This window comes from Pediococcus cellicola, assembly GCF_001438655.1.
GTDB lineage: Bacteria > Bacillota > Bacilli > Lactobacillales > Lactobacillaceae > Pediococcus > Pediococcus cellicola.
In genome coordinates, this window is the sequence record NZ_JQBR01000002.1 from 1 (window position 1) to 56,271 (window position 56,271).

The following is a 56,271-nucleotide window of genomic DNA, read 5'->3' on the forward strand; positions in this document are numbered from 1 at the left end:
ACAGATGCTCTGCCAACTGAGCTAAGTCGGCTAATTAATATTGAATATTAATTAGAAGTGCGGGCGAAGGGACTCGAACCCTTACATCTTTCGATACAAGAACCTAAATCTTGCGCGTCTGCCAATTCCGCCACGCCCGCAATGCTATTTGTAAAATGAGCCGTGGCAGCCTCGAACTGCCGACCCTCTGATTAAAAGTCAGATGCTCTACCAACTGAGCTAACGGCTCAAATGGAGGATACAGGGCTCGAACCTGTGACCCTCTGCTTGTAAGGCAGACGCTCTCCCAACTGAGCTAATCCTCCATCAAACGACAACTACATAATATTATCATTGACCCCCAATAGTTGTCAACAGAATTTTGCAGTTGTCGTTAAAATATCCACTCTGAATTATATTTATATCTTTTTAGACTAATCCTTGGCGATCTTTGTCAGTCCACCCATGTACGGTACCAGGACATCAGGAATGGTGACCGAACCATCTTCATTTTGATAATTTTCTAAAATGGCAGCGACCGTTCGTCCAACTGCTAGTCCAGAACCATTCAAAGTGTGCACATACTGTAATTTCCCTTGCGCATCACGATAACGAATTTGGGCACGACGCGCTTGGAAATCAGTACAGTTAGAACAACTTGAAATCTCTCGATACGTATCCTGAGCTGGGATCCAAACTTCCAAATCGTGTGTCATTGCTGCTGTAAAGCTCATATCACTAGTTGTCAGTGTAATCACATGATATGGCAACTTCAACAACTTCAACAGATTTTCAGCTTGTCCAGTTAGCTTTTCCAATTCATTCCAAGAATCTTCAGGCTTAGTAAATTTCACCATCTCAACTTTATTGAACTGATGCATCCGAATCAATCCACGGGTATCGCGACCAGCACTTCCGGCTTCAGAACGAAAAGCTGGGGATAATGCCGTTTCACTAATTGGTAATTCAGCCTCATCCAAAATTTCGTTCCGGTGATAGTTGACCAAAGGAACCTCAGCCGTTGGAATCAATGTCAAATCACTATCTTGAATTTCATATCCCGCATGATTTTCTTTAAACTTTGGAAATTGTCCTGTCCCAAACATCGAGTCATCATTAACCATGTATGGTGTAATCATCTCGGTGTAGCCGGCCTTATCATTTTGATCTAAAAAGAAATTATAAACGGCACGTTCCAGCTTGGCACCTAAACCCACATAATAAACGAAGCGACTCCCTGAAACTTTGGCAGCACGTTCAAAATCCAAAATACCAAGGTTTTCTCCGATTTCCCAATGCGCTTTAGGTTTAAAACTAAATTCACGCGGCTTGCCTACTTTGCGTAACTCAACACTTCCCTCTTCCGTCAAACTAATGGGAACATCCTCATTAGGAATATTGGGTAAATGAGCCGCCATATCTTGAACTTGGTCCGTGATGACCTGTAATTTTTGATCTAAATCTTTAATTTCGCCACTAACTTTACGCATTTCGGTAATTTTGTCATTGGCATCTTCTTTATTTCGTTTAAGTAAGGAAATCTGGTCAGAAACCTCATTACGTGTCTTCTTGAGATTTTCACTCTCCACAATCAAATCGCGGCGGCGTTGATCCACATCCAACAACTTATCAATTTCTTTAGGATCAATGCCTCGTGTGCCTAAACGTTCTTTAACAAAATCCGTATCTGTTCGAATTTTTTTTAAATCTAACATTGCTATTCCTCCTCATCAATTTGCTCATACAAAAAGACCTTTTCATCCCATCAATTGGGACGAAAAGGTCTTTTTTCGCGGTACCACCCAAGTTTGCTGTTGCCAGCACCCTCATTGAGATTAACGACCGCAGCCGTGCGAAATTACTCGCCCGTTTGGATCCACCGGAGTTTCGATTGGTAGCTTTCACTAACCTACCTCGCTTTAAATCTACTTAATGTGGATTAACGTTTATTTATTACCCTAATCATAACCGAAGTTTGGTCAAGAAACAACTGGTTAAATTTAGATTTCCGAGATCTTTTCATCAATAATTTTGATGACTTGTTGGCGGGCATCAGGATTTTCCACAAAATCGAACTTGTCGCCATCAATTTGGATCTTAGGGCTTTCGTTATAATTATCATACCATTCATTGTAACGGTCATTTAAGTCACGATAGTATTCATATAAGCTTGGATCATTATCAATTTGCTCATATGAACGGCCACGCTTTTTAATCCGTTTAAGCATCGTATCAAACGAAATGTTAATATCAATCAACAAATCCGGGTTCTTTTGATAATGCGTTTCAGGTAGTTCTTCCATCATATTTGTCAATAAAGAATCATAAATTTGAACTTCCGTCTTAGTTGCACGTCCTAAGTCAGCATTCAAATGAAAGAGTAATGAATCTTCATAAATAGAACGGTCCATCACACTGTTCTTAGTCTGAAAAGCTTGCTTAATCCCATCCAAGCGTCGGTTCAAAAAATAAATTTGTAACAAAAACGCATAACGTTTTGGATCTTTATAAAACAGCGGCAATATTTTATTGTCATCAACTGATTCATAATAAGCTTTGGTACCTAAGTGTTGTGACAAAATTTCTGTTAGTGTTGTTTTACCTGCGCCAATTGGGCCTGACAATGCAATCATTCAAAGTTCCCCTTTATTCATGTTTTAATACTATATATTGTAGCATGATATGATTCAAAAACAATATATGGTTTCAACTTTTTTATTAACCGCTCATCTTGATTTATTGCAGCGCCTTACATTATACACTTATTTTTCTTCTTTTCGAGCCTTTAAAATAAAATCGGGTTGTTTTAAATCAACTTCATCTAAAGGAATAACGTGGGTGCGGTACTTAATCTTGTAGTAGCTATACAACACGATAAAAATCGGCACGCTCATGTAACTAATTCCAATTGCCTGCCAATTAAAGGTTGCAAACGAATGAATATCCTGTCCTGCAATAACTAATAAACAAAGTACAAACGCAAAAATGGGACCAAACGGGAACCACTTAGCATGGTAACGTAACTCTTCGACTTTATGCCCCTGCTTAATAAAGGCTCTTCGAAAACGTAAATGGGAAATGGCAATGCCCAACCAAGCAATAAATCCCGTCAACCCACTAGCAGCGACTAGCCACATGTAAATTTCTGGTCCTTCAATACTTGAAATGAAGGTTAGTGCTCCAATAATTGAAGTCCCAATCAAAGCCATCAGCGGAATCCCCCGTTTGGTGGTCAAACTAAAAGTTTTGGGTGCATAGCCCTCTAAGGCCATGGAATACAGCATTCGTGTTGCAGCATACATCCCTGAATTGGCCGAAGAAATTACCGAAGTTAAAATAACTGCGTTCATGATGCTGGCGGCACCTGCTAAGCCGGCGCGTCGAAAAACGAGCGTAAACGGACTAATTTTTACATCACTTGCAGAAGACCCTAACAAATCAGGACTTGTGTAAGGGATAATGCAAGCAATCACAAAGATAGCCAAAATATAAAATAATAAGATCCGCCAAAAGACCTGGTTAATGGCCTTAGGAACACTCTTTTCAGGCGTTGCAGATTCACCAGCTGTGATACCAATCAGCTCGGTCCCCTGAAACGAAAACCCGGCGACAACAAACACACTTAAAATCATGGGTATGCCGCCTACAAACGGTGCTTTTTTATACGTGAAATTGGTCAAATAGGTGGCATGGCCGCCCATAATTCCTAAAATAACTGCCAGACCCACAACCAAGAAAATGATGACAGTCACTACCTTGATCAACGCCATCCAGTACTCGGTTTCACCAAAAGCTTTAACCGTTAGTGCGTTGACCACAAAAATTAAAATTAAGGCCACGGTGCTCCACACCCAGCCAGGAACATTGGGTAACCAAAACTTCATGACAATTGAAACCGTACTAATATCAACAGCTAAGGTAATTGCCCAATTGAACCAGTAATTCCATCCCATCGCAAATCCTAAAGCAGGATCTACATACTTGGTGGCATAGGTTGCAAATGAACCAGAAACAGGCATGTAAGTCGCCATTTCTCCCAAACTAGTCATTAAGAAATACACCATAATTCCCATTGCTACATAGGCCATTAGTGCGCCTGCAGGACCTGCCTGCGAAATTGCTGACCCACTAGCAACAAATAATCCAGTCCCAATACTACCACCGAGAGCGATCATTGAGATGTGCCTTGTTTTCAAAGAACGATCAATAGAGTGATTCTCTTTTTCTGCCATTATATGACTTCCTCCCTAAATACTTATCCCAAATTTTCAATACACCATTAGCATTGAAAGCTACTACTAAAAAAGGCAATCACATTTTTAACCAATAAAAAAAGCCCTTTTGTATAACAAATCGCCATACAAAAAGACTTACCCAAATTCTCAGTCAAATCGTAGATAGCGCCCCGTGATACCTTTGAAAATATCACGACAGTCCCTGACTTATTGAGCCAGGACCCAACTCGCAGTTGAAAAAGCAACTTTGAATTTCGGCCAAACACCCTTTTATGACTGATTAGCGATCCTTTTTGATCTCCCAGTCATGACTCATGAGTTTGGCAACCTCTTCTTTCGATATGATTCAATTATATACAAGCTCGCGTCATCTGACAATACAGATTCACGAAAAGTCACTTTAACGAAGTAAATTACCTGCCATTCTTTGCTTCATTTTTTCCAATTGTTCCGTGAGTCCTTTTTCAGGTGCATTCCAATCAATCCCCGGCTTGGCAGGCTCACCAATAATTTTAACCAACACATCATTGAGACTTTGATGTGCTAAATAATCACGCCATAAACCGTCTGCTTTTTGAAAAGTTTCATTCAAAACATTTTTTCCGCGTTCAGCAATCGGTTGTGCTTCCGAAAAAACATTTTCGATAAAGCCCATATCAGGATAAGTTTTAATTGGCCCCTCACTGGCTTCCACAATATCCAGAAGTGAAATGTCACTCGGATCTTTGGCTAATCGAAACCCGCCATTATTGCCTGGCAATGAAGTGACCAACCCCGCCAAGACCAGTTTCCGCATAATTTTCCGTAAATAAGCTTCTGAACCTGTCAACCGCTTGTGAATGACCGCCGTTGTGAGCGGCACAGCACGGTTTTGTGTACACAAAAGTGCAATGATACAGGCTGCTTGTTCAAATCCTTTAGTTAGTTGCATAATGACCACCCTTATTAAACGTTTCCCTTGTTAAATGATAAAAATTTTCCTTTTGCGCAGTGGTATTTAAAACACTCACAGGCTGAATTTGTTCACCTGTTTGCTGAAATCCCAAATATTCTAATACTTTAACCGATCGCTGATTATCAGCATAGGTACTTGCTAGGATAATGGCATCAGGTCTTTTCGTAAAAACTAGATTTAAAATTGCACAGGTGGCTTCTTTCATATACCCGAAACCCCAGTAGTCTTCATTAAGCATGTAACCCAACTCCCACTGATTGGATGCTGGTTCATGATTCTCACCAATGACAGCATACAATCCCACACTACCAAGAACTTGCGCGCCATCTTTTAAAACGATGGCCCAAACATTAGGTTGCATCAATTGCTTTAAAAAATAATTACTTTCAAACGCTCCATTTGCCGCTTGAAATCCAGCCATCTCCGCAATTGTTCTGTTTTCTACAACTGCGCGAATACTTGTTAAGTCACTCGCCAAAAATGGTCGTAGAACCAAGCGAGAGGTTTCAATTTTTTTACTCATTATACTACTCACCCTCAACTTTACCTATCTTAGGAAATAGGGACGTGCCTACCACTCAGAATACCAGAACTTAACCAATTTTGGTAATCGTTACTTTTTTTTGCTTCATTTCTATCAATTATCATACACTATAGATTCCAAGTAAACGCTAAATTAAAGACACCCATTAGGAGCCAAACAGTGCACAGACCTATAACTTTTCCGCTTGAGAACTCATGAAGTGTGATATACTTTTTATGTTTAAAAAAAGATTAAATCGTGCAAATTTCCGGCTAAACACACGCTAATCCGGTATGATTAAGTGAGATAGCACCTTAATTAAAATTGCTTCAGGAGGCAAACCCATGAACGAGGACCAAACACCAAAAAGAGCCGAACTACATAACCATTTTAACGTCCCCCCAACACGAGCGTCTCAAAATGCAGAACAACGAGATCCTAATCATCGTCCCCACAAATTTCGACGAAAGAAATTGATTCTTACGATCGTTGCGATATTAGTTATCGTGCTTGCCGTGTTTGGTGCTTATAAATGGTACGCAGCCAAGAAAGCAGCCAATTCCGTTTTTAACAGCGCAAATATTCAAAAAGCCCGGGATGTTTCTTCAGTTATCAAACAAAATAAGCCAATTTCCATTTTGTTGCTTGGCACTGACACAGGCGCTTTGGGGCGAAACTATCGTGGTCGAACAGATACCATTATTATTGCAACCCTTAATCCCAAAAAGAAAAAAATGACGCTCACAAGTATCCCACGAGATACTGCTCTTTCTATTCCGGGTTATACACAATATGCCCCATCGAAACTAAACGCTGCATATTCCTTTGGTGGCGCTGGTACAAGTATTAAAGCCATCCAACAACTCTTAGACGTTCCAATCGATTTTTATGGCTTGATCAACATGGGTGGTCTTGAAAAAATTGTCAATGGCGTTGGTGGCGTAACTATCAAGCCAACTATCACATTCAAATACGGTGCAGCTAACGTGGTCAAAGGGAAGAAAATTCACTTAAGTGGCAAAGCTGCTTTAGATTACTCACGGATGCGTGATGAAGATCCTCAAGGCGATTATGGTCGCCAGAAGCGGCAACGACAAGTCCTTATGGCGATTTTACGAAAGAGTGATTCTGTCACGACCCTATTAAGTCAGAGTTTTATGAGTTCTTTAAAGAAACAAACACAAACTGATTTAACTTTTGATGAAATTGTAGCCCTTTCCACTAAATATCGGGTGGCTACTCACCATCTAAAATCAACTCACTTACAAGGAACGACACAGGTACTTAACGGACAGGACTTTGAAATTCCTACGCAAACTGAAATGCAACGTGTCACCAATTTCATTCGCAAAAGCTTAGATCTTAAAAGCAAAACGACAGGAACTACCAATCTAAGTGGGTATACAACTGGGACTAGTGATACTACCGACTATGATTCAACGACTCAATCAGATAGCAACACGTCCGATTATCAAAACGGCCAATATTAAAAAAAGAAGGAGACTGGGAAACCCCCCAGTCTCTTTCTTTTTCTGAACTTTTATAGTCGAAATCAAAACACTTTTTTAGATTAAAGCACCGCCATAGATCCAGCCGATTTTTTTACCGTCATAATAACAACGATAATAGGGAACCTTCACATCTGCTCGATAAGCAATGTTATCAATGGTAACTTTTTTGCCACGATAAGTTGTGCCATAATGCAATCTTTTAACCGTATACTTACTTGCCATCACATGGTTCAAGAAATCATGACCTGGTGTCCATTTTACCGTCATTGTTTTTCTATTTGCTTGGAAGGAGTAGCTCACACGAACCCCTAGCGCACCACCGTAAATCCAGCCAAGTCGTTTTCCGTTGTAATAACAACGGTAGTACGGCGTCTTGGTCCCATCACGATAAGCGATGTTATCCACCTGAATCGTTTGACCTGCATAATTCTTTCCATAGTACAAAATCTTGTTGTTGGTATATTTGCTACTAGTGACATGGTTATAGAAATTATGACCTGGTGCTACCTTTACATCCATCGATTTAGAAACGGTCGTATAACGAACATGCTTAGCTAACCCACCGCCATAAATCCAGCCGATTAACTGTCCATTGTAATGGGCTCTGTAATATAAAGTCCCAGTACCATCTCGTTTCCCAGTACAATCAATTTGAATGGTTTTACCCGCATACGTTTTACCATAATGTGTTCGTCTGATATTTTTATATTTACTATTGGGCACATGGTTATAAAAATCATGTCCTGGCGTTGTCTTAACATCCATTGTGAGGTTCGTATTCGTATATTTTACGTATTTGTACTGCAAACCATTATAGTAACTTTTGACTAATTGATAGAATTGGGCCATCGTGTAAGCCTGCCCAAAATATTTTCGTCCATTATTCAAATAATAACCATAAGGGTCAGTATGGCTCGAGCCACCCAAAAATTCTGAAACAGCTTTATGGGACCAAACTGTGCCACGTCCATCATAAGAAGCATTATTTGGTTTCAAGTGATATTCATTAAGTAGGTATGCCGTATACCACGCCGCATTCGCAATTTCGTGGGCAAATGCGGATTTGGAATGCACTTCAACCTGTTCAAACTGAATAAACTTACCATTACCTGGATAAGCACAGCCCCAAGCTAGATAATTCGTATTGGCAATATTAATAATACGACCCGCATCCACAAAGCTATGCACAAAAGCATTTTCATAGTGAGCCTTCATATAAGCAATTTCATTATAAATCGTAGAATTAGGATTGGCCGTTTCATGGATGACAACCCCTTCAGGCTTGCCATAACCCTTGTTGTAGGTAGATTTTGGAAAACCTCCCCAAATTGCCTTCGTTATCCCAACTGGTTTAATTTTTTTAGTACTGATATAGCTATTGACTGATTCCGCCTTAGACTCCGGATTGTTTACGACTAATCCCACTAAAAAAGTGAGAGCAACTAAACAAACCGCCAAAAACTTTTGTTTCCGCGTTACTTTCAAACTAACTCCTCCAATATCTCCTATGTTCTCAATTCACCACTATGTACGGTTTTATCCTAACACGTTTGCCTCAACAGACGCATCTCGCCTTATTTACAGTTCCATTACATTTAAAAAGAAGCTTTTTTTTGCATGATTTTCTTCCACAATTTGTTCAGAAGCTCAGCTAACAAAAAGCCAATGGCAATCGAACCAGTGATTTCAATCACTTCCGTCAAAAAGCGCATTCCCTGCGCCGCATCCCCCAAGGCAATGTTACGCACCATCTGATAAGCTTGCCCACCAGGCACAAGCGGGACTAAGCTAGGAATGTTAAAAATCAGCATGGGCATCTTCATCCGCCGCGCAGCAACATCACTCAAAAGCCCAATCGCCACTGAAGCAGTTAAGTTACTTAATGCTAAACCCAGTTGGAGGTTAAAAAAGAGCCAATAAACTAACCAGGCAACGGTCCCAATGAGCCCAGCCACCACCAGCGCACGGTGTGGAATGTTGATAATAATGCCAAAACCTACTGTCGCAATAAATGCAAAAAATATTTCAATCATCATAACCATGCCGCATCACCTCTAAAAGAATCTAAATACAAACGCAATTCCAAACCCAATCGCAGCCGCCGTGAGTAAAGCTTCCATACCACGAGCAGGACCACTCACAAAGTGACCATTCAAAATGTCACGAACCGCATTGGTAAGGGGAACACCAGGAACCAGGGGCATAACTGCACCGATAATAATATTATCAACAGAATGGCCTAACCCAAGTCGTACGGCAATAACAGCCAAAATGCCAATTAACAAGGAGGCCACAAACTCACTAATAAATTTGATATTTAGAGTCTTGTTGATGCCGTAATAAATGGCAAACCCGACCGCGCCAATAATGGACGTCACACCAATATCGTAGAAATTATTACAAAAAATGGTCATCAATGGGCCACTCACTAGGGCCGCACCTAAGACTTGCAACCAAAACGGAAAATAAGGAACGGCCTGATCCACCAATTTTAGCTGTTCAAAAAAATCTGCCAACGTGATCTTATGATCCGCGTAATCCCGTGAAAGTCGATTGACCCAACTCACCTTTTCCAAATCAATACTGCGCCGACTTACGCTTTCTACCTGGGCATTTTTTTGATCGGGAATTGACATAATAATTCCGGTTACTGTTGAAAAGACCTGTGCATCTGGATAACCAGAATTGGTGGCAATCCGCATAATTGTATCTTCAGCACGGGCCATTTCCGAGCCATTTTCGATCATAATTCGTCCTGCCAATAAACAAGTGTCTAATACCAAATCAGTTTGTTTCACTGCCGTCACCCCGATAATTAATACTGTCTATTATGCCATAGCCATCCCCACAAAACGACTACAAATTACACAATTTCATTGAAAGTAATTCACATTTGGACATAAAAAAAGCCAGAGACGAAAATCTCTGACTTTTAAACTCTAATTTTTAAAATTAGTCTTTAACAACGTTAACAGCTTGTGGTCCACGGTCGCTTTCTTCTACATCGAAAGTAACTGCTTGGCCTTCTTCAAGAGTCTTGAATCCGTCGCCTTGGATAGCTGAGAAATGTACGAATACATCGCTACCGTTTTCGCGAGTAATAAAACCAAAACCTTTGTCTGCGTTAAACCATTTAACTGTACCATGTTCCATAATAGAAAATCCTCCTGAGTGCTTTTTGCACTAAATATTTTAATACTTGATCCGGTGCAAATTGGGGATATTTCTTTATGAAACGATCTTACCAAAATTACCTAACCAAAATACAATGTAATTGTAGCATATAAAATCAAAAAAAGATACCCTATTTACAATTAAGTGCTCTTTTTCTTTTTTTATAATCTAGAATGCCTTCTCAAAAGCAGCCGATTAGCCTTCTTGCACAAAAACATAATGTGCTGCCTTATAACTAATTTGGCGTTCATCCGTTGTTGACTCATTGTCAATTAGTTTTACCGTCGTCGGTCCTTCAAACGGAGCATGATGAATAACCTGAATTTTATCTCCGATATCTAAATCAATTTCGTCCAAGTAATTGAGTAATTCGCGATTATCGATAAATCGATCCACCACTACGATACTGCCTTCCTTGACATCTGCCAAAAGGGTGTGGCTGTCCTCTTGGTAATTACCTTCTTTGTCAGGGATCACACCCCCATGCGGACAATGTGTGGGATGGCCTAAAAATGCGTCCAGTGAATCTAACAAATGTTCGCTAGTCACATGTTCAAGCACCTCTGCATCATCATCGACTTCTGATAACTTGTAGGAAAGCTTCTTTACTAAAAAGGTTTCCCAGATCCGATGTTTACGCACCATTATTTCAGCAATTTGAATGCCCTCATCTGTCAAAGATATGCCAGCGTAAGGTGTATGTTCAACTAAGCCTTCTTCCACCAATTTCGTGATCATTTCGGTCACTGAACCTGCTGCAATGTTGAGTCCCATTGCAATTTGTTTGTTTGATACTTTTTTTGATTTCCCGCCTAACTCAAAAATGATTTTGAGGTAGTCTTCTTTCATCGGGGTCAATCCATTCACCTCATTATTATTAATACTACTTTTATAACTCATCTAAAGAACAAATACAACTAAGGCATCCCAAACTTTCATTTTACACTTTTGTCACTTAAGGTCTATACTTAAAGTGTAATAAGTTTAGTAAGGAAGGGCTATTATGAGTAATTTAGTATCCATCACGCAATTAGATTCCGCCAACCAGGCTAAAGCGGTGCGAACATTTGCGAAATTTTACATTCGTCTCTATAAAGCCGAAAGCCTTGAAATCATTTCATCTTTTGTACCGGCAGGTTACTTAAGTGACATCAATGCCGTGATCAAACGCAATCTCTATTTGACCAAAGAGGAATTATTGGACTTAAGCCTATCTATTTCCACTGGAGAGTACCTTCAGGTTATGCAGCGCTTAGACCAAAAGTATAATGCAACGGGAACACCAGAAACGCCTTGGCGCTCTTGGTTAGTTACCCACCACAAACAATTAGTCAGCGAAAGCTAATAACGAGTTAGCTTTCAAATATCATGCCGATCGCGCGTAAACAATTCGTTGCTTTTGCCGCGAAAAACTTCTGCCTGTAAAGTCACGTGATCAACGTGATATTTTTTTTGCAATAAATTCTCTAAATGGCGATAAACTGGTTCCACGTCGCTTAACAACTGATCATTCAAATTTATGTGTGCAGAAAACATAATCCGATTCTCATCAATTTGCCAAACATGAATGTGGTGTACATTCACTACGCCCGGCTCTTTGAGCATATCACGCTTCATCGCCTCAAAATCAAGATTAGGGGCGGCTTGCATCAAGATGTTAATGGCCTCTTTTAAAACTGGCCAAGTTTCCCACATGATGTAAATTGAAACAAGGATGGTCACAATGGGGTCCACAATATCAACATGCCAAATTTGGATAATGATGGCACCGATGATGATGCCAAATGAGGACAAGGCATCGCTTAAAATATGTAAATAAGTTGCTTTAATATTTAAGCTCCCTTTGGCTCCTCTGCTGAGTAACCAGGCAGAACCAAAGTTTGCTACCGTCCCAATGACAGCAACTATCAACATGATGCCACCATTAACCGGGGAAGGCGCCGTCAGCCGTCGAATACTTTCCGCAATTAAAAAGACAGAAACTACAATCAAAAAAATGGCATTTATGAACGCCGAAATGATCTCAGCACGACGATACCCAAACGTTTTGGAAGTATTGGAATTTTTGAGCCCAATCCGACTCGCCACATAAGCTAACACAACCGAAGCTGAATCGCCTAAATTATGAAAAGCATCAGAAAGGAGGGCTAAACTTTCGGAAAAAAGACCTCCCGCTAGCTCCACAATGGTAATCAACGCATTTAAAACGGTAACTGCTAAAAATCGCATGCCACTCATTTTAGAATTCTCATGCATATAATCTCTCCCCTTTAAACCAATTATCAACTAAAAACACAGCGTAAGCAAGCCACCTTTTCCCTTAGCTTAAAAAAGCTGCCAGTCATTGGCAGTTTTTAGAATTATTTGATGATCTTAAAGTTGTTATTAACAGTCGCAGTAATCACAGGATGTTTCTGTAAATAATCTGCAATTAATTCTGACATAGCCTCGGTATTTTCACGAATGATCTTACTTTCCGAGAACATGGGATAATGACCGCCACCAACTGCCCGATATTTATTCAAGACAATCTCATAGGAATCATTTGGTTCAATTTGATGTCCTTTACAGGCCAAATCAACCACCCGATGTCCAACTGGCTGAGAAATATCCAAGGTATAATCAATACCTTCATACATATCATAGTTATAATGCCGTTTTTTGGGCGATAAATACCGCGGATTTACCGTAATTTGGTGGTGATTATTCAGTATAAAGTACTTAGCGCTTACTTCAAGCGCGGCTCGGATATCCGCACCAGAAACGCGCAACACAGCCAAGGAATTAGGATACACGTAATTTGTCACCACTTCACGCATGGTAATCTGCTGGTCAAATCCCGTTGCCTCATCATTAAAGAGAGCCGTTGCCGAAATTGAAGTTCCGGTTGCTGCCATCTGTACTTTTTGAATAAACTCGATAAACGCTGATTCTTCTATCCGGGCTTTGAATGGATCTGCGATTCTCATGTTGCCTTTAACTTTACCAAGCGGTTGATCCAGCCATGCCTGCGTGTCAGCTTCTACATCGGTCATAACCTTTTGTAGCTGTTTATGTATCGGTGCTTTAGCAGTCAACAAAAGCTTAGCAGTGGCCCCTACTACCATACAATCACGATTAGGATCAATCTTCAGTGTAATCTTTCCCACGGCTGCCCCGCGGTGCCCAGCTTGAACCACCGGCACTCCAAATAATTTAGTGGCAATCAAGCGGTGTTGATGGGCAGAAACAAGGGCATCGATTCCCTTAACGCTTTTTAACAACTCATACCCAACATTTTCTCCACGCAGCGACTCAGTTTTTTGACCTGACTTTAAGTCACGTTCAAAACCCCCATGATATACTACAATCACGACATCGGCCTTTTTTCTTAACAGCGGTACATAATGCTTTGCGGTGGCAATAACCTTCTTAAACTGTAAGCCTTTAATATGTACAGGATCTTCCCAATATGGAATATAGGCTGTCGTCAACCCAAGAACGGCAATCCGCACCCCCTGCTTGGTGAAGATGCGATATGGTCCATTCGCAATCGGCTCTTGGGTCTCATCTAGAATATTTGCAGCCAGGATGGGATAGTCGGTATGCTGAATGGCCTTATTCAAATAAGGCATGCCATAATTGAACTCATGATTACCTAAAACACCAACATCATATTGCATCGCGTTATATGCTTTCATTAAACGTTCTGGTGCCGGTGGATTGCTAAACTTAGCTAAAAATTCAGTTAAAGGAGACCCCTCTAAAACGTCTCCCGCATCAATGGTGAGAATTGGATCGGTTGTCTTTTGCCGCTCATTTTCAATCACACTAGCTGCTTTTAGTAAGCCAAACGGTAAGTTTAAGTGCCGCTTCACAAAATTAGTCGGATACACAAAACCGTGGACGTCACTGGTCGAAAGAATTGTTAAATCGAATGCCAAAATCTCACCTCCCCAAAACTTTATGATATCTTTGATTTTACCACAATCTTAACAACTCGGAACGATTATTTAACGTTGTTTTAACAAGCTTGAAGCCGGTTACCTAAAATTTACTTTTACCACGAATAGAACCACGCATTTTTAGGAAGTGTTCTAAATTGACTCACAGGTTTGTCAATTTTATACTGAGTGTACATCAAGATGAAATGAGGACTTAAGTATGGCTTACGAAGTCAATTTTAAAGAAGTCTCTACGATTGGCCTGGAGAACTCACCGGTTGCGACAGCACTAGCGGGACTGCGCGCAAATGAAGCTCGATATTATTGGAATAAATATAAGCACCATTTTACAGTGGTGTCCGCCGACGAAGATTTAAAAACACGCCAATGGGTGAATAAAATCTTGTTAGAACGTGACATTCAGTTGCCTTACCAACCCTTGGAAGTTTCTGCTTTTGAAGTTAACGGCCTTAAAATGGCTTATGTCATTTACGAAAATGGCCTCGTTGTCAACGTCATGTACAGTCTTGCCGACGATGGCAAACGTGCCGTGGGTTTTAAACTTTCTGAAGGAATGGCTGTTCCAGAGGAATTAAAAACAAAATTTAAGTTTGCACATCAAAAGTCGCGCCTGGCTGGTACCATTCGGGGATCCTATTTTGTCATCAAAGGTACTTACTAGATAAAAAACGAAGAGACTGGAAAAATTCCCAGCCTCTTCGTTTTTTATTTTCAGTTATTAAATTTAATGTTGACTATGCTTGCCACCAATATCTTTTTCCACAAACTGGGCAACAAAATCATAAAGTTTTTTGTATAACCACCTTGCGATTGCCAACCAGGCTACTGCCAAGAAGAATGCGCCAAACACATCAGAGGGATAATGAGCACCCAGATATACGCGCGAATACATCACTAACACTACCCAAACAATTAAAATCACTTCGCACAACTTCTGGACACCCGAATGACGGAGCTGACTAACGAAAAACCATAATAAGAAAAAGATAATGATAACTGTTCCAAAGGTATGCCCACTCGGAAAACTATACCCGGTTTCTGGAATAACCTGATTCCAATGTGGCCGTGGTCGCGCCGCCAATTTTTTAACTATGTAAGCTAAAACGTCACCGCCCCCAAGAGTTACAATTGCCCAAATTGCATCGACCCTTAGTTGCATAAACCAAAGGACCCCCGCTATCACTACTGCATAAACAATCGCAAGCGAAGGTTCGGCAATGTGAGAAATAATTGTCATTAAGCTACTTTCAAAAGCGGACATCGATCCTTGGACAACGGCAATAATACCAGTATCCACCTTAAGAAGCATGCCAAAATTAGCTTTAACGGCTAATAACAAAAGCACAAAAATGAGTCCAGATGTCCAGGCATACTTTGCAGAAATTGAATTTTGATTTTTTAACATGAGACACTCCAACCTATTTATTTTGATTCCATTCGGCTTTAAATTCATCTAAAAAGTCGGTTAATACGTTCGTACGTTGCTTTGCCAGCTGTTTAGCTGCATTGGTATTCATCAGGTCCGCCAGTTTTAATAACTTTTCATAAAAATGGTTGATCACGATTTCTTCTTGACGGTACTCCTCATGCGTCATCTTTTGACGAGGTGCTACCTGCGGATCATACATCACGTGCCCGTGCGCACCGCCGTAATAAAAAGCCCGGCCAATGCCAATAGCGCCAATTGCATCCAGACGATCTGCATCCTGCACGATTTGTCCGGCCAAACTCAATTGATAATGATGTTCCAAATTCTTAGAGAAAGACATATGCGTGATAATTTCAAATATGGCTTGAATTCGGCTCTGTGAAACGTCCTGTTGTTCTAAAAATTGTTTAACTTCGGCTTCTGCTGCGACCTGATTCGTGACAATTTTTTCATCAATGACGTCATGCAGTTCCGCACTAGCTAACACCACAAATAAATCTGTAGGTGCTGTTTGTTCAGCTAAACGTTGGGCCATTTTGACCACACGCTGAATATGAGCATAATCATGCCCCGTTTTATCATCACTAAGCTTGCTATATACAAACTGGTCAATCGTTTTAATGACTGCTTTATCTTCTGGTGTTAAGTTTTCCATAGTTACCCCGCATATTCCACAACTTGTAACTTTCTAACCACTGTCACTTTAACCTGTCCTGGATAAGTAACTTCCTGTTCAATTTGATCTTTAACGCTATCCGCTAACTTCTCGATGCTCTTGTCAGATGTCTGATTAGGCTTCACAATCACGCGTAACTCACGACCTGCTTGAATGGCATAACTTTCCTGCACCCCAGGATAATGATTAGCGATTCCTTCCAAACTGGAAATACGTTGCAAGTAATCCGCAGCTGATTCACTTCGCGCCCCTTGTCGAGAACCAGAAATGGCATCTGCGGCTGCTACTAGATCCGAAATGACATACTTGGCTTCCACATCTCCATGATGAGAGGCGATGGCATTAATGACCACCGGATCTTCATGATACTTGGTTGCCAATTCCACCCCTAACTCCACATGAGTGGCTTCGACATCACGATCAATAGACTTTCCGATATCATGCAGTAAGCCAGCGCGTTTGGCCAAGTTGACATCTTCCCCTAGTTCCGCGGCAAATACACCTGCCAAATTAGCGGCCTCAATAGAATGTTCTAAAATGTTTTGACCATAACTTGTCCGGAAATGCATATGACCAATAAACTTGACCAAATCTGGATGAACGTTTTTCAAATTCAACTCATTAATTGCTTGCTCCCCAAAGCCACGGATAAGCTCGTCAACTGCTTTGGCTGTTTGATTCACAATCTGTTCAACAACGTCTGGATTAATGCGATTAACTTGCATAATTTGCGTAATACTCCGCTTGGCAATTTCACGACGCATTGGATCGTAACCATCAAGTGTGATGACATGTTGCTGATCATCGATATTAATGTCAATTCCAGTTAAAGCTTCCAAGGCACGGACGTTTTGGCCAGCATTACCAATTACTTTTCCAAGTGCTTCATTAGAAGGAACCTCTACCGTTCGGTTAGATGGAAAAATATGAGAACGGATTCCACTGTGTTCAATCGCATGCGTAATCATATTTTTGGCTTCTTTTTCACTACTGCTTTGGTACTCTGCCTCAGTATTACGGACGGTACGCTTGCCTTCCTCTTTCAAATCTCGCGTGGTCTCATCCAATACAAAATCTTGTGCTTTTTCCTGACTCATTTCAGCAACTTCTTGCAATTTATCCTGCCGCTTTTCAATCAGATCAGTGGCTTGTTGCCGTATGTCTTTAAGTGCTTGTCGATTTTCATTTAAAGCGGCTTGCTTCGTTTTGAAGTTATCAAACCGTCGATTCAAAAGATCTTCTTTTTCGCCCAAAACCTGTTCACGCTGATCAAGCCAAGTGGCTTTGCGCTCATTATCCTGGACATCAGTCGTAATTTCTTGTGTAATCGACTCTTGATAAGCAGCGGTTTCACGCTTGCCTTTAAGCAATGCGTTTTTAGCGTCAATTTTTCCCTGCTCATTTGCCTTTTTTAGAATTTGTTGTGCTTGTTGCCGAGCTAGCCGCAGCTGCCGTTGATGTTCCATTTTGCGCATATAAAATCCAACCGCAATGGCAATTAGTAATCCAATTAGTCCCACAATCAACATCTGCAACTCCTCCTTTTATTCATCAAATACATAGTCTTCATTATATCACATTGTTCTTTTTCAATTTTGAGTTTTAAAGCATCAAAAAAGCACTTTTCAAGAACCTGCTCAACTTGAAAAGTGCCTGGGGATAGATCTAAATGCCAATCTAAAAACTTAAAGTTTCAAGGTACACATTGTTTCAATTACGATTCCTTACGTTTCCTAGGATTCAGTAGGAAACGCAGTCAAAGCGTATTTGTACGCATCTAATTAAAAAATCTTTTGCAAAACTTTTTTCTTAAAAACGTGGCAACATGATAAGCATCAGCCCATCCAGAAAATCGGCTGACATTACAGGTATTACTTGGCACTTAGATCGAACCCTACCCCACCACAAAGCCTATCATCTTTGGTCTTCACACACAAGTAAAATGGGACAATTTCCTAACTATTTTTGAATTGTTCAGGATACCAGTCCTGATACAAGGTCTCAATAATCTTCATTGTTTTAAGCGTTAATGCCGAAGTCATCACCGGACTCGTTGTCTCTTTCCGTAAAACCAGCTCAGAAACGTGATTAAACTCATAAACAAATTCACTTTTCTGTGGCTGTGTAAAGACGTTAGTGCCTTGGCTAGTTGTAATCTGATAGGTATCTGTTTTCCAATAGTTCGGCACCGTCAGTGAGCCTTGGGTCCCCCAAAAGGTGATTTGACTTGGCAGAGACGCTGTCAATGTCGTCATGAAAACACTCGCTAACGGACCAGATGCCAACTGTAAATTCAATTGGGTTTGATCATCAGCTTGTGCACCTTGATGTGTGATTTGGCCTTGAAAAGCCGTAATATCGGTTTGTAAAACTAATTGTAGGTATTCTAAAATGTAAGCAGCGCTGCCGTAAAACGCACCACCACCAACCTTCACATCATGAAACCAAGGAATTTTTTCAATTCCAGGGTGAGCTTCTTGGTCGGTCACGCCGCAAACTTCACCGATTGCCTTTTTTTCTAGCAGTTGGTGTCGCACTTGGGTTGTGATTGGTAAAAAGGCAGCTTTCTGACCTTCCATAAGCAAACAGTCATTTTCTCGTGCTAATGTAAATAATTCTTTTGCTTGCTGATAGGTTAGGGTAAACGGCTTTTCCAACAGCACATTTTTATGATGTTGCAGGGCGAGCTTAGCACCAGGATAATGGCCAGCATTCCAAAGCGGAATGTAGACCACATCAACATGCTCATCTTCACAAAGTTGTTCATAACTTCCATAAGCCGTTGGAATTTCAAATTTAGTAGCCATTGCTTGGGCCTTACCCAAATGACGAGCAGCAATCGCCACAACCCGGCTATTAGGTGATTCTTTAATTCCTGCTATAATTCTGGGAACAATTGAGGCGGCTCCCATAATACCATAACGAATTTGTGTGTATGCCATTTTAGAATGCCTCGAATTTAATCTTTGCTGCCTGCTGCACCATCATCTTCAATCATGCGCCATTCGCCTTCACCGGCCTTAGAAATATCATTTACAAATCCCGTAACCATTTGTGCACGATCCATATCTTTTTCAGCCAACACATTAAGGCCCTTACCAGTTGTCATTGGAACACCCAATTCAAATTGTTCTTTTTGCATCTTGCCTTCTGCAAAAGCAACTACCCAATCCTTCGTATCAATTTGCGTGTACAAAAAGAATAAAGAATAGTGGTCTGCCAAATAAGCTGGAACTGCCCACACATTTTCACCAACTTCTTGCATTTCATTACCATTAAAGTTATATTCACTGGCATTTTCTTTGGTGATGCCATGATTCAAAACCATTAACATTTGTTCAAACTTTTTGTCACCCAAAGTTAATTCAACTTCTTGAAACTCGTCGTTATCTTTAGCCATTTAATTTACCTCATCTTTTTATTTTACGATTCTCTTTGATTTTATAATAAAACATACATAAAAGATACCATCCCGATTTAAAATGCTCACTGAACACTCTAGATACCAATCAAAAAAGAGACTGAAATCACTCCCAGTCCCTTTCTGTCTCTGATCTTTGATAGTGAAAACGGAGATGCCAAAACATCTCTTTTCCACTTTCTACTTTATCATTCTAAAATTTAGACAGAGTCCCTTTCTTTTGCCCAGTTTGGCCTGAAAGCAAAACTTTTCTGACTCTGTGTTGTACTCAAATTAAGCATACATTGGTTGGCTGGTAACAATTGGTTTTTGCATATGATCATACATATGATCGCCAATTTTTTTAGTGCCCACCTTTTTAAAGCCATGTCGTTCATACAAACGTTTGGCATTTGGATTTTCAAAATCAACATTCAACCCAATAGTTGTATCCCCATCCTGACGGACAAATTCTGGCAATGCACGCAATAAGCGACCACCAATACCATGACCTTGGTAGTCAGGATCAACGGCAATCGAATCTAGATACCACTCATCTTTAAAAGCTTCTAGATCGGGATCCAAAACATCACCATCAAAAATATTGGCTTTTAGTGTGATTCGGTCAATAATCGCATCCAAATCCTCTTCATATTGATCGGGATAACCGAACGCAACACCAACTACTTTACCAGTGTCATCGTCTTCTGCCACAATGGTGGTTGCTTTCTCACCAGTGTATGCATCCGTTTGATAAGCACGTTGTAAAACGCGCATCCAAACGGGGTCGGGGACATCATCCAACTCATCTAACTCCATTTCATCATAAATAATGTTAATCAACGGGGCTATCTGGCCGGCATCATCTTTATCAGCTTCACGTATAATTATCACAAAAATCCTCCTTTAATCTATCTAATAGATTACTGGAAGATGCTCAAATTGTAAAGGCGCATGCCTAAAACGGCTTTTGCCTTAGGTTTGTCCGCCCCTAGTGATTCATGCCACCTTATTTTTTTAAAAACATTTCGTAATAACCCACAGCGGCAATCGCCTGTGCCGAACGAATTCTGTGTTGCTTAATTAATTGTTTTAAATGTTCATACCGAATTAGTTGGCTATTGACAAACTCATCCGCGTCAAATTTCTGTGTACCTATTTTAGTGGGAAAGATTTGTGCCAACACTAAGACCACTTTTTCTGTGGAAAAACCTTCAGAAGCTGTCACGGTTGTCATTGTCCTAACTTCTTTGGCTTGATAGCCTGTTTCTTCAAGCAATTCACGTTGAGCAGCTTGCAGTGCCGATTCCCCTGCATTGATCAATCCGGCAGGCAATGACAAGCCTTCCGTATTCACGCCCACACGGTACTCTGAATTAAGTAAGACATGTTGGTCTGGTGTAAAGGCTAAAACAGTCACTGCATCCTGATGCAAAATCACATCGCGATCCACAGTTAGCCCATCTGGCGTTTGAATTTTTTGTTTACTTAATTTAAAGATCGGTCCTGTATAAACCTGCTTATTTACTAAAATTTTCCCTGGTAATCCTTCGTTTTTAAACATATTGTAACCGCCTCATATCTTCCGGAAGTTCCGTTTTGAACAGATGAACCTTCCCCGTTAATGGATCTGTAAACTTAAGCGACTGGGCATGTAGTGCTTGGCGTGTTATCCCTAAATCTGTAGGTCCACCATACAATGTATCCCCTACTAATGGATGTCCCAAGCTGGCAAAATGCACCCGAATTTGATGCGTGCGGCCCGTCAATAACTGAACACTCACTAAGGCATACTGATCAAATTGTTTTAATACCCGATATTTGGTTTGTGCCTGTTGCCCATCTGCTTGGATTTCACGATGAATGCCATCTGCAGCTTTGCCGATGGGCTGATCAATAAAGCCCTCTTTTACAGAAAACTGTCCTGATGCCAAAGCCACATATTTCTTTTCAATTTGATGGGTCTCAATTTGTGGTGCTAACACGCTAATAGCCACACGATTTTTAGCAATTAGCATAACACCACTTGTGTCACGATCTAGACGTGTCACAATATGGGGTACTAAATCCTGGCTCCCTTGCTTTTTCAGATGTCCTTTAACGCGATTAACCATCGTGTCTGTCCGATTACTAGGACCTGGAACCGAAGAAAGACCACTCGGCTTATTAACCACTAGCCAATTGTCGTCCTCAAAAATCACTTCTAAAGGTACATCACTAAAGGGTACCGTTGCATCTGATTTTTCTTTTGGAAGGCGGACCGTTAAAACGTCGCCAGGAGCCAATAGGTCTAAGGTCGTAACCTTTTGTTCCACCACATGCAATTGTCCCATTTTTTTAATGGTACTAATCAAGCGGTGACTAAAATTTCTTTTTTGTAAAAATGCCTTTATTTTTAAGGATTGATCAGACGTATTCGTTAATTTGATAATCATTTATTTCTCCAATTTAATGTCTTTTAAAGCCCGTCGCATTGAATAGCTTAGCCGTAAGTAAGCCACAAAGTGATAGACAATACCTGTCAGTAACAAAAACGCCCCCACCCAAATGGAGAAAAATGTGGCCACAATGGCTAATCCATAAATGGATACACTTCGTACCGGATCAAACTTAATGGCTGCATAAAAATGTTTTTGATTATTTCTCATCGTAGTGAGTTCCGGATGCTTTCGTACATACGTGTAAAGCCAGGCAAAGGTGAGTGAAATAAACAGTGCAATGATGTCATAATAAACAAATGCCACCCGCATATCGGTGGTCACACCGGAGATTAACGTATTAGCCACTAACGCGGTCGGATAGTCAATCAAAGTTACCGAAAAAAGCATCACCAAATTTATGACATTTAACCCAATGTTAGTGTATTTCAATGTTTGAAAGAAGTCATGGTGAAATAACCACACGGTCCCAATGTATAAAAAAGACACTAAATACGCAAACATGGTTGGCCACTGTTTCAACAAAGCGCCTAAAAGGTAGCCATTTTGATAATTAGGCACCCTAAAATCCAGTACCAAAATGGTAATTAAAATGGCATAAACACCATCACTAAAAGCTTGCATACGATCGATTTTCATCATTTTCATCACCTACTTTGACATCCAACTCTTGCAAACTCTTCCTTCCAAATTATAACCTGTTTTCAATCCTGCTGAAAGCAGAAGTGTTTACAGAAAAAACGAGTATCAAAAAAGACAGATCTACTTTAAACCAGATCTGTCTTTTTAATAATTAGTGCCGTCATCATAACTTGGTTTTTGAAACTTAAAGAATTCTGCGTAACTAGTCAGCCACGCGGCTGCTCGCCTTTGTGTGCCAAATTGGCATTTCAATAGTAAACTAATTAATTCATCATCACTTAATTGCTGTGCCTTTTGGGCAACTCTGAGAGTCTGCCGGTCCCAATTTGAAACCACATTTTTCTGAGAATCATGCACGATTTCTGTTAAGAAACCCAGATTACTAACCAAATTTCCCTGATCATTTAAATCACGGTCTTTAAACCATCGTAAAACCTGAATACCGTCACTTGAAAGTGCAACTTGAGTAAACTTCATTTTAGTAATTTCGGCCAAAAACTCAGTATTTGACATCTGCATCAGCGTTCTTGCCGCATTAATTTCACGATTCTGGTAGCGTGGCAAAACATCTTCTTTGGTTTCCAAAGCGCTCATAACTTGGTTTAAATGGCCAAGGGTTGTAAAAAAGCTTTCCGGTTTATGCTGATGGGTTTTAGCCCGCCTTTCAATCCAGTTCAAAAAACGATGGTGGTTGTTAATCATTCATGGCTCCTTTCATGTACATCTATGTCACAAGTTGTTCTCTATACTACTGGTAAATTGTTGCAGCAACATTACCAAGGCTTAAAACTGTGATTACTAACCTCTTACGATCATGCATTAGTTTAATTTTCGTAAAATACATTTGCTTTTTTGGGGCAATTAAGATTACAATAGGAATAACTTATTTTTTAGGAGGAACATCATGAGATCACCTTATAACTCATTCGCAAAGCGTCGTCCCGTTGCTGGTAAACGCGAACGTCGTCGCCGTCAAGCACGGATCGTTGCTATCCAACGTTTCGCTAAAGGCAAGACAGAAGAAATTGTTGATACTCCAAAAGTTAAATAATTGGCTTAATTGCCGTTAAAAGAGACTGAGAAAAATTTTTCTCAGTCTCTTTTTTATCTATTTTCCACACAAATGTTAATCAAGACCATTTTCCTGCTTGGGCCAATCTCATTTTCCACCGAAGGGCTCATTGGTTTGTAACCGGATTCGTTTTTTTCACTCATTCTTATTTTGCGCATTTAAGCTTGACAACTTAAAGTGAATGCTTTAAATTAAGAACATATTATAAACAAATGAGAAATAAGCTGTGAAAAGAAAGTCTTGAAATTTTAGCATTATGATAGCGAGCGCCATCTGGTGAAAGGGCGTTAATGCAAGTTTCAGGAATATCATCTTTGAGCGATGGCTACGAACATTGAGCGGCCATTGGGAGCTCCCATTACAGAGCTAGAGTATAAACCCCTTAGTGCGTACTCGAAAAGGCAGAATTAGTGATAATTCTGTAAATAAAGGTGGTAACACGTTTTTAACGTCCTTGTCGAAATATCATATTTCGATTGGGGCGTTTTTTATTTCACAACTTTTTCTAATTTTAAAAGGAGTGCTTGTATATGAAAGAAAGAAAATTATCCAAAAAAGATTACGTTGTCGTAAGTTCAATGCTTTTCGCATTATTTTTTGGGGCTGGAAACCTCATTTTTCCACTTCATTTAGGTCAGTTAGCTGGTGCCAACTGGTTACCCGCTGCGCTAGGCTTTTTGATTACAGGTGTTTTACTGCCTTTATTGTCCGTCTTAGCTATTAGTATCACTCGCTCTGAAGGTGTTTATGACATTGGCAAACCCCTCGGTCCCGTTTTTGCCCTTATTTTTATGGTTCTTATTCACGGCACAATTGGCCCTCTGTTTGGCACCCCACGTACGGCAACTGTCTCCTTTACTGTGGGACTTGCTCCGCTAATCCCTGCACAGTGGCAAACGCTCGGTTTAGTTATTTTTTCAGCCATTTTCTTTGGCCTCGCATTCTTACTTTCCGTAGAACAAAGTAAGATTGTTTCCAATGTCGGTAAACTGTTGAATCCTGTTTTTCTCTTACTGCTAGCCTTTGTCTTTTTCCTGGGCTTTAGTCATCCCATGGGCACCCCAGCTGATCAGGCAATCACGACTGCTTACAAAACTGGTGCCTTCACCAACGGATTCTTACAAGGCTACAACACAATGGACGCACTGGCAGGGTTAGCCTTTGGTGTCACCGTGGTTACGGCTATTAAGTTTATGGGGAAAAAGAATCCAAACGGAATCGCCTTAGTTACGGCCAGAGCCGGTATTTTCTCGATGGGTTTTGAAGGGCTTATCTACTTGGCGTTGATTTTTCTGGGTGCTATGTCCTTAGGCCGGTTCAAATTAAGCGCTAATGGTGGCATTGCTTTTGATCAAATTGTAAATCACTACCTTGGTGTCGTTGGTCAGTCTATTTTAGCAACTTTGATTACCCTCACCTGTTTAACAACTGCCATTGGTTTGGTAGCTGCTTTTGCACAAGATTTTCACAATCATTTTCCTAAAATCAGCTATAAAACTTGGCTTGCTTTAACCAGTGCTGCCTCCTTTTTGACAGCTAACTTAGGTCTCAATCAGATTATCGCATGGTCCACACCTGTTTTAATGTTCCTGTACCCATTAGCCATCGCCTTAATTCTCTTATCCGTCTTATCACCTTTATTCCAACGTGATCCTGTTGTTTATAAATTTGTGGTTGTTTTTACTGTCATTCCAGCACTATTCGACATGATGGCCGCTTTCCCTAGTGTCGTCAGCCAAAGCGCTTTAGGCCAGGCAATGCATACTTTTCAACAAGCCTACCTGCCACTCGCACAATATGGACTTGACTGGTTAGTTCCCGCACTAGTTGGGATGGTACTAGGTATTGGGGGACACGTCTTAAAACAACATGCCCATCTTCAAACAAAGGTTTCACAGGAAAATCAGGACTAAACAAAAAACGCCTTTTCGCTGAACTTCTTCCCCCGAAGAAGTTCATTTGAAAAGGCGTATTTATTTCTCTCTTTATTTTTCAAAATGACCCTTAATCAATTCTACAACCACCAGTACCAGTGGATTACCAGCTGGCTTTCTTCACACCTGGAATTTGGCCCTCATGTGCTAATCTACGAAAGTTTAATCTGGATAGCCCAAATTTTCGTAAATAAGCGTGTGGGCGGCCGTCCAAGTGATCCCTTCGGTGGATTCGCGTAGGCGATGCATTTCGAGGTAAACGACTCAAAGCTGCATAATCATGCTCTTTTTTTAATTGTTCCCGAAGTGCTGCATACTTGGCTACTGTAGCTTCAATACGCTGTTCTTTAATAATCTTAGACTTTTTTGCCATGCTATACTGTTCCCTTCTTCTGCTTTTTTGCTGCCTTAATTGTTCTTAAAGCTGCTTTCCTCGTTTTTAGACTGGGACTCTTCAGACGACGATAAGCACTTGCAACATCCATTGCTTTTCTCATGTTAAAAGTTCCTCCTATTTTTCAAATCGTAATGATTACCATTTAACCATATTTTCCCACAAAAGCCAACCATTTTGTTTCAGATAAACGAGACCAATTAAAAACACGATCGCGCCATTGGTAACAGGGGCAAATCGTGTTTTTAATTTTCGGCAGTTTCAGCTAAAGTACTTTGATTATTTTTGATAACCGCAATGAATTGTTGTCCATATTTCTCTAATTTTTGACTTCCAACGCCCTTAACTTCGGCCATTTCACTCAGCGTTTGGGGCATCAGTTCGCACATTGCCCGCAACGTTTTATCCGAAAAAATAACAAATGGTGGGACACCTTGCGCTTCGGCCAAGTCACGCCGCAATGCTCGCAACTTAGTGAATAATTCGCTATCTTCCAAAATGTTCGTCTTAATCGGCACAGCCATCTTGCGAAAGACCTGTTCCTTGCCCTGCAGCACCCGTACCCCCGTCGCCGAGAGTGATAATACCGGGTACTGGCCATTAGACGCTCTGAGGTACTCTGAGGCCGTCAAAAAGTCGATCAGTTCGGTCAGTTGTTTCTGCGATTTATTTTTTAGTAACCCGTATGTGCTTAACTGGTCAAAATGAAATTGTTTAATGCGTTGATTCTTGGAACCCGCTAGTACTTGGGCAATTAAAACTTTGCCAAAATTTTCGTGCATTCGTTTCACACAAGACAACACTTTTTGTGCTTCGACCGTAATATCTTGTGAATCACGTTCGTCTAAACAGTTGCTGCACTTTCCGCAAACTGGTCCATTCTCACCAAAGTAATTCAGGATATACTGCTGCAAGCACTGCTGTGTATTCGCATATTGCGTCATATCCTGCAATTTCTGATATTCTCGTCGCTTGTTTACATCGTCCATATCAGATTGGTCAATGAAAAAATGTTGGATTTGTACATCATGTAACTTGAACAACAAAATGACATCACTTGGTAGTCCGTCCCGGCCGGCGCGACCAGCCTCTTGATAGTATGCTTCTAAACTTCCAGGCACCTGCGCATGAATAACGAACCGAACGTTACTTTTATCAATCCCCATACCAAACGCATTGGTAGCAACCATGACACGCTTACGATCATAGAGAAAGTCCTCTTGATTTTGCCGACGTGCATTTTCGCTCATGCCACCATGGTACATCGTGACACTAACTTTATGTTTATGAAGTAATTTTGTGAGTCGTTCCACTTCTTTACGGGTGCTAGCATAAATAATGCCCGCCTCAGTTTGGTTGGCTTTTAAATAATCCAATAAAAAACGGTCACTATTTTGATCTTTAATGACTTGGAAAGAAAGATTGCTTCGGGCAAAATCCGTTTTCACTTCGTGCTCAGGCGCGATGTGCAGGCGTTGCTTGATGTCTTTAGCCACTTTAGGCGTTGCCGTAGCTGTCAGCGCCACTGTCGTCGGCTGACTTGGTAATTGCGCTAATGTGTCAGTTAACCTTAAGTAGCTAGGACGAAAATCATGTCCCCACTGCGAAATACAGTGGGCTTCATCAACTGCAACCAATGAAATGTCCAATTCTTGAAGTTGACTTAAAAAGTAACTCGAATCTAGACGTTCTGGTGCAATGTACAACAGTTTAACCTTTTGTTCGGCAGCCAACTGAAAACGTTGATTCATTTCCATGGTGTCCAAGCTACTGTTGATAAAGGTTGCCGGAATTCCCGTTTCATTTAAAGCATCCACTTGATCCTTCATCAATGCAATGAGCGGCGAAATAACCAACGTTAAGCCCTCAAATAACATAGCGGGAATCTGATAACACAACGATTTACCACCACCAGTTGGCATAATGGCCAAAACATTCTGATGGTGCAAGATCTTGTCGATTACCTGCTTTTGTCCGTCACGAAAGGAATCGTATCCAAATTTTTCTTTTAGTACTGTCTCTGGTGTCATACTTGGCCCTTCCTTTTAATCTCTTACTCCTTATCTTAACGGAAAGTCACCGGAATTGAAACGTGACACCCACAATTCACAAGAAAACGTGACTGAATCTTCGCGAAGCGGTATGATATGAGTACTTAAATAAACTTGTGAAAAGAGGTCAGCAATCATGTCCGAAGCGCATACTTCCCCAAAAAATGATGAATTAGTTAAAAAAAACGAAGCTTTAGAAGCAGAAATTATTAAAAAAACGCAGATTATTAATAATTTATACGCCCGATTCGAAGTTTTGACTCGTCAAGAAACACAGTTGTCTAAAAAGATTAGCCAAGCCACCAAAGAATATGAGCAAGCCAGCGCTGATTTGGCCGCAAAAAAACTAGAGCTGCAAAACAAGAATTTAGATCCGCAACAATACGTCCAATTACAACAACAGATTGTGCAGTTAAATGCTGATAAACAAGCATTGCTGCAAGATTACCAAGAATTACGTGATCGGCCATTAGGACAACGTATTAGCAATAAATTGCCTGCCCGTCATTATGTCCCTAAAGATTAATACGCAAAACTAGCAGGATTAATTTGTGTTCTGGATTACTTCTTCTAATTTAAACACTTCATCTTCATAGCTGAATTTCAAAATCCCGCAATTAGTAAAGCGGGATTTTATCAATTTGGCAGGGTTTTCCCAGGCACTTAAGAAGTTAATGCAGGCCCCAGCGTGTGAAACAGCTAACACGTTGTGATGATCTGGTTTTTGCATAATTTCGGTTAAAACTTTTACCATTCGTTTCTGCACTTGATCCGTAGACTCACCGCCATACGGAACAAAGAAGGTTTGAAACACTTCACGAGATTTGGGATTAAGTGCTTCACTTTCAGCCTCAAAGGCACCAAATCCCATCTCGCGAAGATCTTTCAATCTTGTGTAAGCCAGTTGGCGCTTGGTCACAATTTCTAAAGTGTCCGCACTCCTTTCTGATGTGGAACAATAAGCATGATCCAACTTAACGTTGTTAAAATATTCACTTGCTCGTTGTGCCTGTTCAATGCCTTTGGGGGTTAGCGGTGAATCACACCACCCCTGAATTTTTTTACGCACATTAAAGACCGTTTCTCCATGACGCATCAAATAAAGTGTTTTTGCCATTTTTCTCCCCACTTTTCTAAATTAATTATCTTAAATCTCATAATAGCATTGAATGCACAAAAAAAGCCGGTCAAATTGACCGACTTTTTATTTAGGATCAGGGTTTACTAGAATTCACGTTTGCGACGAGTACCTGCTAAGCCGAATAATGCACCAACAGCACCAACTAAGCCGACGACAGCTACATTTTCGTTAGTAACTTCGCCAGTTTGTGGTAAAGTAGTTGCGTTTGTCTTAGCAACAGCAGCAACAGCTTTACTTGTGCTTGCTTTTACATCTGCACTAGACGCAGCACTAACTGCTTTTTTAGCAACAGCTGATGATGAACCACCATTGTTTGCAACTGATGAGCCACCGTTTGCTTCTGATGAGCCACCGTTGTTTGCAACTGATGAGCCACCGTTTGCTTCTGATGAACCACCGTTATTTGCAACTGATGAGCCACCGTTTGCTTCTGACGAACCGCCATTATTTGCTTCTGATGAACCATTGTTTGCGTTAGACTGTGCAGCTTCAGAAGCTGCCTTTTGTGATGCTAATGTGGACATGTTTGGTCCAAAAACAGCATTACCATCTTTTACNTGAACCACCGTTATTTGCAACTGATGAGCCACCGTTTGCTTCTGACGAACCGCCATTATTTGCTTCTGATGAACCATTGTTTGCGTTAGACTGTGCAGCTTCAGAAGCTGCCTTTTGTGATGCTAATGTGGACATGTTTGGTCCAAAAACAGCATTACCATCTTTTACAGCTGCGTCAATACCAGCTTGATTTGAAGCTTGTGTTGACTTGTTTGGTCCAAGATTATTTGCAGCATCTTTGCTATCTTGTGCAGCCTGGCTTGAAGCTTGTGTTGATTTATTTGGTCCAAAAACAGCATTACCATCTTTTACAGCTGCATCAATACCAGCTTGATTTGAAGCTTGTGTTGACTTGTTTGGTCCAAACTTCTCGTTTCCCAAAACTGTTGCACTTGCATATGACTCAGCTTTTTCCGAAGCTTCTGTTGACTTGTTTGCTCCAAGATTGTTTGCAGCATCTTTGCTGTCTTGAGCTGCTTGATCTGAAGCTTGTGTTGATTTGTTCACACCATATACAGCATTGCCGTCTTTAACAACTGCAGCCTTTGCAGCATTTTGTGAAGCCACCGTTGACTGGTTTGGTGTGCTAGCAACAGTATCAGCATGTACCTGAGTTGCACTTGCCCCTAATGTTAAAGCAGCAACTGCAGCGCCAGCGTATAAAACTGACTTCAATGTATTCTTCTTTGCCATGTAAAACCCATCCTAGAAAATTAACAAACAAATTTAGTAGATTAATTCCATAAACCCTGTATTTATGTACCGTAACTAACCTACTTCACTACGTAGTGTACCTCATAAATAATGTTTTGGCAAGATAATTTAGGGGGTGTCACTTTATAGAAAAAAGAGCCAGATCCTTAAAACAAGCGTTTTCATTGGTTTTCAAAAGCTTATGTTACAAAAATGTAATATTAATACATAAGATCAAACTTACCTTTGGTGTTCACTTCGTAATCGTGTACTTGCACTAGCTGGCCATTATCGTCCGTTTTGTAAGCGCCAACTTCAAAAACTTTCTTTTGCGAGACTCTGCTTATTTTCACTTTAATAAATTTATATTTTTTGACTTCTTGTTCCGTACCTTGCTTATCGTAATAGTTCTTAACAATTGCAACAGCTTTTTTACTGGTCATCCCAGCAGTTTTCTTCTTTGAACTTGCTTTTTTGGCGCTTGATTCTTTCTTTTGTTGAGCTTCTTGCGTATTCGAATGTCCCCAGAATCTGTTTTTAACCGTCTGAACAACTTGTGTGGTTCTTCCCCAAAGATCAAGACTAGGTAAGCTCTTTTGTGGCAAGAAATGCCCGTACCCCAAATCTCCGGCTAAAATAAGTACCAAAACTATCAAAATCAATCGGGTTCTTTTAATCACGTGATCCAATGCATTTACGGCATGACGTCCTACTTTTTGCCGAGCATATTTTGAATAGGAGATATAGAAAACAACTAGAACTAACAAAATTAAAGCGCCTATTCCCCAAGCAATCACCTTATAATTCATAGCACTACCTCCACTATATCGATAACAGAATTAATTATATCAGTTATCTATCTGGAGTAAACGACTTTTTTGGTTATTTTACAACCTTGCGTCCTCAACCTAGGGAATTAAAAGAAGCGTAACGTCCTCTAACAGGACATTACGCTATTTGCTACTTATCATTTTCAATCAAAATACTTTTAATTGTGACATCTTCATTGGGTTTATCTTGGGCATTGCGCGCAACTTTACTAATTGCTTCTACAACATCCATCCCTGTCACAACTTGGCCGAACACCGTGTGGCGATGATCTAGCCAAGGAGTGCCACCGTTTTTATAGGCTTCCACAATTTCTTCTGGATAGCCAGCTTGTTGCATACTTGGAACCATATCAGGTTGAATATGTTCATTAGACACAATGAAGAATTGGCTGCCATTCGTATTTGGACCAGCGTTAGCCATTGATAAGGCACCCTTTAAATTGAAGACTTCGTTAGAAAATTCATCTTCAAATTCGTGACCGAAACTGCTTTGACCACCAGCACCTGTACCAGTTGGATCGCCGCCTTGGATCATAAAATCAGGAATGACACGATGGAAAATAATACCATCATAGTATCCTTGTTGTGCTAAAGTTACAAAGTTCTCCACGGCTTTGGGTGCCTGTTCTGGAAAAAGTTGGATGGTGATTTCACCATGATTAGTTTGAATGGTCGCCTTTGGACCAGTTGCTGTAGATAAATCAAGTTGTGGATAAGTCATTATTTTCTCCTTTTAAATTAAATTAGTCTGCCGACAAGGCATCAATGGTGTTTAACCGTGAAGCACGCCGGGCTGGTAACAAGGCCGCGATAAACGAAATCACAATCGCAATAATCACCGTTGTGATCACATTCCCCCAGGTCACTTGAACCATATTAAATTTCACAATACTGTACAGGACTTGGTTCAGCCAAATACTTACTCCCCAAGCAATAATTAGCGCTAGGGCTGCTGAAAACAGACCAATAAAGACTGATTCAGCCGTAAACAGGCGACGAATATCTTTTCGACGTTCCCCCAACGCCCTTAGAATTCCAATCTCTTTGGTTCGTTCAGATACTGACATATACATCGTCACGATGATCATGAGTGCCGAAACAATCAAAGAAATGCCTGCAATTGAGGCCAGGATTATTGAGGCAACCGATACATATTGGTTCACTGTATCTAGAATATCGCCAACTGTGATGGCCCCCATCACATACTTGCCATTCTCTTTAATGTTGTTAACCTCTTTGGCAACCTTTTTGACTACTTCAGTATTAGCCGCATTCAAAGAGACAAAATTTGCATCTGTGGACGCATTACCCTTCTTGAGCAAATCACGCATTGTTTGGTAACTCGTCGCCGTTATGGCACCGGCTTGCCCCCCGTTGGCAAAACCAACCACTTTTAGATTAGCACTTATTTGCACGGGATTATTATGGGCATCAATCCAAGGAATACTTAGCTTGACCGTTTTTCCCAATAACTGCTTATAGGTTTTATCACTAGTCAAGGCAATGGCTTGCGACTTATCGATCATAATTTCGTTATGACCTGGTTTGTGTCCCGTTTTTACGGTATCTTTCGCGTATGCATTGGTCCAACTCTGAAATCCAGAACCATTTTGACTCTTCTTATTATAGGAAAGCGTAAAGTTACTAAATTGATAACCAGGTTCAACTTTATCCACATTTTTCAGAGATTTTAGTTTGTTTACCTGACTATCTTTTATCAGCAACTTCGACGGATTATTTGCATACTCACTAATGGATTGCTGTAGCTTCGTCATACTTGATTTTTTACCGCTCGGATTTTTCAAGACCGTGACGGCCTGCGGATTTACCATTGATGTAATTTGGTCTTGAATAAAGGAATTAACTCCGTTTCCAAGCCCGCTAAATAGCAAAACGGCAAATAACCCAATGGCAGTTCCCAGCATAATCAAAGAATTACGCCAAAAATTAAAGGAAAGATGTTGAAAAGCATTTCGATAACTCGAAACCCGGGATAAAACTTTGGGTTTGAACGCCGGCTCTTCTTTTTTGACGGGATAGGGTGCCTTTATCCGTTTATCGTCATCAATTTTGCCATCCACCAGATGTACAATACGTGTGCCGTGATCGGCTACTTCTTGAGAATGAGTCACCGCAATGACTAATTTTCCCTGAGACGCAATGTCACTTAAAATTTCTAAAACTTCAGCCGTATTCACCGAATCTAAAGCACCCGTGGGTTCATCGGCGATAATGATTTCAGGATCACTTGCTAAAGCCCGAGCAATTGCGACACGTTGCTTTTGTCCACCAGAAAGTTGATTTGGGTGTTTCTTAATTTGATCACCTAAGCCAACCTGCTGTAACAATTCAATGGCTCGCTTTTTCCGCTCACTCGCATTCAAAGTTGTCATATTTAATGAAACCAAGACGTTATCCACAATGTTTAAGTGGCTAATTAAATTATAGGATTGATAGATGTAGCCGATGGTTCCACGGCGATAATCATCTAATTGTTTTTCTTTTTTATGATCGAGTTTCTGACCATCAAAGATCACTTGACCTTCAAAATTACGATCAAGTCCCCCAATGATGTTCATTAAAGTTGATTTTCCCCCACCAGACTCCCCAAGAATGGAGACAAATTCGCCCAGCTCAAAATTTAAATTAATACCGTTTAATACGGGAAATTCTTCTTTACCTAAATAATAAGATTTATGAATATCATGCAGCTCAAGAAATGCCAAGGTATGTGCCCCTTTCCTGCTTGCCTAGCAACTTACAAACTTTACATAGAACGGTAGCTAACTATATAGAAATACCCGGTCTGTGTCAATTAGAAACACCCGCGAAACAAGAAGTAATCGCTTTTATTTTCGTTGCATCCTCTTGTAATTCTCTTTACACTTAATATAGGTAGTTTTTTAGTCAAAGGAGGTCTTATTTTTGGCAAATCATAGCATCCACTTTCACGACTATATCCAGTTAAACGGCATTCAACAATGGGTGACAATTTCTAGTACTTCACGGGCCAATCCTATTTTGTTGGTCATCCATGGCGGTCCGGGGTCAACCTACTCGATGTTTGAAGATGCCACACAACAATTTGCACGCCAATTCACGGTAGTGCACTGGGACCAACGTGGCGCTGGCAAAACCTATCGTAAACAAAAAGTCGTTCCACGAAACTTGCAAACTCTAGTGGAAGACGGCTTAACCCTTACTCAAAAATTAAAACGTGTCTTCCCCGATGTCCCCATCATTTTATGGGGCAGTTCAATTGGCAGTATTCTTGCTAATCTTATGGTCCAACAAGGCGAAAATCTCTATGATCTGTATGTCGCAACTGAGCAGATGACACAAGATTCTCATCAGTTTGCCTATGACCAGTTGTTAGCTGAAACGAAGCATCAATCTTTACGCCGCCATTGGTTACAAAAACTGCCGGCAGATGCGCATCACTGGACGGCAAAGCAAATCAATCAATTCAACATTTTTTCAGCTATCCAAAGGTCGGACGTGCCGAATATGGTCACAACCTTATTTATAAAAAATATGCTTCAAAACCGAGACTACAGTTGGCAAGATTGTCTCGCATTTATTCAAGGAATGCGGGCATCTTATCGTGCACTGCATAAAGAGCTAGATGCCTTTGATTATCGTCGGCTTTTGACCAAAATTGGTATGCCATTCGTGATTTTTCAAGGTGCACATGATCCAATTACGCCTGCACAGGCAACCCAACGCTATTTTGATCAAGTGCAAGCCCCGGTTAAAAAGTTGTTCATTGTTCCGGGAGCGGGCCATTTGTGTCTTTTTGCACGACCCAAAGAAGTAAGCGAGTTACGGCGTCTAGTCTTCGCCAATAAGTATGACGATCGCGGATGTCGTCCCCGCAGAAATCTCGCTTAGATCTAGGGAGACGTTTCAAGGATAATTTGACAAAAAAAGCCCAGCAACCTCTACCAATCTTGGTAAATGGTTTGCTGGACGTTTTGTTTTTATCAGTTACTTCTTGTAACGATTGATTAAACGTACAAAGGTATCCATCGCACTTTGTAAGAAACCAAGGGTGCCTTCATTTGTAATCTTCAAATTATCATCCAAGATATTTGTGACATTACCTAAGTAGACTTCTGGTTGTTGAACCACTGGCATGTTCAAAAATACTAAGGATTGACGTAAATGATGGTTTGCACCAAAACCACTAATAGCACCAGGAGAAACACTCAAGATAATAGCTGGTTTCTTATCCCAAACACTCGCACCATATGGACGTGAACCCACATCAATGGCATTCTTCAAAACACCCGGAATGGAACGATTATATTCTGGTGTTGCGAAAATAACAGCATCAACACTTTGTACTTCTTCACGGAATTTCTTCCAGTTTTCTGGTGCCCGGTTTTCATCATCTAAATCTTGATTATATAAATCAAGATCACCGATATTAATTTCCTTAACTTCATAATCTTTAGGCAAAAGCGCTGCAGTTTGTCTGGCAACGGCTCTTGTATATGAATTTTTACGTAAACTTCCGACAATTAATCCAACTGTTGTTGACATAGGTAATCCCTCATTTCTTATTTACTATTTGTAAGTATAACGACTTAGAACCAAAAAAGCCAATATTTATTCTCGACCATATTAAAAATTTAACGACCTCTTACTCCCGTTCGTTTGCGTCACTCCTTTTTCTGCAACCTAAGCTGAAATTCTATTTCTTTAATGATTTTTTTAGGCAATTGCGCTATGCTCTTTTTAATAAAATTAACTTCGTCGTGGAGGCGTTAAAATGAAAATCTTCCGTTATGTCACACGCATGCTTACACAAACCATCTATACAGTCCTGCTGATCTATTTTTTTAGTGCAGATAATAATTTTGAATATCATTTCACCGTCAATTGGTTCATCATTTGGCTGGGCGTTTCCTGGTTTTGCCAATTCTATTTAATGCACTTTCCTAAGTTACTAATTGGACCCGATTCCTCTATACAACAACTAGGCGCTAAGCAGCGACTTGCTGACCACACACGCAATCATAAGGCCGATAAATGGGGCACCACAAATACCTACAATTTAGGTGACACCATTGATTCGGCTGAAACCGAATCTGACAGTCTTGTCTATAGCGTAATGGTGCACTTGGTTTATAACCTTTTAGGACCTCTAATCTTCATCATTATCTTTGGTTTTCACTGGTATCAAAAAAATCACGATCCAAAAAAATAAATCGTATTCCCAACTGGGAAACAGATTTATTTTTTTCACCTCATTTTAGTTTTTGCCTCGAACCACCGGACGCCAAAATTTATCAACTTTAGCTTTGTCCTGAATGTTAAATTCAATCATTTGTTTCAATAGTTCATAATTAAATGGCTCACCCCATGGCATCCGTACGATTCCCTTTGTGTGATCAATTTTGGCAGCCTTTAAATCAGCTTCGAAATGACTAATTCCAGCTTCTTCAGGTGTAAATGCTAAATGCTTTTTTGAAACACTAAAACCAATAATAAACGTACCGTGGTCAGTAAACATCGGTTGATTCCAAGCGATTCGTGTTTTTAATTGCGGAAAATTATCACTTACCCAGAAGAGCACTTCTTTCACACGCGCACGGTGCTCAGGATCATCGATCGCATGAATAAAATCCGTAAAAGTGTCCATGCTAAGGCACCCCCTACTAGTTATTTTGAGGCCAGTATACCGTATTTGGCTCTGGCTTCCTAATAAAAGAAACTGAAATTTTTTCAACAGAGCTGTTGTAGAACTAATGCTTATTTTTTGAAGTATAAACGCTTAACCAAAAAGGCCATTTGAAATTCATTTCAAATAGCCTAATTTTTCATAAAAGCCTGATGCAATCATTTAAATATGGTAATGATCTTTAATTGGTTTTAAAGGGGGACTACGCGCTACTTTAATTTCAAATCATTTCTACATCCAGCCGTTAAAATCTAACACTCAAATTTGATTTTTGTTTCATACAGCGGCTTATATTGATGCTCATAAATATCAAGAATCTTTCGTACCAAATTATTTGATTGTGGAAAATAATACTTTCCAGGAGTGACACTTTCAACCTTATAGTCGTTATCCGCCGTTAACGCAATCACATTTGCACCTCTTGACACGGCCTCTGGCGTATCCATTGCCTTAACATTAACATTTAACAAATCAGCTCTTAATTGCACCCAGAGTGGATCCTTAGTCGCTGGTCCAATAAGCTTAACTTCTCGGACCTCATTTTCTGTGAGCGAATCTAAGGCATGCTTTAACTCAAAGGTCAATCCCAAGAATAAGCCAAACACTAGCTCTTTTAATGACGTTTCATTGTCAATACCATACCATAGTCCCTTCGTATTTATAGATTTAAACGGACTACCACTACCACTGAAATGTGGAATAATAAAATTAATACGATCAAAAGAAATATTTTCTTTCATATAATCCTGATTCACATCATTTACCAATTGCATAAATTGGTCTGAAGATAATTTATAGTTTTTCATGAACCATTCAATAACCGAGCCAGCAGATGGCAGTGCTGTAAATATGGTATTATATGCAGGATTTACATAAACACCATATGCAACTCCTTTTTTGACATCATCCGTTACCATATTTAAAGATTTAGAAAGTAGTAAAACTGCTTCTGTCGTTCCGGTCGAATCCAGTAATTCACCTTGTTGTTGTCTACTTGAAAATGAGCCAACCATATGATCATGACCCGCAATAGTTACACCAACATTCTGAGAAATTCCCAACTCGTTTGAGACGTCTGGCAATACCCTGCCTATGATCATACCTGCAGAATATATTTTAGGAAACAAAACCTTATTTATACCAAAAATTTTTTTAACCTTGTCAGACCATTTTCTCTTTTTCACATCTAAAACTTGAGTACGACTCGCAATTGAATACTCTGTAGCCTTTTTACCAGTAAAACGATAAACTATATAATCTGGGATACACAGCCACGTATACTCTTGGGAAGAATCAACACCATTATTGAACAGCCACCGAATTTTACTTGCTGAGTAGTGAGCATGAGGTGGAATTCCTGTAATGCCATATATAGATTGTCTTTCTGCCTGTGATAATGCATCTATAACGTCTTGTGATCTAGTATCAAACCAAGCAATCATTTGAGAAGCTTTCTTTCCGTGCTCATCAATCAGCACACCTGCCTCACCAACACTGGCAATCGAAATTTTTGTTATTGAGCTTTTATTGGAGAGGTCAAAACTCTTGATAGTTTTTTTGATAGTCTGTACAAGTTTATCTGGATCAAAGTCCGTCATTTCACCATTAACATTTTTGGGCGTTCTGAACTTTTTCTGTTCTAAGGGTTGAGTAGTTGTTGCATTCTCCCAAATTGACACTTTGGTATTAGTAGTGCCGACATCAATTGTCAGATTCATTCGTACTCTCTTTGTCGCTTAATCCGTATACAGTTTTTTTAGTAACTCTGTATAACCACCAAATAATCAACCCAATTACAGGGATCAGGATTAAAGCAATAGGACTTAATTCAAATATTTTAACGAGCCAAAACCGCAGTGGATTTCCACCATCCAAAAAACTTGTTACAGATGTACTTTTGGCTCCTGCATAGTTTACATTTCGCGCCATTTTAGTAATAACTCCAGCTAAGTTTGAAGAAATATATAAATCTCCAATTATACATGGAATACCAATAATCACCGAACGAAAAATATCACCATGATTAGCAAGAACAATCATTGATACAAAAACCGCGAGATTTGCCAAATCAGCTAAAGGAAGCGTACCATTACCCGGCAAAACAAATGCCAATCCAACTGCAATCGGAGTTAAGAGTAACCCTGTAGAAATTACTGCGGGATTACCAATTGCAACCGCAATATCTAAACCAATGTACAAATCTCCACTGTTTTTTATATGCTTATTGAGCCACCCTTTGACGGCTTCGGAGATTGGAATAAGTCCTTCCATCAAAATACGCACCATACGAGGAAGGATAAACATAACAGCACCCATGTTAACACCAATGCTTAAAATTTTATTGACTGGATAACCCGCAAGAATTCCCAATAGAAGGCCAAGGATAGTACCAACCATCAAGGGTTCACCCATAATACCAAAACGTTTTTGAATGCTTTCTGGGTTAATATGAATTTTATTCAAACCTGGAATGTGATCAAAAATCAAATTGCCCAATAGACCGATCGGCCAAAATGTGATTGAGGAAACTGTTGGCAAAGAAATCCCGGTCAGTCCAAAGTACTTTTCCCCAAGAGGAGCTGCCCAGTCAGCCATTTTAAAGACAATTACCGTAATTATTGCGGAAGCTAAAATTCCTAGCCAAAAGCTACCCGTCACGTAATAGACAAGGGTTCCCGCAAGAGCAAAATGCCAGTAATTCCACAAATCCACATCGACTGTTTTGGTCCACTTAAATGCAAGCATAATGACGTTAATAACAATAGTCATAATAATAACAAACGGTGCAAGCGGAAGCCCCCAAGTAATTGCAGATAGTGCTGGCCAACCTAGATCAGCATGTGGCAAGTTAATGCCTATGTGTGCAACCATTGCTTTTGCGGCCGGTCCGACGTTATCTGATAAGATGGTCATAACAGCGTTAATACCTACAAAACCCACCCCTACAGTTAAAGAAGAACGAAGCGCTTTGGAAGCTTTCATCCGGAAACATAACGATAATACAAAAAGAAATAGTGGTAACATAACGGTTGCGCCAAGTCCGAGTACGTACTGAACGCCTCCGTTAAGAGTGTTTGCTAAACCTGTCATTTACTTCACCCCCTCACTTTTCAATCTCCTTCTTAATATCATCTAATACTTTGTCAGCCCCAATACCTGTAATCAACGGCAACGCACGAATTACGGGTATTCCTGTCTCGTACGGAACTTCAGTCGTTGCCACAATCAAGTCAGCATCGTTTTTGTCATACTCTGGTAAAGATGCAACATTTGTTTGAACATAATCTGCATCTAATCCATTTTCGTGCAAAAAATCCATTGTCTTTTCCGCCACAACTGTTGAAGTGGCAATTCCCGTAGCACAAACAAACAAGATGTTTTTTTTATTGTTAGCCATTATAATTCCTCCAGAATTGCTTTTCTTACTTGTCTCGTAATTTCGTCATTAGACGCTAATGCAAAACTCTGTAACAAATCTTGATCTTGGACAACGGACATGATGCGCTTTAAAATGTTTAATTGCTTATTAGACTGTGCTAACGAAAGGAGAAAAATAATTGAAATTTCTACTTTTTCATTGGTTGTTCCCATTACCGTCATTTCAATTGGTTTCTTTAAAACCGCAACTGATACCGCATTATTAATTACATATTTCGGATCTGTATGAGGAATCGCAACACCTACGGGATTAGTTGGTAACCCAGTAGGAAATTTGATTTCTCGATCCTTGACAGCTTGGGGATACTCTTTAGTCACTAATTTCTTGTCTAATAAGTTTTTTGACAACTCATCAATAATCTGTCCAAAATTAAATCCGTCATCGATATGCTTCACAAAAGATACATCAAACGAAATAGAATTCACCTTTTTTTCGTGCATGATCTGAACACCTTCCTTATTTAACTTTTGTCAGAGAGTTTTGATTCATCACCTGGATTTTTTTATAAACTACTTCTTCAACTGCTTTCTCAGCGTCTAAACAAACATTTACTAAATCAAATCTATTAGGTTCTTGTTGATAATCTTTCCCAGCAGCCTTGATATACGCTGTACGTAAATCGCTTGCCACATTTATTTTAATAACTCCATTGTCTACCATTTGAGCAATTTGCTCGTCTGGAATACCTGAAGCTCCATGAAGTACTAGTGGAACAGGACAAACTTCTTGGATCTTCTTTAATAATGGAAAATCAATATTGGGATCCAAATTAAGGCCATGAACATTGCCAACAGCAACTGCTAGAAGATCCACACCTGTTCGCGAAATAAAATCTACAACTTGTGTTGGATCTGTCTTACCATTACCTTCAGTGACATCATCATCTTCTTTACCAGCAATTGCGCCTAATTCAGCTTCTACAGGGATACCATAGCCCTTAGCATATTGAACTGCCTCAAAAGTATGTTGTACATTCTCATCATAGTCATACTTAGCGTTATCAGTCATTACTGAACCAAATCCCGCTTGGGCAGCAGAACGAACTGCTTCAAATGACTTTCCATGGTCTAAATGCAACGTTACAGGCGTATCCATTGTTTTAGCCTTGCGAGCAACCATATCGTAAATATAGTCGTATCCTGAAACCGGAATATTTGTCGGAGCAATTTGGATAAATGCTGGGATACCACTCTTTTCAACTGCATCTAAAATACCAATTGTTGTTTCCAAATTTGTAGTGTTAAATGCACCTGCAACAACGTGACGTTCTTTTATAATATTAATGAGATCAAAACCATTTATTAGTGGCATAAATTAAATTCCTCCTAATTTCCCCTACGTTGTAACGTAGTTGTTAAAAAATATTTATTAGCTTTAAGCCACACCGACCCATATTCTATCGGCTTATGATTTGGCATAAACACAGTTTGCTGTACTTTAAGTATCGGCGAAGACGCAGGTAAATTCAGGAGATCTCCCCTTTTGTTTCCAACTGTGAGTGCCTCATAGGTACTCATTGCAGAATCAATTGATTTACCTGTGATACCCTCTATTTCTGCAAACAAACTTACATTGTTAAAATTCTTTTTTTGTATACCGGGACAGATATTAATGTTTACACGATTTTCAATCAACATTACCTTTTCTCCTCGAACAGATCTTAACCGCTCGAGATACAAAAACTTGTCTCCAATTGAAATATTTAGATGCTCGGCAATTTCTTTGTTTGCTGATAGTAAATCCTGCCTAATAACTTGTGTATCATAATTCAAATGCTGCATGTCAAGCGTTTCAGCAAAGGAATATAACTTTCCTCCTAATGGGTAAGCAACGTCAGGATTCGTAACAAATGTTCCCTTTCCATGAATCTTGGTTAATCTGCCTTCTTTTATCAGGACATCGAGAGCCTTTCTAACTGTTCCTCGACTTACTTTTAATGTCATACAAAGTTTGGGCTCTGAATCGATTTGATCTCCGTCTTGCAAATCACCATTGTACATTTTATCCCGCAATTCATTTGCTATTTGTGCATAAACGGGAATCATTGATTGCTTATTGATTGAAAATTGCATTTGCACCACCTCAGTATATGGACAACTAAATACATGTGTGTAACACAGGGTACCTCTGTGAACAAATTCAATTATGAAGCGCTTTCTTTGATGTTGCAACCGCTTTTCCGGCTAAAAGAAAATATCTTGTACACATATTTATATATCTATACACACAATATGGAACTATTTACTTTTTTATCTTGACTCAATAACAAATAGATAATATATTTACTTAAATGACTATTAGTTTGGAAGCGATTTTTATGAAAAAATATAAAGCAGCAGTCTTCTTTGATTTAGACAAAACGTTACTGAGCCCTCAAAAACATGTGTACAAAGAGAATATAGAGGCTATCAATAAGCTCAAAAATAATGGGATTCTTCCAGTCATCAGTACTGGGAAAAATCAATATGAACTTAATGAGATCATCAAAGAGAGCGGTATTAAGACAATTGTGGGATCAAATGGTGCCGACTTATTTATTGGCAATAGCCATCTCTATCAAGTACCAATATCTACAGAAATTTTAGAGAATATTTCATTGGAAGCATACAGAGACAATATTGCTTTGGCCTACCATAGTTCAGCTGGCGTGGCAGTTTCACTTAACAATAAATATACGAAATCTTTGTTCACTGAAATGCATCGGCCAATACCTCCCGTTATTCCAGAATATTATTACACTCATAAAATACTTATGTTGCTTGTTTTCATTCCTGCATCAAACAATCTTCTCGAGTTAAAGTATCGCAAGAAGTTTATTAACCTCAATTTTATGAGAAATTCTAAAGTCACAATTGATACCGTTGCACAAAAAATATCCAAAGCATACGGTATAAAAAAATTACTTTCATTACCCGAACTGTCAGGAATTCACACATTTGCATTTGGAGACGGAGACAACGATATTAGTATGCTCAAAAGTGTTGACACCGGCATCGCTATGGGTAATTCATCAACCAATGTAACAAAAGTAGCTGATTATATGACTGACGACTACCGATCAAATGGTATTCCTAAAGCTCTTTCGCATTTTAATTTAATATAAAAATCATCCTTTAGAGTCAAATCCACTTTAGAAACATCATACAAATGCAAGGGCCCTTAAAATTAATCCGATCAGAAAAACTCAATTTACAACCAGGTTTTGCCAAATGCATTTTAAAGAGCTAAATCTTAGTCGCCCATTCAGCTTGAAAAACAAAAAGACCTGTTTCTTTATGGATATTAGAAACAGGTCTTTTCATCTTGAAAGTATTTATTTTTATCTAATACGTCGTATTACATTGTAAACAAACAGAGAAAAATGTACTCTTCATAATCATACATTGCACTTATTACTCATTTATAAACTAATGTGCTTCGTATTGGAACCTCTTTTTCAGTAATTACATTGCCATCCACGCCGCCGACAAAATGTTGCCATCTGGATCTTTGACTTCCAATTCATACATCTGTTCTTCAGGCATTCCTAGTTCAACGTGATAAAAATCGCCGCCGTTTTCTTTAGCAGTTTGGGCAAACTTTTTCACTTCTTCAATACTATCCATACTCAACGCGGTCATCGAACCACTAACTTCTTGCGTGTTCGCCACTAGTTGACAACTTAAAAATTGTTGGTAGAAATCGTGTGTTAACAACATAATCCAAATATTGTCATCCCACATCATTCCCGCACCATTTTCGTCAGAGTAATCCATATTTTGCTTAAACCCAATTGCTTCGTAAAACTTAATGGAACGCTGCATATCAGTGACCGGTAAATTAATAAATACCATTTTTGCCATTGCTTTATCCTCCCAGGAAGGTTCATCGTAAGTCCGCATTTTCGCTTTGGTTATAAAAACCATAAATTATTTCCTTATAGCGTCATTATGACATAACCTAAAAACGCAGGCAAAGAAAGTGCCCAGCGACCACTTATTGCACTCGAAGCGTCACATAAACCCAATCGCCAATCTTTTTATTAACTTTTTGGCGAATATCTTTGCGAATCCCCAAAATGTAGCAGACGTTTCCTTCTTTATCTTTGACGCCCATGTTGACAACACTACCATCATAAGGTTCCCCGTCAAAGGTGGCATGTACCCTTATTCTACCTTTATCGAAAAGCTCACGAATATCATACGGAAAAATAACATACGCACCTCCTTTTCCCACTTCCGAAGGCTGAATTTGCACGTTAAACTCAAAAATTTTAGGTACCATTTTGTTTTCTTCCCCTTAAATTTTTTAATTTACATTACTTAAAGCGATTTGACCGTCACTCAGACTCACTTCTTTAATTTGAGTACGCTGAGATATCGCCATCTTCGTCAATTTATCCACTTGATCAGTTAAGGATGCAATATAGCGGTGACCACTTTGACTAGTCAAACTATTTGCTACATAATTATTTGCCGCTTGCTTGTCTAATTGGTCAAACACGTTGAGTACGTCTGCCGGTAAGTCACTCGTTTCAGTCTTTTTTGTAAGTTTTTCATGGGTCTTTAGTGAGCCATTTCCGATTTGAACCAGTTTGTGGGTATTCACAAACAAATAAATGTAACTGCCATCGCTGCCGGCCTGTGTCGTCGCTTTAGGCATTGCGTATTCTTGACTTAGTGTTTGCGTTTGGGCATAAGTAAATGAGGCAAAAGGCGATGAACTATTGGGTCCAATTGAAGTCAATGTAGCCTTAGGACGCGAACAAACTAATTTTCGTGTATCATCACTTAAGGACTATCTTAACTTAGTAACTGGGCTCTGTTGTGACCCACAAGCACTTAAAACTGCAGTGTCACCTTTTTAGAATTTACCTTGTTTAAGACCACAAACAGTGATTGCTTAATCCTTGGCGACTGCTTAAAATTAAACCAGCTTGTGATTCTAGATTTTTTCAAAATTGAACTTTATTAGGAGGACACGATACAGTTGTTTAATCACAAAAAAGCCGTCTTCTTTGATCTGGACGGATTATTAGTGGATACTGAGAAACTTTATTTTGAAACCCGGCGTGATGTCTTAGCTAAATACGGGTTTACCTTTAGTAAAACCGATCACATGACCTACATTGCAAAAGGATTTCCTGTCACCATTCAAAAGTTAACGAAGTTGGTCGGTGACGCCATTTTAGGAAACCAAATTTTTAATGAAGCCATGGTGCTTTATCAACAGCGGTTAAAAAAAGGGGACGTGCAAGTCAAATCCGGCGCAGTTGAATTGCTCACTTTCTTAAATCGAACGCACACAAGATGCTATGCGACATCTTCGACCGCAAAGACCACCCTTCTTCAAACCGTGGAAACAATCGGAGTGCAAATTTCTTTACCGATTTCATTAGTGGCGATGAAGTGAAACACAACAAACCAGCGCCGGATATTTACTTGTACGCCCTTCAGCAAGCACAAATCACCCCAAAACAGGCCGTGGTTTTTGAAGATGCAACTACGGGCTTGTTGGCAGCAACAGGCGCCGGTATCGACACAGTTCTTGTACCAGACTGGGTAACACCCGAACCCAGCATGCGTCAAAAGGCCACTCTTGTTTTATCCGATCTTGCAAAAGCAATTCCGCTATTTCAATGAACAAGACGTAAACCACGCCAAAGAGCTAAGACCTTATTTTGATCTTAGCTTTTTTACTGGCGGCTTGCAGTTACGTACTATCAGCGATTTTTTCTTTTCAAATGAAGTTCTGCTAACTGGTCGTAGTGCGTCACGTCAATCAACTCTAATCGGCGTTCGTAATCACCTTCTGGAAATAAACGAATCCCTTTTCCTAATAATACCGGCGCAATTTGAATCCACCATTCATCAATCAGATCCTCAGCCACTAAATCGGTGACAATCTGCCCACCACCCACAATCCAAATGTTGCCTCCAGATTGCGCTTGTAAGTGGCGTACTAAGTCCACTGGTGACTGGTTCATATAAGTGGCATCCCTTGTTTGCCCTTCTCGCGTTCTAGAAAGCACATAATTCGTTTTGTCGGGAAACAAAAGCTCATCGCCCATCGTATTTTTTGTCACCTCATAAGTTTTTCGCCCCATAATAGTCGTATCAACCTGCTTAAAAAAATGATCCGAATTAGCTTTGTCTCCGCCCGCAGTGTCAAATAACCATTGTAAATCATGCTGTGGAGTTGCTAAATATCCATCTAACGAAATTGCACCATAAAATTGAACTTGTCGCATTATGCATCCCTCCGATTTGTGGTTGTGATGCTTTTATTTTAAAGGATATCAACCGCATTTTCACTTTTAGTGTTCAACCAGTTGTAGATAGTTTTCCTTCTGTTTAACAAAGCATTCGTATTCACCACGTATATAACTTTATTAGGGAGTTTTAACTATGCAAAGACCGAGCTGGCGGCTGAAACGTCATGGCGACAAACATGCTGTTTGGACAAATGAACACTTAGAAAGGCATCTTACTATATCTGTTAAAAACAGAGAATATATTTATCCAGTAATTATTACGCCTAAAGCATCTGAACCACACGCTTTTACAGTTAAAATTCTAGATATTGATGGCATGACGGAAGGAAATAGTGTCAGCGATCCCTTAGACATGGCCATTGTTTTTGTTGGTGCGTATAGTTTCAATAACGAATTACCACCCTCAAATACCAACCTACCTGATCGGAAAAATAATCAAATCATTTCACTCATCCAAGTTCATCCTGACAAATATAAACGTAAACATGATAATAAGGTTATAAAAAATATCTATATCAAAATTATCTAAATGAATTAGGAAAAGAACAACATATTAGCTTTTCTGAAGCCTCGCAGGGTCACCCAAAAAAACTAAATGTCTAGATCAATAAAAAGACCAGTAAGTTTTTCACAACTTACTGGTCTTCTTGTATTTATTTTAATTCTGTTATGGGACTATACGTGGTTAAAACAATCAACAACATTATAATCACAAGAATCATCTAGCTCATACTTTCTTCCTATATAACCTGCCAATAAAACAAAAAGCCGTAAAGGATTAAAGAAAGTGCAACGCCAATCAGCCAGATTGAGGCCTCATTAAATACCAGATGCCGTGACTGTTTTAAAAAGTTTCCGGTTTTCATGAAAACGTTTAGTCGTTGTGGCACATTGGGATTACCTGCCTGAACAGGCGGCAACTGATCCTTACTTTCCAAATTGCCAAGCCCGATCATTAACCCAAATATGAGCAACAAAACACCGCCAATAATTAATGCAGATTGCAAAGTGTCATGCGAAACTGAATAATACAAATAAACATAACCAATCACCAGAATAATCGGTACAATAATTCTAATTACTTTTTTCATCGGAAAGCCTTCTATCTTCTCAAATTATTTGAAATGACGAAAAATTTTAAAAATAAAATAACCAATCATGCAAATCATTAAAATAAGCACGACGGTCACGACATAAAACCACGGACCACCTAAATAAAGCGACTCACCAGTTATCATTCGACCATCTCCTCATTTGTCTGTATGCCTGCCAGTCGTTTAAATTCACGAATTTGTTTACTGTCTTTCAACTGTACAAACACTTCTTCTTCATGCCCCAATACTATCAACACAGGCATTCCACCCTGATAAAAAGTTAAGTCTTCAGGAACTCTTTACTTCTCATTTTTCTTTTAGCTTTTACCATTTATTATGTTTGGCCTTAACGGCTTGGCAAAAACAAAGCATTAATCCCAAAATAAATACAAGCATCACTCAACAAATTCATTTTAGGTAATTCTAATCCTTTATCTGCAGCTTGGCTATTTTTTGATGTGCCCACAATGCCCAAACAAATGAAACCGTTATCAGTATTAATGCAAATACACAAGCAAATGTGCTATCAACTAAATTATATAGCAAAACAATTCCCACACTACCGACTGGTGATGCCACAGTCACAATGGTACTTATGGTTCCAAAAACAGTTCCCGTTAGATGGGGATCAATTTGCGGCATCATTGTTGCAAACATTTTAGGATCCAGCTTGCCACTCATAAAAGCCACCGCAAACATGCTAACTAAAATTGGTATTAGTTTAGGGTATAAAAGCAAGGTGCTGTAGGCAATAACTGGTGCTCCTAAAGTGACTAACAATAATTGAAATAAGTCTAAATGATCAATCCACGTATCCTTAGTAATGCTCCCTAAAACACTTCCCATCACATAAACAATGTTAATTAGTAAAATGGCAAAGGAATAATCAATGTTTAAAGACGGTGCTAAATCAATAAAAAGTAAATTCAAAATGGCATCCAACCCAACAGATACGCCATTCAAAATCATAATGATTCCTAGATAGCTGACAGCGTCCATACCTGTCGTTTTAATCATAACTTTGCGAATTACTTGCCAAACGCCTTCGGTCACAGGCTGGGGTGCCACTTTTTTGGTAGACAAAACGGCATGATACCCCATCGTCAAACATACTGCTGATAAAATAAAAGTCACTGCATTAATAACTCCTGCTAAGGCATAATTATGAGTTTGTGAAATAATAATAACACCAAGAGTCTGACCAATTGGCTCCATAATGGTGCCTACACTGGTATTAATGCCCATAACTTGTTGCCTATCTTCTCCCATGATTCGGTCCTGAATGACAATTGTTAACAAGTTACCAGCATAATTGCCGATAATATCTGAAAACAAATTAATGACAACGATGATGTAAAAAATAAAAACTGTTCGTTGATTAATGATTTGAGCAAGTACCAAATATAAGCCTGCCTGAATTAACTTGGTACCAACTAACCAGTTAGTCTTCTTACTCGTCTGATCAGCTACTCGCCCAGTAACACCGCCAAACACAGCTGGTACAACCGTAACAATTGACACGACTGACACAAACCAATGCGGATTCGGAAAACTTTTGGCATAGGTCAATAAAATAATATTAAAAATACTTACTCCTAACGTTGCAAAGAAATTAGCACTGGCAATAGTTTGTAACGTATGATTCTTCAAAATTTTTGGCATATTTTTTCCTCCTAATTAAACATTGAGTTCATCCTATCAGGCATTCACGTGGTAAACTTAATGGACATGTTGCAAATATGCCACATTGGAGGAATTGAAATGGAAAAAATTGGCTGCACAATACATAGAATTCGCATTGAAAAAGGGCTAACTCAAAAGGAAGTGTATGGCAAAATAGTTTCGCGTTCCTTCGCATCACGCTTTGAAAAAGGGGCAAACGATATTGGCGCTAGTAAATTATTTTTAATTCTAGATAATTTGGCAATTTCGGCTGACGAATTACGCTATATTCAACAGAACTATCAACCTTCACCTTTAGAACAGGCTTTGCTCACCGTCATGAAAGCTTATGCTGCTCAAAATTTTCCGGCTATTTCACAGTGGATTCAGGAACATTCACATAGTCCGCATGCATACGACAAATTAGTGTCCAGTTATGCAAGTATTTTATTGCTTGCTTATGATCACAGTTCCATTGGCATCACGACAACGACGCGTCCAATCTATTTGCATCTTCAACAGGCAAAAATGTGGACTATTCAGGAACTAAAACTTGTTAATATCTTGGTTCCAATTGTAGCCACCACAAAGGGATTATCTGCATTACATCCCCTTACGGAACGTATGGCAGCTAACTGTCTTCATTACCAGACAAAATGGGGTGACCCGTTTAACGTGTTAAATAACCTTGTTGAATTTTATGGTACTCTCCTACAAACCTATTTAAATTTTCACGACTATCAAGCTGCTCGACAACTCAAATCTAAAATCACGGCACTTGATTCCCACAACTTGAATTGGGATGGCCGTTTGGCTCAACAATTCTGGATCGGCATTTGGGAACTTTACTTTGGTGATTGGACGCTTGGCAATGAACTACTTGACGAAGTGACGGCTCTTGAAAAAAGACATAAACCACGCATCGACAATACCTTATTTGCCATTCGAAAGTTGCGCACGCAAGCTGCGAAAACTTATCGACAATAAATTAAATAAGTAAACCTAACAAAAAAGCAATCAAGAAATTTGTTATAAAATCTTGATTGCTTCTTTATTTAAAATGACTAGCACCGGTGATACTATTTTAGACCGACTTTCTTATCTTAAACTTCTTGTGCCGTTGGTCGGATCAGCATGTCTGAAATGGCGACGTGTTTAGGTTGAGCCACTACATAAGCCACAGCGTTGGCAATATCTTCTGGATCCAAGGTATTCATCCGCCGCTGTTCCGAAGTACTATTTTTAAAGACCTTATCAATCTCGGCTTGCATCTCTGGATTATCAATCGTTTTATTTAACTCAGTGCCCACTGCACCAGGAGACACAATCGTGGAACGAATGCCATGTAGTCGTTCTTCTTGGCGTAAGCCTTCCATAATGGCACGAACTGCGTACTTGGTGCCATTATAGACAGCCGACTCTGGGTACACCACATGACCGGCCACTGAATCAGTGGTGATAATTAGGCCATCATTTTGTTTTTGCATGATAGGCAGTGCTGCCCCGATGCCATGTAAAACGCCCATAATATTAATTTGGATTTCTTTTTCCCAATTATCATATTTGGCATCAGCAAGCTTTTCACGCGGCATAATGCCCGCGTTGTTATATAACACATCTAATCGGCCATATTTTTTTACCGCTAACTCAATTAAAGCTTGTACATCTTCAGCTTTAGCGACATCCGTTACTTGATAGCTGGCATTCTCACCAATTTCTGCGACTAATTCTTGTAAACGGGCTTCTCTACGGGCACCTAAGATAACTTTGGCACCCTTCTTAGCCAATAATTTGGCAGTTGCGGCCCCAATTCCTGAAGAAGCTCCTGTAATGACAACAACCTTATCTTGAATACTCATTTATATTTCCTCCTTATGATTTTCTAGTATTTTAATGACTTTAGCTGGTACCCCAGCAACGACAGTATTGGCGGCCACATTTTTTGAAACTACTGCGCCAGCCGCAACCACCGCATTTTCCCCAACACTCACGCCGGGTAAGACAACGGCACGTGCCCCAATCCAAGCATTCTTACCAATATGAACTGGTTTTAATGTCACACCACGCCTTTTGTCAACATCGAGGTAATGATTAACCGAAATGAGGTAAGCCCCAGGACCGATCAAGGCATGGTCCGCGATCGTAATTCCGCCCAAGTCAACCATCATGGCCTTACTATTAATAAAAACCTCACGGCCAATTTTAAGATTACGACCATAATCCGAGTAGAAAGGTAATCTAATCTCCACGGAGTCATCAATGGTTTGCCCTGTGATTTCACCCACTAATTGACGAACTTCGGCTTGTGTATGTTGCCCTGAATTCAAATGTTGAATTAAACGCTGATTTTGATCAATAATTTGATTCTGTAACTTATCTGGAAGCATTTTTTCACCTCATTCCTTAGGATGGTTTCAGTATAAAATGCTTGTCATTATATGTAAAATACCTATAATTAATGTCATAATATAACTAATTGTTATGGAGATGAGTAAATGGATGTTCGTGTTTTACGATACTTTTTAGCAATCGCCCAAGAACGGAGTATTTCACACGCGGCGCAGGTTTTACACGTATCACAGCCTGCTTTGTCCCGACAAATGCATGATTTAGAAACCGAATTAGGGACCAAATTATTTGATCGTGGCCCACGTGAAACCAAACTCACACAAGATGGTCATTATTTGCGAGAACGAGTCAACGAAATTGTTACCTTGGTCGACAAAACCGCGTTTAACTTACAATCCAACCAAGTTATTATCAGTGGTCGCCTAGATATTGGAGCCGGTGAGAGTGTGGGGATGCAACGCATTATGGACGTGATCAGCCATATTTTAAAGGATTACCCAGAGGTCCATATTCGGCTACATAGTGGTGATTCTGAAGATGTGGCAGCCAAATTGGATGCTGGCGTTTTGGATTTTGGCGTAATCATGGGTGAGCAACCTTTACAACAGTACAATACGTTGCGCTTACCGGAAGTCGATCATTGGGGTGTCGTGATGCCTGTCCACGCTCAGTTAGCCGCTCAAGCTGTTATTCATCCTGCTGATTTATTGGGTCAGCCGCTTATCATCTCCGAACAAGCACTCATGCAATCGCGGTTCTTAGATTGGTGGGGAAACCTTGGTGAACAGATGAACATCGTTGGCACATATAATCTGATCTTCAACGCTGCCTTGCTGGCGAAAAACGGAAGTGGTTATACCCTAGCTTTTGAGCATTTAATTGACACCAGCAAAAATTCTAAGTTAACTTTCCGACGGCTGGCTCCCGAAGTAACTGATCCCATCACTATTATATGGAAGAAAAATCAAACGCTATCCAACGTGGCTCAGTTATTTCTCCACCGTCTGCAAGCAACCATCAAACGACCAAATTAAATAGGCTAGGAAATTTCCCAGCCTATTTGATCATTTAACGTCGATGTTTACGTCGTTCCTTGATCACTGCTTTCATTTGCTTTTTACTTCCAAACATGCGAGCCAACTTAGCGTCCTCACGAGCCTTGCCATGCAACGCTTGATTCGTCGTAGCTTCTTCACTTAACTGCCGATAGCCTTCAAGTCGTTTCTGACTCAAATGGCCTGCTTGAATGGCAGCTTGCACCGCACACCCAGGTTCACTAGTATGCGTACAATCATTGAATTTACACATTCTAGCAAGATCTTCAATATCAGCAAAGGTGGTTTTGAAATCACCATTCAAAACTGAAAGCTCCCGCATCCCTGGCGTATCAATAACCAAACCGCCATTCGGTAACTGCAATAAGTCGCGGCTCGTAGTGGTATGGCGGCCGTGTGCATCACTTTCGCGCACTGCCTGCGTTTGGCCAACTTGTTCACCCATTAACTGATTAATCAATGTGGTCTTCCCCACACCAGATGACCCAATAAAGGCCACGGTCTCGCTAGGCCGCACGTATGGTACTATACTGTGCCAAGTGTCATTTGTCACCGAACAAGTCACAACTTGGGCCCCCGCTGCCATCTGTGTGACCTGCGTAACTTGTTGGGTCAACTGATTCGTGAGATCTGCCTTGGTCAAGACCACTACTGGCGTTGCCCCACTATCCCAGGCCACTACCAAATAGCGCGCCAACCGATTCAAATTATAATTCTCATCTAACGCCATACATATAAAAACGGTATCGACATTAGTAGCCACAATTTGGGCTGCGCTTTTTCGTCCCGCCGCTTTTCGTAGAAACAAACTGTGACGTGGTAATAGGCGCTCAATAATCGCCATGTCGGCACTTGCTGTATTTTCGCGCAGTAATACCCAATCGCCCACCGCGGGATAATCCTGCGCCTCAATCGCTAAATTAGCTAAGCGACCGGAAAAGACAGCTTGCCTCTCATCGGCAGCTGTTTTTACTTTATACATGGTATGATTTTGACCAACGACCCGCCCCATAATTAGCCCTCGTGGATAGGTTTGATCTGCTAAATTTGTTGGTAATCCCCAAGCTTTTAATTGTTTATTTTGCAATGAATCTGATGCCTCCGTAAAATTTCATCCTGGAGGTTTAGATAAGTCTAGGCTATCCGTACCTCCGCCATCTGACTACCTTTAATTACAATTGCCATAAAACTTCATCTCATTTCTTTTTTAGTAGCCCCATTATAGCATAGGCTGCTTTTTATTTGGCGCACAAGAACTTTAAAAGCGTCCAATATAGCTTTACTTATTTCTAAATTTTGTTTTTTAAATGCCAAATTCAAGCGTTTCTTTTGCTCACCAGCTAGTTAAGTGTTAATTTAAGACTAAATGTAAGCGGTTAAGGAGCTGATAAGAATGTATGATGTGTTATTTATTGGGAGTGGTCAAGGTGCTTGGAATGGTGCCATTCCAATGAGTCAAGCCGGTTTAAAAGTAGCAGTTGTTGAAGAAGGTTTATTTGGTGGTGTTTGCACCAATCGAGGCTGTAATGCCAAAATTACTTTAGATAAGCCCGTTGAATTAGTTCGGACCATCGAGCAACTACAAGGTCGTGGATTCGACAGTGTGCCTAAAATTAACTGGCCAGACTTAATGGCTCATAAACACGAGGTAATTGGAAAACTCGCCGAAAGTAACAAACAAAAGTTAATTGACGGTGGCGTCAAAGTCATTATCGGTCACGCAAATTTAGTAGATTCACAGACCGTTCAAGTTGGTGATACCACCTATCAAGCAAAAAAAATTGTGTTAGCCCTGGGGCAGCATCCCCATCGTTTAGCTATCCCTGGAAAAGAATTTTTGCATGATAGTACAGATTTTCTATCAATCACGAAAATGCCAAAACGTCTGACCATTATTGGGGCCGGTTATGTCGGTATGGAATTTGCTTCTATTGCCAACGCTGCGGGAGCATCCGTCAATGTTGTCTTAGATAGTCATCAACCTCTACGTGATTTTTATCAACCTTACGTCAAACGCTTGGTCGAAAGCTTACGACAACGTGGCGTTAAATTTTTCTATGATCAACAACTCACAAGTGTTACACGTGACGATGCCGATCTGATCTTACATGGTCCGGATCAATTTGAACTTGCAAGTGAGTACATCATTGACGCAAGTGGTCGGTTACCAAATCTTGAGGGTACTGGACTTGAGAACTTAGGCATCGCTACCACCAAGCATGGCATTACGGTGGATGATCATCTGCAAACAAATGTCCCCGGAGTCTATGCAACTGGTGACGTGCTTGACAAGACCGAACCTAAAATCACGCCAACTGCTATTTTTGAATCACAATATTTGGCGCAGTTATTTACGGGCCAAACCACAAATGCGATTCAATACCCAAGCGTTGCGACTACTGTCTTTTCTTCCCCGCGGATTTCTCAAGTGGGCATCAATCCTGATGTGGCGGCAAACTTTCCAGATAAATATACAGTTGCACATTTTGAATATGGGGATGATTGGTTCAAACAGGTTCAAAACGAAATCGATGCAGCCTTAACCCTCGTTTTTGATAAGAAACACATTCTCGTCGGGGCAGTTGAATACAGTAATGAAGCAGTAGATGCCATCAACGGATTATTAGATATCATTGAATTGCGTTTAACACACGATCAGGTGCAACGCTTTATCTATACCTTCCCAAGTATTCAACACAGTTACTTTCGTAAAATTTAACAGGCTAGCTGCTTGGGGTCAGAACAAACTAATTTCATGACAGGTCTTATGAATTATGATAAGCTTATGAAGATAATTAAAATAGTTTCAATCGGTTGGGCGCAAGCTTCAAGGTTTTTCCTTTCTCAGGGGTGTGAGAAAGACTTGAAGTTTAGCGCTCATTTTTTATACTCATGAAACTTTAAAATCTATTTTTGAGGTGAAAGCATGCAGGAAATTGCAGAACTTTGTTTAATTCTAGTGGCCACGACGATTGCGGGTCACTATAGCGCCCGGTTAGGGATGCCAGCCGTGGTGGGTCAGCTACTAATCGGGATTTTAATTGGTCCCGCTATTTTGGGCTGGATTAAGGGAGACGAATTCACCCACCTATTTTCAGAGATTGGCGTCATTATTTTGATGTTCACCGCAGGTATGGAAAGTGATCTTCAGTTA

At 40.0% G+C, this 56,271-nt stretch carries 62 protein-coding genes, 3 tRNA genes, 1 pseudogene, 1 riboswitch and 2 other annotated features (1 of these 69 only partly in view); of the genes and pseudogenes, 15 read left to right on the forward strand and 51 right to left on the reverse strand.

Translation table 11 applies throughout. The features are described 5' to 3' along the window. Nucleotides 1-58: 58 nt before the first annotated feature. From IV80_RS01815 to IV80_RS01850, 8 genes are all read right to left on the reverse strand, one after another. A tRNA-Leu gene (locus tag IV80_RS01815) sits at nt 59-140 on the reverse strand. Nucleotides 141-156: 16 nt separating this feature from the next. Next, nucleotides 157-229: transfer RNA gene (locus IV80_RS01820), tRNA-Lys, on the reverse strand. A gap of 3 nt (nt 230-232) precedes the next feature. Further along, nucleotides 233-305, reverse strand: a tRNA-Val gene (locus IV80_RS01825). A 108-nt stretch (nt 306-413) separates the two neighbouring features. Beyond that, nucleotides 414-1,694: a serine--tRNA ligase gene (serS, locus tag IV80_RS01830; RefSeq protein ID WP_057748662.1), complete on the reverse strand. Its 1,281-nt coding sequence runs from the start codon at nt 1,692-1,694 to the stop codon at nt 414-416. A gap of 285 nt (nt 1,695-1,979) precedes the next feature. After that, nucleotides 1,980-2,612: a deoxynucleoside kinase gene (locus tag IV80_RS01835; RefSeq protein ID WP_057748664.1), complete on the reverse strand. Its 633-nt coding sequence runs from the start codon at nt 2,610-2,612 to the stop codon at nt 1,980-1,982. A 129-nt stretch (nt 2,613-2,741) separates the two neighbouring features. After that, nucleotides 2,742-4,211, reverse strand: a complete 1,470-nt coding sequence (locus tag IV80_RS01840) for an amino acid permease (protein ID WP_057748666.1) — start codon at nt 4,209-4,211, stop codon at nt 2,742-2,744. Between the two features lie 158 nt (nt 4,212-4,369). Continuing rightward, a riboswitch (Lysine riboswitch) is annotated at nt 4,370-4,555 on the reverse strand. A gap of 59 nt (nt 4,556-4,614) precedes the next feature. Further along, nucleotides 4,615-5,145, reverse strand: coding sequence for an Rrf2 family transcriptional regulator (locus tag IV80_RS01845; RefSeq protein ID WP_057748669.1), 531 nt, complete (start codon nt 5,143-5,145; stop codon nt 4,615-4,617). Next, the gene (locus tag IV80_RS01850) at nt 5,132-5,692 is read right to left on the reverse strand and encodes a GNAT family N-acetyltransferase (RefSeq protein WP_057748675.1); all 561 of its coding nucleotides are present in this window, start codon (nt 5,690-5,692) and stop codon (nt 5,132-5,134) included. The genes IV80_RS01845 and IV80_RS01850 overlap by 14 nt, the downstream gene beginning before the upstream one ends. Nucleotides 5,693-6,036: 344 nt before the next feature. On the opposite strand from IV80_RS01850, the gene IV80_RS01855 reads away from it, so the two are divergent. Then, nucleotides 6,037-7,182: an LCP family protein gene (locus IV80_RS01855; protein ID WP_083490475.1), complete on the forward strand. Its 1,146-nt coding sequence runs from the start codon at nt 6,037-6,039 to the stop codon at nt 7,180-7,182. A 75-nt stretch (nt 7,183-7,257) separates the two neighbouring features. Here IV80_RS01855 and IV80_RS09935 read toward each other — a convergent pair whose 3' ends face one another. From IV80_RS09935 to IV80_RS01880, 5 genes are all read right to left on the reverse strand, one after another. Then, a complete protein-coding gene (locus IV80_RS09935; protein ID WP_083490476.1) occupies nt 7,258-8,688 on the reverse strand; it encodes a GW dipeptide domain-containing protein in 1,431 nt (476 codons plus the stop codon). 110 nt (nt 8,689-8,798) lie between these two features. Next, entirely contained in the window at nt 8,799-9,245 is a 447-nt protein-coding gene (locus IV80_RS01865; RefSeq protein ID WP_057748678.1) for a threonine/serine exporter family protein, read from the reverse strand. A 12-nt stretch (nt 9,246-9,257) separates the two neighbouring features. Continuing rightward, a complete protein-coding gene (locus IV80_RS01870; protein ID WP_057748681.1) occupies nt 9,258-10,001 on the reverse strand; it encodes a threonine/serine exporter family protein in 744 nt (247 codons plus the stop codon). A gap of 154 nt (nt 10,002-10,155) precedes the next feature. Beyond that, nucleotides 10,156-10,356, reverse strand: a complete 201-nt coding sequence (locus IV80_RS01875; protein WP_057748686.1) for a cold-shock protein — start codon at nt 10,354-10,356, stop codon at nt 10,156-10,158. 216 nt (nt 10,357-10,572) lie between these two features. Further along, a complete protein-coding gene (locus IV80_RS01880) occupies nt 10,573-11,235 on the reverse strand; it encodes a metal-dependent transcriptional regulator (RefSeq protein ID WP_057748688.1) in 663 nt (220 codons plus the stop codon). 145 nt (nt 11,236-11,380) lie between these two features. Here IV80_RS01880 and IV80_RS01885 point away from each other — a divergent pair, with 145 nt between their 5' ends. Beyond that, on the forward strand, nt 11,381-11,722 hold the full coding sequence (locus tag IV80_RS01885) for a hypothetical protein (RefSeq protein WP_057748691.1): 342 nt from the start codon (nt 11,381-11,383) through the stop codon (nt 11,720-11,722). A 14-nt stretch (nt 11,723-11,736) separates the two neighbouring features. Here IV80_RS01885 and IV80_RS01890 read toward each other — a convergent pair whose 3' ends face one another. Further along, nucleotides 11,737-12,633, reverse strand: a complete 897-nt coding sequence (locus IV80_RS01890; RefSeq protein WP_057748694.1) for a cation diffusion facilitator family transporter — start codon at nt 12,631-12,633, stop codon at nt 11,737-11,739. A gap of 104 nt (nt 12,634-12,737) precedes the next feature. Then, nucleotides 12,738-14,300 (reverse strand): bifunctional metallophosphatase/5'-nucleotidase, encoded by a 1,563-nt coding sequence (locus tag IV80_RS01895; protein ID WP_057748697.1) that lies wholly within the window; start codon nt 14,298-14,300, stop codon nt 12,738-12,740. 220 nt (nt 14,301-14,520) lie between these two features. Here IV80_RS01895 and IV80_RS01900 point away from each other — a divergent pair, with 220 nt between their 5' ends. Continuing rightward, nucleotides 14,521-14,982: a hypothetical protein gene (locus IV80_RS01900; protein ID WP_057748700.1), complete on the forward strand. Its 462-nt coding sequence runs from the start codon at nt 14,521-14,523 to the stop codon at nt 14,980-14,982. Between the two features lie 63 nt (nt 14,983-15,045). Here the strand turns inward: IV80_RS01900 and IV80_RS01905 are convergent, their stop codons facing one another. The 10 genes from IV80_RS01905 to IV80_RS01950 form a co-directional block, all read right to left on the reverse strand. After that, a complete protein-coding gene (locus tag IV80_RS01905) occupies nt 15,046-15,726 on the reverse strand; it encodes a phosphatase PAP2 family protein (RefSeq protein ID WP_057748703.1) in 681 nt (226 codons plus the stop codon). A gap of 13 nt (nt 15,727-15,739) precedes the next feature. Continuing rightward, the gene (locus IV80_RS01910; RefSeq protein WP_057748706.1) at nt 15,740-16,405 is read right to left on the reverse strand and encodes an HD domain-containing protein; all 666 of its coding nucleotides are present in this window, start codon (nt 16,403-16,405) and stop codon (nt 15,740-15,742) included. Between the two features lie 2 nt (nt 16,406-16,407). Beyond that, entirely contained in the window at nt 16,408-17,955 is a 1,548-nt protein-coding gene (gene rny, locus IV80_RS01915; protein WP_057748709.1) for a ribonuclease Y, read from the reverse strand. 426 nt (nt 17,956-18,381) lie between these two features. Next, entirely contained in the window at nt 18,382-19,368 is a 987-nt protein-coding gene (locus IV80_RS01920) for a Gfo/Idh/MocA family protein (protein WP_057748712.1), read from the reverse strand. A gap of 17 nt (nt 19,369-19,385) precedes the next feature. Then, nucleotides 19,386-19,826 (reverse strand): hypothetical protein, encoded by a 441-nt coding sequence (locus tag IV80_RS01925; RefSeq protein ID WP_057748715.1) that lies wholly within the window; start codon nt 19,824-19,826, stop codon nt 19,386-19,388. A 294-nt stretch (nt 19,827-20,120) separates the two neighbouring features. Next, nucleotides 20,121-20,720 carry a GNAT family N-acetyltransferase gene (locus IV80_RS01930; RefSeq protein WP_057748718.1) on the reverse strand — a complete coding sequence of 200 codons (600 nt, stop codon included), beginning with the start codon at nt 20,718-20,720 and terminating at the stop codon, nt 20,121-20,123. A 115-nt stretch (nt 20,721-20,835) separates the two neighbouring features. Beyond that, a complete protein-coding gene (locus tag IV80_RS01935) occupies nt 20,836-21,390 on the reverse strand; it encodes an NUDIX hydrolase (protein WP_057748721.1) in 555 nt (184 codons plus the stop codon). After that, on the reverse strand, nt 21,383-22,261 hold the full coding sequence (locus IV80_RS01940) for an RluA family pseudouridine synthase (RefSeq protein ID WP_057748724.1): 879 nt from the start codon (nt 22,259-22,261) through the stop codon (nt 21,383-21,385). The genes IV80_RS01935 and IV80_RS01940 overlap by 8 nt, the downstream gene beginning before the upstream one ends. Beyond that, nucleotides 22,262-22,906, reverse strand: coding sequence for a TMEM175 family protein (locus IV80_RS01945; protein WP_307723480.1), 645 nt, complete (start codon nt 22,904-22,906; stop codon nt 22,262-22,264). A 144-nt stretch (nt 22,907-23,050) separates the two neighbouring features. Then, nucleotides 23,051-23,608, reverse strand: a complete 558-nt coding sequence (locus IV80_RS01950; RefSeq protein ID WP_057748731.1) for a hypothetical protein — start codon at nt 23,606-23,608, stop codon at nt 23,051-23,053. A 202-nt stretch (nt 23,609-23,810) separates the two neighbouring features. Between IV80_RS01950 and IV80_RS10150 the strand changes: the two genes are divergently transcribed. After that, nucleotides 23,811-23,957, forward strand: coding sequence for a hypothetical protein (locus tag IV80_RS10150; RefSeq protein WP_164481576.1), 147 nt, complete (start codon nt 23,811-23,813; stop codon nt 23,955-23,957). 238 nt (nt 23,958-24,195) lie between these two features. Then, nucleotides 24,196-24,437, forward strand: a binding site (T-box leader). A gap of 71 nt (nt 24,438-24,508) precedes the next feature. Continuing rightward, nucleotides 24,509-25,891: a branched-chain amino acid transport system II carrier protein gene (gene brnQ, locus IV80_RS01955; protein ID WP_057748734.1), complete on the forward strand. Its 1,383-nt coding sequence runs from the start codon at nt 24,509-24,511 to the stop codon at nt 25,889-25,891. A 124-nt stretch (nt 25,892-26,015) separates the two neighbouring features. On the opposite strand, the gene rpsN is transcribed toward brnQ, so the two are convergent. The 3 genes from rpsN to recQ all read right to left on the reverse strand — a co-directional run bounded on the left by rpsN (nt 26,016) and on the right by recQ (nt 28,336). Further along, entirely contained in the window at nt 26,016-26,285 is a 270-nt protein-coding gene (gene rpsN, locus IV80_RS01960; RefSeq protein WP_057748737.1) for a 30S ribosomal protein S14, read from the reverse strand. 1 nt (nt 26,286) lies between these two features. Further along, nucleotides 26,287-26,409 carry a putative metal homeostasis protein gene (locus tag IV80_RS10140; RefSeq protein WP_162259292.1) on the reverse strand — a complete coding sequence of 41 codons (123 nt, stop codon included), beginning with the start codon at nt 26,407-26,409 and terminating at the stop codon, nt 26,287-26,289. A gap of 142 nt (nt 26,410-26,551) precedes the next feature. Next, nucleotides 26,552-28,336, reverse strand: a complete 1,785-nt coding sequence (gene recQ, locus IV80_RS01965; protein ID WP_057748738.1) for a DNA helicase RecQ — start codon at nt 28,334-28,336, stop codon at nt 26,552-26,554. Nucleotides 28,337-28,493: 157 nt separating this feature from the next. Between recQ and IV80_RS01970 the strand changes: the two genes are divergently transcribed. Beyond that, on the forward strand, nt 28,494-28,883 hold the full coding sequence (locus IV80_RS01970; RefSeq protein ID WP_057748741.1) for a hypothetical protein: 390 nt from the start codon (nt 28,494-28,496) through the stop codon (nt 28,881-28,883). 18 nt (nt 28,884-28,901) lie between these two features. On the opposite strand, the gene IV80_RS01975 is transcribed toward IV80_RS01970, so the two are convergent. The 5 genes from IV80_RS01975 to IV80_RS02000 all read right to left on the reverse strand — a co-directional run bounded on the left by IV80_RS01975 (nt 28,902) and on the right by IV80_RS02000 (nt 34,305). Beyond that, nucleotides 28,902-29,474, reverse strand: a complete 573-nt coding sequence (locus IV80_RS01975; RefSeq protein ID WP_057748744.1) for a histidine phosphatase family protein — start codon at nt 29,472-29,474, stop codon at nt 28,902-28,904. Between the two features lie 107 nt (nt 29,475-29,581). Then, on the reverse strand, nt 29,582-30,055 hold a 474-nt coding region (locus tag IV80_RS01980; RefSeq protein WP_236699558.1), incomplete at its 5' end, for an LPXTG cell wall anchor domain-containing protein. Nucleotides 30,056-30,970: 915 nt separating this feature from the next. Next, nucleotides 30,971-31,558 carry a hypothetical protein gene (locus IV80_RS01990; RefSeq protein ID WP_057748753.1) on the reverse strand — a complete coding sequence of 196 codons (588 nt, stop codon included), beginning with the start codon at nt 31,556-31,558 and terminating at the stop codon, nt 30,971-30,973. Between the two features lie 151 nt (nt 31,559-31,709). After that, on the reverse strand, nt 31,710-32,300 hold the full coding sequence (locus IV80_RS01995; RefSeq protein WP_057748756.1) for a peptidylprolyl isomerase: 591 nt from the start codon (nt 32,298-32,300) through the stop codon (nt 31,710-31,712). Between the two features lie 22 nt (nt 32,301-32,322). After that, entirely contained in the window at nt 32,323-34,305 is a 1,983-nt protein-coding gene (locus tag IV80_RS02000; RefSeq protein WP_057748759.1) for an ABC transporter ATP-binding protein/permease, read from the reverse strand. A 199-nt stretch (nt 34,306-34,504) separates the two neighbouring features. Between IV80_RS02000 and IV80_RS02005 the strand changes: the two genes are divergently transcribed. Further along, nucleotides 34,505-35,470, forward strand: a complete 966-nt coding sequence (locus IV80_RS02005) for an alpha/beta fold hydrolase (RefSeq protein ID WP_057748762.1) — start codon at nt 34,505-34,507, stop codon at nt 35,468-35,470. A 96-nt stretch (nt 35,471-35,566) separates the two neighbouring features. On the opposite strand, the gene IV80_RS02010 is transcribed toward IV80_RS02005, so the two are convergent. Further along, a complete protein-coding gene (locus IV80_RS02010) occupies nt 35,567-36,124 on the reverse strand; it encodes an NADPH-dependent FMN reductase (protein WP_057748764.1) in 558 nt (185 codons plus the stop codon). 229 nt (nt 36,125-36,353) lie between these two features. On the opposite strand from IV80_RS02010, the gene IV80_RS02015 reads away from it, so the two are divergent. Continuing rightward, nucleotides 36,354-36,791, forward strand: coding sequence for a hypothetical protein (locus IV80_RS02015; RefSeq protein ID WP_057748768.1), 438 nt, complete (start codon nt 36,354-36,356; stop codon nt 36,789-36,791). Between the two features lie 45 nt (nt 36,792-36,836). Here the strand turns inward: IV80_RS02015 and IV80_RS02020 are convergent, their stop codons facing one another. The 7 genes from IV80_RS02020 to IV80_RS02050 form a co-directional block, all read right to left on the reverse strand. After that, entirely contained in the window at nt 36,837-37,226 is a 390-nt protein-coding gene (locus IV80_RS02020; RefSeq protein WP_057748771.1) for an iron chaperone, read from the reverse strand. A gap of 290 nt (nt 37,227-37,516) precedes the next feature. Further along, complete coding sequence (locus IV80_RS02025; protein WP_057748774.1) at nt 37,517-38,983, reverse strand: FGGY-family carbohydrate kinase; 1,467 nt, start codon at nt 38,981-38,983, stop codon at nt 37,517-37,519. After that, complete coding sequence (locus IV80_RS02030) at nt 38,967-40,355, reverse strand: PTS galactitol transporter subunit IIC (protein WP_057748777.1); 1,389 nt, start codon at nt 40,353-40,355, stop codon at nt 38,967-38,969. The genes IV80_RS02025 and IV80_RS02030 overlap by 17 nt, the downstream gene beginning before the upstream one ends. Nucleotides 40,356-40,368: 13 nt before the next feature. Further along, nucleotides 40,369-40,662: a PTS sugar transporter subunit IIB gene (locus tag IV80_RS02035; protein WP_057748780.1), complete on the reverse strand. Its 294-nt coding sequence runs from the start codon at nt 40,660-40,662 to the stop codon at nt 40,369-40,371. After that, nucleotides 40,662-41,144 (reverse strand): PTS sugar transporter subunit IIA, encoded by a 483-nt coding sequence (locus IV80_RS02040; protein WP_057748783.1) that lies wholly within the window; start codon nt 41,142-41,144, stop codon nt 40,662-40,664. The genes IV80_RS02035 and IV80_RS02040 overlap by 1 nt, the downstream gene beginning before the upstream one ends. 16 nt (nt 41,145-41,160) lie before the next feature. Continuing rightward, nucleotides 41,161-42,015: a class II aldolase gene (locus IV80_RS02045; RefSeq protein WP_057748786.1), complete on the reverse strand. Its 855-nt coding sequence runs from the start codon at nt 42,013-42,015 to the stop codon at nt 41,161-41,163. A gap of 14 nt (nt 42,016-42,029) precedes the next feature. Further along, a complete protein-coding gene (locus IV80_RS02050) occupies nt 42,030-42,776 on the reverse strand; it encodes a GntR family transcriptional regulator (RefSeq protein WP_057748789.1) in 747 nt (248 codons plus the stop codon). A gap of 245 nt (nt 42,777-43,021) precedes the next feature. Between IV80_RS02050 and IV80_RS02055 the strand changes: the two genes are divergently transcribed. Next, nucleotides 43,022-43,807 (forward strand): Cof-type HAD-IIB family hydrolase, encoded by a 786-nt coding sequence (locus tag IV80_RS02055; protein WP_057748792.1) that lies wholly within the window; start codon nt 43,022-43,024, stop codon nt 43,805-43,807. Between the two features lie 340 nt (nt 43,808-44,147). Here IV80_RS02055 and IV80_RS02060 read toward each other — a convergent pair whose 3' ends face one another. The 3 genes from IV80_RS02060 to IV80_RS02070 form a co-directional block, all read right to left on the reverse strand. Continuing rightward, nucleotides 44,148-44,546, reverse strand: a complete 399-nt coding sequence (locus IV80_RS02060; protein ID WP_057748794.1) for a VOC family protein — start codon at nt 44,544-44,546, stop codon at nt 44,148-44,150. 133 nt (nt 44,547-44,679) lie between these two features. Continuing rightward, nucleotides 44,680-44,967, reverse strand: a complete 288-nt coding sequence (locus IV80_RS02065; RefSeq protein WP_057748797.1) for a DUF1905 domain-containing protein — start codon at nt 44,965-44,967, stop codon at nt 44,680-44,682. Between the two features lie 24 nt (nt 44,968-44,991). Next, on the reverse strand, nt 44,992-45,429 hold the full coding sequence (locus tag IV80_RS02070) for a hypothetical protein (protein WP_057748800.1): 438 nt from the start codon (nt 45,427-45,429) through the stop codon (nt 44,992-44,994). A 291-nt stretch (nt 45,430-45,720) separates the two neighbouring features. Here IV80_RS02070 and IV80_RS10170 point away from each other — a divergent pair. Next, nucleotides 45,721-46,325, forward strand: a pseudogene (locus tag IV80_RS10170) (HAD family hydrolase). Nucleotides 46,326-46,405: 80 nt separating this feature from the next. On the opposite strand, the gene IV80_RS02080 reads toward IV80_RS10170, so the two are convergent. After that, entirely contained in the window at nt 46,406-46,933 is a 528-nt protein-coding gene (locus tag IV80_RS02080) for a dihydrofolate reductase family protein (RefSeq protein ID WP_057748803.1), read from the reverse strand. Nucleotides 46,934-47,090: 157 nt separating this feature from the next. On the opposite strand from IV80_RS02080, the gene IV80_RS02085 reads away from it, so the two are divergent. Further along, nucleotides 47,091-47,486 (forward strand): hypothetical protein, encoded by a 396-nt coding sequence (locus IV80_RS02085; protein WP_057748805.1) that lies wholly within the window; start codon nt 47,091-47,093, stop codon nt 47,484-47,486. 211 nt (nt 47,487-47,697) lie between these two features. Here the strand turns inward: IV80_RS02085 and IV80_RS02090 are convergent, their stop codons facing one another. From IV80_RS02090 to IV80_RS02095, 3 genes are all read right to left on the reverse strand, one after another. Continuing rightward, nucleotides 47,698-48,048, reverse strand: coding sequence for a hypothetical protein (locus IV80_RS02090; RefSeq protein WP_057748808.1), 351 nt, complete (start codon nt 48,046-48,048; stop codon nt 47,698-47,700). 24 nt (nt 48,049-48,072) lie between these two features. Next, on the reverse strand, nt 48,073-48,195 hold the full coding sequence (locus IV80_RS10220) for a hypothetical protein (RefSeq protein ID WP_261763745.1): 123 nt from the start codon (nt 48,193-48,195) through the stop codon (nt 48,073-48,075). A gap of 279 nt (nt 48,196-48,474) precedes the next feature. Beyond that, the gene (locus IV80_RS02095; protein WP_057748812.1) at nt 48,475-49,713 is read right to left on the reverse strand and encodes an MFS transporter; all 1,239 of its coding nucleotides are present in this window, start codon (nt 49,711-49,713) and stop codon (nt 48,475-48,477) included. 99 nt (nt 49,714-49,812) lie between these two features. Between IV80_RS02095 and IV80_RS02100 the strand changes: the two genes are divergently transcribed. Beyond that, on the forward strand, nt 49,813-50,700 hold the full coding sequence (locus IV80_RS02100; RefSeq protein ID WP_057748815.1) for a helix-turn-helix domain-containing protein: 888 nt from the start codon (nt 49,813-49,815) through the stop codon (nt 50,698-50,700). Between the two features lie 116 nt (nt 50,701-50,816). On the opposite strand, the gene IV80_RS02105 is transcribed toward IV80_RS02100, so the two are convergent. Together IV80_RS02105 and IV80_RS02110 are read right to left on the reverse strand one after the other, a co-directional pair. Beyond that, the gene (locus tag IV80_RS02105) at nt 50,817-51,572 is read right to left on the reverse strand and encodes an SDR family oxidoreductase (RefSeq protein ID WP_057748816.1); all 756 of its coding nucleotides are present in this window, start codon (nt 51,570-51,572) and stop codon (nt 50,817-50,819) included. Next, the gene (locus tag IV80_RS02110) at nt 51,573-52,100 is read right to left on the reverse strand and encodes a DapH/DapD/GlmU-related protein (protein WP_057748819.1); all 528 of its coding nucleotides are present in this window, start codon (nt 52,098-52,100) and stop codon (nt 51,573-51,575) included. It abuts the gene before it with no gap. Between the two features lie 108 nt (nt 52,101-52,208). On the opposite strand from IV80_RS02110, the gene IV80_RS02115 reads away from it, so the two are divergent. Then, nucleotides 52,209-53,096: a LysR family transcriptional regulator gene (locus IV80_RS02115; RefSeq protein WP_057748823.1), complete on the forward strand. Its 888-nt coding sequence runs from the start codon at nt 52,209-52,211 to the stop codon at nt 53,094-53,096. 34 nt (nt 53,097-53,130) lie between these two features. Here IV80_RS02115 and rsgA read toward each other — a convergent pair whose 3' ends face one another. Continuing rightward, nucleotides 53,131-54,204, reverse strand: coding sequence for a ribosome small subunit-dependent GTPase A (rsgA, locus tag IV80_RS02120; RefSeq protein WP_057748826.1), 1,074 nt, complete (start codon nt 54,202-54,204; stop codon nt 53,131-53,133). A gap of 306 nt (nt 54,205-54,510) precedes the next feature. Between rsgA and IV80_RS02125 the strand changes: the two genes are divergently transcribed. Next, nucleotides 54,511-55,836, forward strand: a complete 1,326-nt coding sequence (locus IV80_RS02125; RefSeq protein WP_057748829.1) for a dihydrolipoyl dehydrogenase family protein — start codon at nt 54,511-54,513, stop codon at nt 55,834-55,836. Between the two features lie 93 nt (nt 55,837-55,929). Continuing rightward, nucleotides 55,930-55,977, forward strand: a sequence feature (sodium ion sensor (DUF1646 type); this cis-regulatory element may regulate processes involved in with the transportation of sodium ions). A 66-nt stretch (nt 55,978-56,043) separates the two neighbouring features. Continuing rightward, on the forward strand, nt 56,044-56,271 hold the beginning of the coding sequence (locus tag IV80_RS02130; protein WP_057748832.1) for a cation:proton antiporter. It continues 915 nt past the right edge of the window; the window shows 228 of its 1,143 coding nt (coding positions 1-228); the start codon lies at nt 56,044-56,046; its stop codon lies off the right edge, out of view.

What these genes read in the sequence shown, in the direction of transcription:
- IV80_RS02095 (WP_057748812.1), bottom strand. Translation starts at nt 49,713, where the DNA reads ATGCCAAAAATTTTGAAGAATCATACGTTACAAACTATTGCCAGTGCT.
- IV80_RS01890 (WP_057748694.1), bottom strand. Translation starts at nt 12,633, where the DNA reads ATGCATGAGAATTCTAAAATGAGTGGCATGCGATTTTTAGCAGTTACC.
- IV80_RS02090 (WP_057748808.1), bottom strand. Translation starts at nt 48,048, where the DNA reads ATGAAAAAAGTAATTAGAATTATTGTACCGATTATTCTGGTGATTGGT.
- IV80_RS01920 (WP_057748712.1), bottom strand. Translation starts at nt 19,368, where the DNA reads ATGGCATACACACAAATTCGTTATGGTATTATGGGAGCCGCCTCAATT.
- IV80_RS01970 (WP_057748741.1), top strand. Translation starts at nt 28,494, where the DNA reads ATGTCCGAAGCGCATACTTCCCCAAAAAATGATGAATTAGTTAAAAAA.
- IV80_RS01995 (WP_057748756.1), bottom strand. Translation starts at nt 32,300, where the DNA reads ATGACTTATCCACAACTTGATTTATCTACAGCAACTGGTCCAAAGGCG.
- IV80_RS02085 (WP_057748805.1), top strand. Translation starts at nt 47,091, where the DNA reads ATGCAAAGACCGAGCTGGCGGCTGAAACGTCATGGCGACAAACATGCT.
- IV80_RS02020 (WP_057748771.1), bottom strand. Translation starts at nt 37,226, where the DNA reads ATGGACACTTTTACGGATTTTATTCATGCGATCGATGATCCTGAGCAC.
- IV80_RS02045 (WP_057748786.1), bottom strand. Translation starts at nt 42,015, where the DNA reads ATGCCACTAATAAATGGTTTTGATCTCATTAATATTATAAAAGAACGT.
- IV80_RS02015 (WP_057748768.1), top strand. Translation starts at nt 36,354, where the DNA reads ATGAAAATCTTCCGTTATGTCACACGCATGCTTACACAAACCATCTAT.
- IV80_RS01975 (WP_057748744.1), bottom strand. Translation starts at nt 29,474, where the DNA reads ATGGCAAAAACACTTTATTTGATGCGTCATGGAGAAACGGTCTTTAAT.
- IV80_RS01865 (WP_057748678.1), bottom strand. Translation starts at nt 9,245, where the DNA reads ATGGTTATGATGATTGAAATATTTTTTGCATTTATTGCGACAGTAGGT.
- IV80_RS02125 (WP_057748829.1), top strand. Translation starts at nt 54,511, where the DNA reads ATGTATGATGTGTTATTTATTGGGAGTGGTCAAGGTGCTTGGAATGGT.
- IV80_RS10140 (WP_162259292.1), bottom strand. Translation starts at nt 26,409, where the DNA reads ATGAGAAAAGCAATGGATGTTGCAAGTGCTTATCGTCGTCTGAAGAGT.
- IV80_RS02055 (WP_057748792.1), top strand. Translation starts at nt 43,022, where the DNA reads ATGAAAAAATATAAAGCAGCAGTCTTCTTTGATTTAGACAAAACGTTA.
- IV80_RS01845 (WP_057748669.1), bottom strand. Translation starts at nt 5,145, where the DNA reads ATGCAACTAACTAAAGGATTTGAACAAGCAGCCTGTATCATTGCACTT.
- IV80_RS02115 (WP_057748823.1), top strand. Translation starts at nt 52,209, where the DNA reads ATGGATGTTCGTGTTTTACGATACTTTTTAGCAATCGCCCAAGAACGG.
- IV80_RS10150 (WP_164481576.1), top strand. Translation starts at nt 23,811, where the DNA reads ATGAGATCACCTTATAACTCATTCGCAAAGCGTCGTCCCGTTGCTGGT.
- IV80_RS02060 (WP_057748794.1), bottom strand. Translation starts at nt 44,546, where the DNA reads ATGGCAAAAATGGTATTTATTAATTTACCGGTCACTGATATGCAGCGT.
- IV80_RS02010 (WP_057748764.1), bottom strand. Translation starts at nt 36,124, where the DNA reads ATGTCAACAACAGTTGGATTAATTGTCGGAAGTTTACGTAAAAATTCA.
- IV80_RS01875 (WP_057748686.1), bottom strand. Translation starts at nt 10,356, where the DNA reads ATGGAACATGGTACAGTTAAATGGTTTAACGCAGACAAAGGTTTTGGT.
- IV80_RS01885 (WP_057748691.1), top strand. Translation starts at nt 11,381, where the DNA reads ATGAGTAATTTAGTATCCATCACGCAATTAGATTCCGCCAACCAGGCT.
- IV80_RS02040 (WP_057748783.1), bottom strand. Translation starts at nt 41,144, where the DNA reads ATGCACGAAAAAAAGGTGAATTCTATTTCGTTTGATGTATCTTTTGTG.
- IV80_RS01935 (WP_057748721.1), bottom strand. Translation starts at nt 21,390, where the DNA reads ATGTTTAAAAACGAAGGATTACCAGGGAAAATTTTAGTAAATAAGCAG.
- IV80_RS01900 (WP_057748700.1), top strand. Translation starts at nt 14,521, where the DNA reads ATGGCTTACGAAGTCAATTTTAAAGAAGTCTCTACGATTGGCCTGGAG.
- IV80_RS01945 (WP_307723480.1), bottom strand. Translation starts at nt 22,906, where the DNA reads ATGATGAAAATCGATCGTATGCAAGCTTTTAGTGATGGTGTTTATGCC.
- IV80_RS01925 (WP_057748715.1), bottom strand. Translation starts at nt 19,826, where the DNA reads ATGGCTAAAGATAACGACGAGTTTCAAGAAGTTGAATTAACTTTGGGT.
- rny (WP_057748709.1), bottom strand. Translation starts at nt 17,955, where the DNA reads ATGTTGATTGTGGGACTAATTGGATTACTAATTGCCATTGCGGTTGGA.
- rpsN (WP_057748737.1), bottom strand. Translation starts at nt 26,285, where the DNA reads ATGGCAAAAAAGTCTAAGATTATTAAAGAACAGCGTATTGAAGCTACA.
- IV80_RS01950 (WP_057748731.1), bottom strand. Translation starts at nt 23,608, where the DNA reads ATGATTAACAACCACCATCGTTTTTTGAACTGGATTGAAAGGCGGGCT.
- IV80_RS02080 (WP_057748803.1), bottom strand. Translation starts at nt 46,933, where the DNA reads ATGCGACAAGTTCAATTTTATGGTGCAATTTCGTTAGATGGATATTTA.
- IV80_RS02100 (WP_057748815.1), top strand. Translation starts at nt 49,813, where the DNA reads ATGGAAAAAATTGGCTGCACAATACATAGAATTCGCATTGAAAAAGGG.
- brnQ (WP_057748734.1), top strand. Translation starts at nt 24,509, where the DNA reads ATGAAAGAAAGAAAATTATCCAAAAAAGATTACGTTGTCGTAAGTTCA.
- IV80_RS02025 (WP_057748774.1), bottom strand. Translation starts at nt 38,983, where the DNA reads ATGAATCTGACAATTGATGTCGGCACTACTAATACCAAAGTGTCAATT.
- IV80_RS01840 (WP_057748666.1), bottom strand. Translation starts at nt 4,211, where the DNA reads ATGGCAGAAAAAGAGAATCACTCTATTGATCGTTCTTTGAAAACAAGG.
- IV80_RS01940 (WP_057748724.1), bottom strand. Translation starts at nt 22,261, where the DNA reads ATGATTATCAAATTAACGAATACGTCTGATCAATCCTTAAAAATAAAG.
- IV80_RS02105 (WP_057748816.1), bottom strand. Translation starts at nt 51,572, where the DNA reads ATGAGTATTCAAGATAAGGTTGTTGTCATTACAGGAGCTTCTTCAGGA.
- IV80_RS02050 (WP_057748789.1), bottom strand. Translation starts at nt 42,776, where the DNA reads ATGCAATTTTCAATCAATAAGCAATCAATGATTCCCGTTTATGCACAA.
- IV80_RS01990 (WP_057748753.1), bottom strand. Translation starts at nt 31,558, where the DNA reads ATGAATTATAAGGTGATTGCTTGGGGAATAGGCGCTTTAATTTTGTTA.
- IV80_RS01850 (WP_057748675.1), bottom strand. Translation starts at nt 5,692, where the DNA reads ATGAGTAAAAAAATTGAAACCTCTCGCTTGGTTCTACGACCATTTTTG.
- IV80_RS01855 (WP_083490475.1), top strand. Translation starts at nt 6,037, where the DNA reads ATGAACGAGGACCAAACACCAAAAAGAGCCGAACTACATAACCATTTT.
- IV80_RS02030 (WP_057748777.1), bottom strand. Translation starts at nt 40,355, where the DNA reads ATGACAGGTTTAGCAAACACTCTTAACGGAGGCGTTCAGTACGTACTC.
- recQ (WP_057748738.1), bottom strand. Translation starts at nt 28,336, where the DNA reads ATGACACCAGAGACAGTACTAAAAGAAAAATTTGGATACGATTCCTTT.
- serS (WP_057748662.1), bottom strand. Translation starts at nt 1,694, where the DNA reads ATGTTAGATTTAAAAAAAATTCGAACAGATACGGATTTTGTTAAAGAA.
- IV80_RS02110 (WP_057748819.1), bottom strand. Translation starts at nt 52,100, where the DNA reads ATGCTTCCAGATAAGTTACAGAATCAAATTATTGATCAAAATCAGCGT.
- IV80_RS01910 (WP_057748706.1), bottom strand. Translation starts at nt 16,405, where the DNA reads ATGGAAAACTTAACACCAGAAGATAAAGCAGTCATTAAAACGATTGAC.
- IV80_RS02065 (WP_057748797.1), bottom strand. Translation starts at nt 44,967, where the DNA reads ATGGTACCTAAAATTTTTGAGTTTAACGTGCAAATTCAGCCTTCGGAA.
- IV80_RS10220 (WP_261763745.1), bottom strand. Translation starts at nt 48,195, where the DNA reads ATGATAACTGGTGAGTCGCTTTATTTAGGTGGTCCGTGGTTTTATGTC.
- IV80_RS01835 (WP_057748664.1), bottom strand. Translation starts at nt 2,612, where the DNA reads ATGATTGCATTGTCAGGCCCAATTGGCGCAGGTAAAACAACACTAACA.
- IV80_RS01905 (WP_057748703.1), bottom strand. Translation starts at nt 15,726, where the DNA reads ATGTTAAAAAATCAAAATTCAATTTCTGCAAAGTATGCCTGGACATCT.
- IV80_RS02035 (WP_057748780.1), bottom strand. Translation starts at nt 40,662, where the DNA reads ATGGCTAACAATAAAAAAAACATCTTGTTTGTTTGTGCTACGGGAATT.